This is a genomic window from Streptomyces sp. NPDC008125, assembly GCF_042957125.1.
GTDB lineage: Bacteria > Actinomycetota > Actinomycetes > Streptomycetales > Streptomycetaceae > Streptomyces.
Genome location: NZ_JBIBHR010000008.1, coordinates 257,291 through 302,612 on the forward strand (window position 1 = coordinate 257,291; position 45,322 = coordinate 302,612).

36 protein-coding genes, 1 tRNA gene and 1 other RNA gene (1 of these 38 only partly in view) are annotated in these 45,322 nt (G+C 72.5%); 9 read left to right on the forward strand and 29 right to left on the reverse strand.

Going from position 1 to position 45,322, the window contains the following annotated elements; translation table 11 throughout:
- From ACFZAX_RS16440 to ACFZAX_RS16450, 3 genes are all read left to right on the forward strand, one after another.
- Positions 1–713, forward strand: partial view of a betaine/proline/choline family ABC transporter ATP-binding protein gene (locus ACFZAX_RS16440; protein ID WP_390962213.1) — the 3' portion only. It extends 553 nt beyond the left edge of the window; only the last 713 of its 1,266 coding nucleotides appear in the window; its start codon lies beyond the left edge, outside the window; it ends in the stop codon at positions 711–713.
- Positions 710–1,585: an ABC transporter permease subunit gene (locus tag ACFZAX_RS16445; RefSeq protein ID WP_390962214.1), complete on the forward strand. Its 876-nt coding sequence runs from the start codon at positions 710–712 to the stop codon at positions 1,583–1,585. The genes ACFZAX_RS16440 and ACFZAX_RS16445 overlap by 4 nt, the downstream gene beginning before the upstream one ends.
- A gap of 89 nt (positions 1,586–1,674) precedes the next feature.
- Entirely contained in the window at positions 1,675–2,646 is a 972-nt protein-coding gene (locus ACFZAX_RS16450; protein WP_390962303.1) for a glycine betaine ABC transporter substrate-binding protein, read from the forward strand.
- A gap of 255 nt (positions 2,647–2,901) precedes the next feature.
- Here the strand turns inward: ACFZAX_RS16450 and ACFZAX_RS16455 are convergent, their stop codons facing one another.
- The 5 genes from ACFZAX_RS16455 to ACFZAX_RS16475 form a co-directional block, all read right to left on the reverse strand.
- Entirely contained in the window at positions 2,902–3,690 is a 789-nt protein-coding gene (locus ACFZAX_RS16455) for a S16 family serine protease (protein ID WP_390962215.1), read from the reverse strand.
- Positions 3,691–3,863: 173 nt separating this feature from the next.
- On the reverse strand, positions 3,864–4,508 hold the full coding sequence (locus tag ACFZAX_RS16460; protein ID WP_390962217.1) for a helix-turn-helix domain-containing protein: 645 nt from the start codon (positions 4,506–4,508) through the stop codon (positions 3,864–3,866).
- Between the two features lie 611 nt (positions 4,509–5,119).
- Positions 5,120–6,901: a DEAD/DEAH box helicase family protein gene (locus tag ACFZAX_RS16465; protein WP_390962219.1), complete on the reverse strand. Its 1,782-nt coding sequence runs from the start codon at positions 6,899–6,901 to the stop codon at positions 5,120–5,122.
- A 181-nt stretch (positions 6,902–7,082) separates the two neighbouring features.
- Positions 7,083–8,609, reverse strand: coding sequence for an MFS transporter (locus tag ACFZAX_RS16470; protein ID WP_390962220.1), 1,527 nt, complete (start codon positions 8,607–8,609; stop codon positions 7,083–7,085).
- 120 nt (positions 8,610–8,729) lie between these two features.
- Positions 8,730–9,644, reverse strand: a complete 915-nt coding sequence (locus ACFZAX_RS16475) for a LysR substrate-binding domain-containing protein (RefSeq protein ID WP_390962222.1) — start codon at positions 9,642–9,644, stop codon at positions 8,730–8,732.
- A gap of 120 nt (positions 9,645–9,764) precedes the next feature.
- Between ACFZAX_RS16475 and ACFZAX_RS16480 the strand changes: the two genes are divergently transcribed.
- Both ACFZAX_RS16480 and ACFZAX_RS16485 read left to right on the forward strand, forming a co-directional pair.
- Positions 9,765–10,745, forward strand: a complete 981-nt coding sequence (locus ACFZAX_RS16480) for an alpha/beta hydrolase fold domain-containing protein (RefSeq protein WP_390962224.1) — start codon at positions 9,765–9,767, stop codon at positions 10,743–10,745.
- Positions 10,746–11,009: 264 nt separating this feature from the next.
- Positions 11,010–11,081: transfer RNA gene (locus tag ACFZAX_RS16485), tRNA-Cys, on the forward strand.
- A gap of 146 nt (positions 11,082–11,227) precedes the next feature.
- Here ACFZAX_RS16485 and ACFZAX_RS16490 read toward each other — a convergent pair.
- The 7 genes from ACFZAX_RS16490 to ACFZAX_RS16520 form a co-directional block, all read right to left on the reverse strand.
- Positions 11,228–13,573, reverse strand: a complete 2,346-nt coding sequence (locus ACFZAX_RS16490) for a molybdopterin cofactor-binding domain-containing protein (RefSeq protein WP_390962225.1) — start codon at positions 13,571–13,573, stop codon at positions 11,228–11,230.
- Positions 13,570–13,737, reverse strand: coding sequence for a hypothetical protein (locus ACFZAX_RS16495; RefSeq protein ID WP_390962226.1), 168 nt, complete (start codon positions 13,735–13,737; stop codon positions 13,570–13,572). Before ACFZAX_RS16495 ends, ACFZAX_RS16490 begins: the two co-directional genes overlap by 4 nt.
- Positions 13,734–15,821, reverse strand: a complete 2,088-nt coding sequence (locus ACFZAX_RS16500; RefSeq protein WP_390962227.1) for a 2Fe-2S iron-sulfur cluster-binding protein — start codon at positions 15,819–15,821, stop codon at positions 13,734–13,736. Before ACFZAX_RS16500 ends, ACFZAX_RS16495 begins: the two co-directional genes overlap by 4 nt.
- Complete coding sequence (locus tag ACFZAX_RS16505; protein WP_390962228.1) at positions 15,818–16,714, reverse strand: FAD binding domain-containing protein; 897 nt, start codon at positions 16,712–16,714, stop codon at positions 15,818–15,820. Before ACFZAX_RS16505 ends, ACFZAX_RS16500 begins: the two co-directional genes overlap by 4 nt.
- Positions 16,715–17,138: 424 nt before the next feature.
- Positions 17,139–18,833, reverse strand: a complete 1,695-nt coding sequence (locus tag ACFZAX_RS16510; RefSeq protein WP_390962230.1) for a family 20 glycosylhydrolase — start codon at positions 18,831–18,833, stop codon at positions 17,139–17,141.
- Between the two features lie 192 nt (positions 18,834–19,025).
- A complete protein-coding gene (locus ACFZAX_RS16515; protein WP_026250415.1) occupies positions 19,026–19,313 on the reverse strand; it encodes a DUF3039 domain-containing protein in 288 nt (95 codons plus the stop codon).
- Between the two features lie 30 nt (positions 19,314–19,343).
- Entirely contained in the window at positions 19,344–19,904 is a 561-nt protein-coding gene (locus ACFZAX_RS16520; RefSeq protein WP_390962231.1) for a YqgE/AlgH family protein, read from the reverse strand.
- Positions 19,905–20,241: 337 nt separating this feature from the next.
- On the opposite strand from ACFZAX_RS16520, the gene murA reads away from it, so the two are divergent.
- Positions 20,242–21,582, forward strand: coding sequence for a UDP-N-acetylglucosamine 1-carboxyvinyltransferase (murA, locus tag ACFZAX_RS16525; RefSeq protein WP_390962232.1), 1,341 nt, complete (start codon positions 20,242–20,244; stop codon positions 21,580–21,582).
- A 314-nt stretch (positions 21,583–21,896) separates the two neighbouring features.
- Here the strand turns inward: murA and ACFZAX_RS16530 are convergent, their stop codons facing one another.
- The 10 genes from ACFZAX_RS16530 to ACFZAX_RS16575 form a co-directional block, all read right to left on the reverse strand.
- Positions 21,897–22,178, reverse strand: a complete 282-nt coding sequence (locus ACFZAX_RS16530) for an HU family DNA-binding protein (protein WP_003968811.1) — start codon at positions 22,176–22,178, stop codon at positions 21,897–21,899.
- Positions 22,179–22,579: 401 nt separating this feature from the next.
- Positions 22,580–24,016 carry a malic enzyme-like NAD(P)-binding protein gene (locus ACFZAX_RS16535; protein ID WP_390962234.1) on the reverse strand — a complete coding sequence of 479 codons (1,437 nt, stop codon included), beginning with the start codon at positions 24,014–24,016 and terminating at the stop codon, positions 22,580–22,582.
- A gap of 493 nt (positions 24,017–24,509) precedes the next feature.
- Positions 24,510–26,924 (reverse strand): UvrD-helicase domain-containing protein, encoded by a 2,415-nt coding sequence (locus ACFZAX_RS16540; protein WP_390962235.1) that lies wholly within the window; start codon positions 26,922–26,924, stop codon positions 24,510–24,512.
- A 177-nt stretch (positions 26,925–27,101) separates the two neighbouring features.
- Entirely contained in the window at positions 27,102–27,653 is a 552-nt protein-coding gene (locus ACFZAX_RS16545; RefSeq protein WP_390962236.1) for a GNAT family N-acetyltransferase, read from the reverse strand.
- Between the two features lie 172 nt (positions 27,654–27,825).
- The gene (locus tag ACFZAX_RS16550) at positions 27,826–28,968 is read right to left on the reverse strand and encodes a uroporphyrinogen-III synthase (protein WP_390962237.1); all 1,143 of its coding nucleotides are present in this window, start codon (positions 28,966–28,968) and stop codon (positions 27,826–27,828) included.
- A gap of 156 nt (positions 28,969–29,124) precedes the next feature.
- Positions 29,125–30,456: an MFS transporter gene (locus ACFZAX_RS16555; RefSeq protein WP_390962239.1), complete on the reverse strand. Its 1,332-nt coding sequence runs from the start codon at positions 30,454–30,456 to the stop codon at positions 29,125–29,127.
- Positions 30,457–30,631: 175 nt separating this feature from the next.
- On the reverse strand, positions 30,632–32,122 hold the full coding sequence (locus ACFZAX_RS16560; protein WP_390962240.1) for an acyltransferase family protein: 1,491 nt from the start codon (positions 32,120–32,122) through the stop codon (positions 30,632–30,634).
- Complete coding sequence (locus ACFZAX_RS16565; RefSeq protein WP_390962304.1) at positions 32,119–34,254, reverse strand: glycosyltransferase; 2,136 nt, start codon at positions 34,252–34,254, stop codon at positions 32,119–32,121. Before ACFZAX_RS16565 ends, ACFZAX_RS16560 begins: the two co-directional genes overlap by 4 nt.
- A 63-nt stretch (positions 34,255–34,317) precedes the next feature.
- The gene (locus tag ACFZAX_RS16570; protein WP_390962241.1) at positions 34,318–34,953 is read right to left on the reverse strand and encodes a hypothetical protein; all 636 of its coding nucleotides are present in this window, start codon (positions 34,951–34,953) and stop codon (positions 34,318–34,320) included.
- A 220-nt stretch (positions 34,954–35,173) separates the two neighbouring features.
- Positions 35,174–36,145, reverse strand: a complete 972-nt coding sequence (locus ACFZAX_RS16575) for a LysR family transcriptional regulator (RefSeq protein ID WP_390962242.1) — start codon at positions 36,143–36,145, stop codon at positions 35,174–35,176.
- A 21-nt stretch (positions 36,146–36,166) separates the two neighbouring features.
- On the opposite strand from ACFZAX_RS16575, the gene ACFZAX_RS16580 reads away from it, so the two are divergent.
- Positions 36,167–37,546 (forward strand): MFS transporter, encoded by a 1,380-nt coding sequence (locus tag ACFZAX_RS16580; RefSeq protein ID WP_390962243.1) that lies wholly within the window; start codon positions 36,167–36,169, stop codon positions 37,544–37,546.
- A gap of 158 nt (positions 37,547–37,704) precedes the next feature.
- Positions 37,705–38,955, forward strand: a complete 1,251-nt coding sequence (locus ACFZAX_RS16585) for an alginate lyase family protein (protein WP_390962244.1) — start codon at positions 37,705–37,707, stop codon at positions 38,953–38,955.
- Between the two features lie 212 nt (positions 38,956–39,167).
- Here ACFZAX_RS16585 and ACFZAX_RS16590 read toward each other — a convergent pair whose 3' ends face one another.
- The 6 genes from ACFZAX_RS16590 to ftsE all read right to left on the reverse strand — a co-directional run bounded on the left by ACFZAX_RS16590 (position 39,168) and on the right by ftsE (position 43,896).
- Positions 39,168–39,770 (reverse strand): gamma carbonic anhydrase family protein, encoded by a 603-nt coding sequence (locus ACFZAX_RS16590; RefSeq protein ID WP_390962246.1) that lies wholly within the window; start codon positions 39,768–39,770, stop codon positions 39,168–39,170.
- A gap of 156 nt (positions 39,771–39,926) precedes the next feature.
- Positions 39,927–40,313: a transfer-messenger RNA gene (gene ssrA, locus ACFZAX_RS16595) on the reverse strand.
- Positions 40,314–40,478: 165 nt separating this feature from the next.
- The gene (gene smpB, locus ACFZAX_RS16600) at positions 40,479–40,967 is read right to left on the reverse strand and encodes an SsrA-binding protein SmpB (protein ID WP_390962247.1); all 489 of its coding nucleotides are present in this window, start codon (positions 40,965–40,967) and stop codon (positions 40,479–40,481) included.
- 18 nt (positions 40,968–40,985) lie between these two features.
- On the reverse strand, positions 40,986–42,173 hold the full coding sequence (locus ACFZAX_RS16605) for a S41 family peptidase (protein WP_390962249.1): 1,188 nt from the start codon (positions 42,171–42,173) through the stop codon (positions 40,986–40,988).
- Positions 42,174–42,241: 68 nt separating this feature from the next.
- A complete protein-coding gene (gene ftsX / locus ACFZAX_RS16610; RefSeq protein ID WP_390962250.1) occupies positions 42,242–43,159 on the reverse strand; it encodes a permease-like cell division protein FtsX in 918 nt (305 codons plus the stop codon).
- A 47-nt stretch (positions 43,160–43,206) separates the two neighbouring features.
- Positions 43,207–43,896 (reverse strand): cell division ATP-binding protein FtsE, encoded by a 690-nt coding sequence (gene ftsE, locus ACFZAX_RS16615; protein ID WP_358760345.1) that lies wholly within the window; start codon positions 43,894–43,896, stop codon positions 43,207–43,209.
- 421 nt (positions 43,897–44,317) lie between these two features.
- Between ftsE and ACFZAX_RS16620 the strand changes: the two genes are divergently transcribed.
- Positions 44,318–44,515: a hypothetical protein gene (locus tag ACFZAX_RS16620; protein WP_390962252.1), complete on the forward strand. Its 198-nt coding sequence runs from the start codon at positions 44,318–44,320 to the stop codon at positions 44,513–44,515.
- A 213-nt stretch (positions 44,516–44,728) separates the two neighbouring features.
- Here ACFZAX_RS16620 and ACFZAX_RS16625 read toward each other — a convergent pair.
- Positions 44,729–45,322: LPXTG cell wall anchor domain-containing protein (locus ACFZAX_RS16625; protein WP_390962253.1), on the reverse strand; the 594-nt coding region annotated here is incomplete at its 5' end.

Consider the following 45,322-nt stretch of genomic DNA (forward strand, 5'->3'; position numbering starts at 1 on the left):
CGTTCGGGGCCGTCGACCCGATCACCCGCGACCACCTCCAGGACGAGCTGATCCGGCTCCAGCACGAGCTGCACAAGACGATCGTGTTCGTCACCCACGACTTCGACGAGGCGATCAAGCTCGGCGACCGGATCGCGGTGCTGCGGGAGCGTTCGCACATCGCGCAGTTCGACACCCCGGAGGCGATCCTCACCAACCCGACCGACGACTTCGTGTCCGGGTTCGTCGGGGCGGGCGCGGCGCTGAAGCGGCTCAACCTCACCCGGGTCCGGGACGTGGTCGTCGCCGACTTCCCCACGGTGACGGTGGACGACCCGCTCCAGGACATTTTCAACAAGCTGCGCAGCGGCCCGCACAACGAGCTGCTGATGCTGGACCGCAAGAACCGCCCGTACAAGTGGCTGCGGCGCGGCGACCTGATGCGGGCGCGCGGTTCGCTCGCGCGGGCCGGGCAGCTGGTGCACGACACGGTGACCCGGGACGCCACGCTGCACGACGCGCTGGAGGCGGTGCTCACCGACAGCGGCGGGCGGGCCGCGGTGACCGGGCGGCGCGGGGAGTTCGTCGGGGTGGTGGACATGGGCACCCTGATGGACAACGTGCAGGAGCTGCTGGAGGCGGACCGGCTCACGGCGATGGAGCACCAGCACCAGCTGGAGGAGCTGCGCAGTCATCAGACGGAGCAGGAGCTGGAGGGGGGTGGCGGCGCATGAGCCCCAGCAGCCGCCAGGGCCGCGACTCGGGCGGCCGGGAGGCGATGCCGGCCCGGCCGCCCGGCGAGCACGACGTCAAGGGGGTGGCGTTCCGGGACGAGGAGAGCGAGCCGCCCCCTCCCCCGGCGCGTCCGCCGCGCCGGATCACCTGGCAGAAGCTGGTGGTGCTGCCGCTGGTGCTGGCCGCGGTGCTGGTGGCGACGTACTTCTGGATCAACAACGTCAGCCTGGACTCCATCGCGGAGAACTCGATCGCGGGCGACACGGTGGAGCTGCGCTGGTGGCAGCACGTGCGGCTGACGGCGATCTCGACGTTCTGGGTGCTGATCATCGCCATTCCGCTGGGCATCGCGCTGACCCGCAGGGGTCTGTCGCGGTCCGCTCCCCTCTTCACCGCGATCGCCAACATCGGTCAGGCCACCCCGGCGATCGGCCTGCTGGCCCTGCTGGTGATCTGGCTGGGCATCGGCCCGTCCACGGCGATCACCGGCATGGTGATCTACGCGGTGCTGCCGGTGCTCTCCAACACGGTGGCGGGGCTCAAGTCGATCGACCCGACGCTGGTGGAGGCCGCGCGGGGCATCGGGATGTCGGGGACGGGAACGCTGGCGAAGGTGGAGCTGCCGCTCGCCGTCCCGCTGATCCTGGCGGGGGTGCGGACCGCCCTGGTGCTGAACGTGGGGACGGCGACGCTGGCCACCTTCGGCGGCGGTGGCGGGCTCGGCGACCTGATCACCTCGGGCATCCAGACGCAGCGCATGCCGGTGCTGGTGCTGGGGTCGGTGCTGACGGTGGTGCTGGCGCTGCTGGTGGACTGGCTGGCCTCGCTGGTGGAACTGGTGCTGACGCCGCGCGGACTGGAGGCACCGTGAGGACGCGGGCGGGGTCCGGGGGCGCGGGGCGGTACGGGGGCGCGGGGCGGTACGGGACCGGGGGCGCGGGGCGCGGGGAGCGGGGAGCCCTGCGCCGGCGTACCGGCGCGGTGGGGGCCGTACTGCTGGCGCTGGTGCTCGCCGGGTGCGGGCTGAAGAGCGGGTCGCCGATGGCGGACGAGGTGGAGCCGGGTTCGGTGGGCGCGGGCGAGCCGCTGAAGGGCGCCTCCCTCACGGTCACCTCGAAGAACTTCAGCGAGAACATCATCCTCGGCCAGATGATCGGCCTGGTCTTCAAGGCGGCCGGCGCCGAGGTGCTGGACCGCACCAACCTCCCGGGCTCGATCAGTGCCCGCGAGGCCATCGTGCAGGGTGACGCGGACGCGATGTACGAGTACACCGGCACCGGCTGGATCACCTACCTCGGCAACGCGGAGCCGATCGACGATCCCGAGGAGCAGTGGAAGGCGGTACGCGACGCCGACCGGCGCAACGGGGTGACCTGGCTCCCCCAGTCGACGCTCAACAACACCTACGCGCTCGCCATCAGCCGGAAGAACAACGCGAAGTACAAGCTGAAAAACCTGTCGGACGTGGCGGCGCTGGCGAAGAAGAACCCGTCGGCGGTGACGGTCTGTGTGGAGAACGAGTTCGCCTCCCGCGACGACGGCCTGCCCGGGATGGAGAAGGCGTACGGGATGTCCCTGCCCGCCGCGAACATCCGCAAGATGGACGCCGGGATCATCTACACCCAGGTGTCCAAGTCCGACTCCTGCCTGCTGGGCGAGGTCTTCACGACCGACGGCCGGATCAAGGCGATGAATCTGGACGTGCTCGCCGACAACAAGCACTTCTTCCCGAACTACAACGCGGCGCCGGTCATCCACACCGCGACCTTCGACAAGTACCCGGTGATCGCGGACCTGCTGGACCCGGTGAGCGCGAAGCTGACCACCGAGGTCGCCCAGGAGCTCAACGCCAAGGTGGACGTCGAGGGCGCGGACCCGCACACGGTGGCGCTGGAGTGGCTGGTGGAGGAGGGGTTCATCAAGGAGGGGTGAACCGCAGCCGGGTCTCCGGGGCGCTCACCGCGGGCTGCGAGCCGGCGATGCCGGTCGGTGGACTCGCGGCCGGGCTGCTCGTGGACGGTACGGGTGTGCGGGGCGCGCTGCTGCTGACGGGGGGCCTGTTCGTGCCGGCCACGCTCGGCCCGTTCGTGTTCCCCGTCTGGCGGGAGATGGACGCGGATCCGGCGGCCGGCGAGGCGTCGCCTCCCGTCCCGCCCGCACCGCGCGTGCCCCCGGCGCCCCCGGCGCTCAGCAGCTGGGGACGCTCGCGCCCCGGTCCAGGGCGTCGAGCGCGGACACCGCGCCCTTGAGGGTGGTGACCGGGATCAGCTTCAGCCCCTCCGGGAGCTCCGCCGTCGCGGCGCCGCACTCGGCCTTGGGCACGAGGAAGACGGTCGCCCCGTCCCGCCGGGCGGCCTGGGTCTTCAGGGAGACTCCGCCGACCGCTCCGACCGTGCCGTCCGCCGCGATGGTGCCCGTACCGGCGATGGTGCGCCCGCCGGTGAGGTCGCCGCCGGAGCCGTTGCCGTCGAGCTTGTCGATGATGCCGAGGGCGAGGAAGAGGCCTGCGCTGGGGCCGCCGATGTCGCCGAGGTCGAGGGAGAACGTCATCGATCCCTGCTCGCGGTCGAGGTAGTTCAGGGCCGCGTCGACGGCGACGTCCTGGGACTCCTTCATGTCGTTCAGGTTGTGCTGCTCGATCTGCTTCACGGAGCCACCGGTCGGGTAGACCGAGTCGCGGGACATGACCGCCCGGTCCGTTCGGAACCAGCTGTCGACCAGGTCGCCGATGCGCACGTCCGCGGTGGGTCCGGTGGCGACGATCGTCGTCATCCGCAGCTGGCCCTCGGTGGTACGGGTGGGCGCGCCGGTGATGGTGATCACGGGCTTTCCGTCGGCCTTGCCGAGGACGTTCGCCGTGGTGCCCGGCTGGGCCAGCGTGAACGGCAGCGGGGCGAGGGCGGCGGTCCCGAACAGGGCGAGCACCGGCAGCACGCAGAGCGCGAGGGTGCGGGGGCGCGTAGGACGAAGGGGCACCCGGCCAATCTATCGGTCGGTGTGCCCCGTCCCGGGCGCCGGGCCCGGCCGGGGCGGGCGGCCGGGGGTAGGGCGTGCGGCAGGGGTCGGGCGGCGCGGGGCCGCCCCGCCCAAATCGTACGAAACCGAAGGATCGTGAACCTGTCAGTAACAGGGCGTCGTCGGAGAACCCCTCATCTCAGGGCGTCGGCGACCTCGCGGGCCGCGTCCAGCACCCGGGGGCCGACCCGCTCCGGGATGCAGTCCGCGAGCATGACCACGCCCACGCTGCCCTCCACTCCGGAGACCCCGACCAGCGGTGCGGCGGCGCCGCTGGCACCCGCCTCCAGCTCCCCCTGGGTGAGGGTGTATCCGGGGTGGTCCACGACGGTGCGCTGCCGCGCGGAGAGGATGGCCCGTCCCGCGGCGCCCTGGTCGAGAGGGTGGCGGAAGCCCGGCCGGTACGCCACGTGGTAGTCGGTCCAGGTGGGCTCCACGACGGCGACGGCGAGCGCGTCCGAACCGTCGACGAGCGTCAGGTGGGCGGTGGCCCCGATGTCCTCGGCCAGCGAGCGCAGCGCGGGCAGTGCCGCCTCCCGTACGAGGGGGTGCACCTGGCGCCCCAGGCGCAGCACACCGAGTCCGACCCTGGCCCGGCCACCGAGGTCGCGGCGTACGAGGGTGTGCTGTTCGAGTGTGGCGAGCAGACGGTAGACGACCGTGCGGTTGACGCCGAGCCGGTTGGACAGCTCGGTGACGGTCAGGCCGTGGTCGGTGTCGGCAAGCAGTTTGAGGACACGTAGTCCTCGGTCGAGTGTCTGGGAAGTCTCCGCGGTCACAACCCGTCCCCTCCGAGGGTGAGCGACGGCGGCCGGCTCCACGCACACGCGACGCCGGTCCCAGCGGCGACGCACGGAGAGGCCGCCGGTCTGGCCTGACCGCCCCGCGATTCCACCGTCGCCCGGAGGGCGCGGTGCGTGCGGATGACGGCCTGGTACCGGCTGCGCTCCGCGGCGACGTTGCCACGGGGCGTTCACATATGTTCGGACAGTAGCGACGCAGTCCGCTGAGCGGAAGACCTCGTCCAGAATCCGGTCCGGCGGCGCTCCTGCCCCGCATAACCGCCGGTCAGCGCGAGACCGTCCGGAACGCGGACGTCTACGCGCGTCCAGGTCGTACGACGCGGAGCGTGACGACGGAGCACCAGTGGTGAACCGGCGTCAACAGTACGTAACAAAAAACATGCTGCACCGAGGCCACGCAGGCGTACTCGGCCGTGCGCGTGCCCCCTTCCCGGCCCCGCACGGAGCCGGACCGGAGCGCCCGAGGACGTCCTCCCGCACACGCGGGACACCGGACTGCCCGACGACGACGGCCCGGTGTCCCGGCGGAATCCTCCGCCGGGACACCGGGCCGCACGCGTCCGTCACGCGGAAGGCTCCCGGACCGGTCACTTCATCCGGGTCGCCCATTCCTGGACCTTCTTGATCCGGTCCTGGATCTGGCCCGCCGTCGCCTCCGCGCTCGGCGGCCCGCCGCAGACCCGGCGCAGCTCGGTGTGGATCACGCCGTGCGGTTTGCCGCTCTGGTGGGTGTAGGCCGAGACCATCGTGTTGAGCTGCTTGCGCAGGGAGAGCAGCTGCTTGTGGGTGACGACCGGGCGGGCCTCGGCGGGCTTCTCCAGCAGGTCCGCCTCGGCGGCGGGCTTCGAGCGGCTGTGCGCGATCTGCCGGGTCTGCCGCCGCTGGAGCAGCAGCTGCACCTGGTCGGGCTCCAGGAGGCCGGGGATGCCGAGGTAGTCCTGCTCCTCCTCGCTTCCCGGGTGCGCCTGCATGCCGAACTCGGCGCCGTCGTACAGCACCCGGTCGAAGACCGCGTCGGACTCCAAGGCCTCGAAGGGCAGCTGCTCCTCGGTCTCCTCGTCCTCCAGCCGTTCGGCGTCGGCGAGGAGCTTGTCCTCCTCCGCGAAGGGGTTCTCCTCGTCGCTGCCCTTCTTCGGCTTGTCGAGGACGTGGTCGCGTTCGACCTCCATCTCGTTGGCGAAGTCGAGCAGCATCGGGATGGTGGGGACGAAGACGGAGGCGGTCTCGCCGCGCCTGCGGGACCGTACGAAACGGCCGACGGCCTGGGCGAAGAAGAGCGGGGTCGAGATCGTCGTCGCGTACACGCCGACCGCCAGGCGGGGTACGTCGACACCCTCGGACACCATGCGGACGGCGACCATCCAGCGCGAGTCGTCCGCGCTGAACTTGTCGATGTTCTTCGAGGCCGCCTTCTCGTCGGAGAGGACCACGGTCGGCTTCTCGCCGGTGACGGACTTGAGGATCTTGGCGTAGGCGCGGGCCGACTCCTGGTCGGTGGCGATGACCAGGCCGCCGGCGTCCGGGATTCCCTTGCGGACCTCGGTGAGCCGCTTGTCGGCGGCCGTGAGCACGTTGGGAATCCAGTCGCCGGTGGGCGACAGGGCGGTGCGCCAGGCCTGCCCGATGGCGTCCTTGGTCATCGGCTCGCCGAGACGGGCGGCGATCTCGTCGCCGGCCTTGGTGCGCCAGCGCATGTTGCCGCTGTAGCTGAGGAAGATCACGGGCCGGACGACGCCGTCGGCGAGGGCGTTGCCGTAGCCGTACGTGTAGTCGGCGGAGGAGCGCCGGATGCCGTCGTTGCCCTCCTCGTACGTCACGAAGGGGATCGGGTTGGTGTCGGAGCGGAACGGGGTGCCGGTGAGCGCGAGCCGCCGGGTGGCGGGATCGAACGCCTCCTGGCAGGCCTCGCCCCAGGACTTCGAGTCACCGGCGTGGTGGATCTCGTCGAGGATGACGAGGGTCTTGCGCTGCTCGCACCGGTTGCGGTGCAGCATCGGGCGTACGCCCACACCGGCGTACGTCACGGCGACGCCGTCGTAGTCGCGGCTCAGCGGCCCCGCGCTGTACTCCGGGTCGAGCTTGATCCCTATCCGTGCGGCGGCTTCCGCCCACTGCTTCTTGAGGTGCTCGGTCGGCGCGACGACGGTGACCTGCTGCACGACGTGGTGGTGGAGCAGCCACGAGGCCAGGGTCAGCGCGAAGGTGGTCTTTCCGGCGCCGGGGGTGGCGACCGCGAGGAAGTCGCGCGGCTGCTCCTGGACGTACCTCTCCATGGCGCCCTGCTGCCAGGCTCGCAGCTTGCCCGCGGTGCCCCAGGGGGCGCGGCCGGGGAAGGCGGGTGAGAGGTGGTGGGAGGCGGTAGTAGTCACGGTCTCCGGTTCGGGTCTCTCGGGTGCGTGGGGTGCTGCCGGTACCGCCCGGGACGCCCGGTACGCGATACGACAACCGGGCCACCTTACCGGGGGGCCGGGCGGAACCCCGTACGAACGAGAGGTGGTTCGGGCCGGTTGAGACGCTCTTCACAACCGGCCCGGCCGGTTCCGGCGGGGCTCAGGCGGCGCGCGGAGCCCGTACCCGGGTGGCCACCCAGGCCCCCGCCAGGGCGACCGCCGCCATGGGCAGGAAGACCGCCGCGAAGGCCCCCGGGTGGGCCGCCGTGGCGCCCGCCTCCACGGTCTCGTGGACGGCGCCCACCGCGCCGCCGCCCAGCGCCGCGAAGGCCGCGCCGCCGATCGCGAGGAGCAGGACGTTGGAGAGTCCGTCCGAGATCTGGAGAGCGGCGGAGTTGGCGCCCGCCTCCTGCGGGGTGGACAGCTTGAGCATCATCACGCTGGTCGAGGCGATCACCATCCCCATGCCGAAACAGCCGACCGCCCAGGCCACGGCCACGGTCCAGGCGGGCACGGAGTGGATCAGCACGGAGGGCGCGGCCAGGATCGCCACGGTCACCATGAGCATGCCGACGAACATCAGCCGTTCCCGGTGCGGCTCCATCCGGGGCCGGGACTGGATGAACGAGCCGAGCGCCCAGGTACCGCCGCCCGCCGCGAGCGACAGCCCGGCCATCGTGGGGCTCAGCCCGCGCTGGGTCACCAGCATCAGCGGGACGAAGGACTCGGCGGCGATGAACGACCCGGCCGAGACCCCGCGCAGCAGCACCACGGCGGGCAGCCCGCGCACGGCGCGTGCGGTGCCGGTGGGCAGCAGCCCCCGGACGGCGGGGACCAGCAGCGCGACCCCCGCGACGGCGGGCAGCAACGAGAACGGGTCCAGCTCCTGCCCGGCGTACTGGAGCAGCCCGGCGCCCACGGAGATGCCGAGGGCGAGCCGGATGCGCCGGCGGTCGAAGGGTTGCGCGCCCCCGGCCTCGTCCGCCGGGCCGGAGGCCCTGCGCCGTATCGCGGGCAGCGCGAGCGCCAGCGGGAAGACGATGAGGACGGGGATGCCGGTGAAGACCCAGCGCCAGCCGAGGTGCTCGGTGACGGTGCCGGAGGCGAGCGGCCCGACCACGGAGGGAATCACCCAGCTCGCGGCGAAGGCGGCCATGATCGCGGGGCGCAGGCGCTCCGGGTAGGCGCGGCCGACGACGACGTACAGCGCGACGATCACCAGCCCCCCGCCGAGCCCCTGGACGGCCCGGCCCGCGATGAACATCCACATTCCGGTCGCGCCGCCGGACAGCAGCAGCCCGGCGGCGAAGGCGCTGATCCCGGCCGCGAGGGGCCCGAGCGGCCCGCTGCGGTCGGCCCACTGCCCGGAGAACACCATGGCGAAGAGGCTGGTGGTGAAGTACGCGGAGAAGGCGAAGGCGTACAGCGGGACGCCGTGCAGCTCGCGCGCGGCCACCGGCATCGCGGTGCCCACGGCGGTCGCCTCGAAGGCGATCAGCAGGACGACGGAGACGATCCCGATGCTCAGGGCGCGGTAGGTCCGGCCCAGCACGCCCTCGGTGGAGCCCCCCGCGCGGTCCCCGGCCTCTTCGGTCCGCGCGCCCGTGGCCAGGGCGTCGGCGGGTATGTCGTCGGCGGGCAGGGCGGCGGGCGCGACATCGGCGTCGCGGGGGTCCAGGGCGGTCATCGCACCAGGGTAAGGGGCAAACGCCCGGTTGATCCCTGTCGTGGGGACGGGGTGCGGTGGTCCGATGGTCGTAGGTCCGACGGCTGGGCCGGCGCTCGTGGCGGTGGCCGCGCGGCGGGCTCACGGGGACGGCTCGGCGAGGACGCCGCGGACCGTGTCGCGCAGCCAGCGCTGGGCGGGGTCGTTGTCCAGCCGGGGGTGCCAGCTCATGTGGTAGCGCAGCGGGGGGATCTCCTGCGGCGCGGGCAGGATGCGCAGCGCGGGGTCCGAGGCGTGTTCGGCGGCGATGCGGTGGGGAAGCGTGGCGACGAGGCGGGTGCCCGGGACGGCCAGGGGCGCCACGGAGTGGTACGGCACGGAGAGACCGGCCGTGCGGGGTCTGCGGAGTTGGTCCAGGAGATCGTCGATCGCGGTCTGGCGGCCACCGACGGTGGCGACGATCACGTGCCTGGAGTCGAGGTAGTCGTCCAGGGTCAGCCGCGGCCGGTGGGCCAGCGGGTGGTCGCGCGCCATGACGCACATGAACCGGTCGTCGAACAGGCGCTCGCTGCACAGGCCGGGTGAGGGCTTCCTGCTCGCGTAGAACAGCAGGTCAACGAGGCCGTGGTCGAGGTCGTCGAAGACGCCGTCGTGCCACCTGCCGAAGTCCAGGGTGGAGTGCGGCGCGTCCCGGAAGACGCGTCGGCAGAGCGCGGGGACGAAGACCGAGGCGTAGTCGGTCCCGGCGATCCGGAACGCCTCGGCCGCCTCCGCCGGTTCGAAGGTCTCCGGTGCGAACAGCGTCTCCAGCCGTGGCATGACCCCGCCGAGCTGGCGTTGGATCCGTTCGGCGCGCGGGGTGAGCCGGTAGCCGCCCGGCGTGCGGACCAGCAGTTCGTCGCCGAAGGCGTCCCGCAGTCGTTGCAGGGCACGGCTCATCGCCGGCTGGCTCGTCCCGGCCAGGACGGCGGCGCGGGAGACGTGCCGCTCGGACAGCAGAGCGGCCAGGGGGCCGAGCAGGTTCAGGTCGGTTCGCTCGATATGCGTCACACGCATATTTTGTATGCCAATGATTCATTGGACAAATAATGCACGCGTGGCGAAGGGTGAAACCGACAAGAAGTCGTCGGGGCGTGCGACAGAACGCCTCGACGACTCGCACCCAGGGAGCAGAAGATGACCGATACGCGGCACGACGGGCGCGGGGTCGCCACAGTCACAGGCGGATCGAGCGGCGCGGCCGGCGGGACCACCATGGCCGCGTCCCCACTCGGCGCCGTCGTCGATCTGCTGCGCACCTCCCCGCTCGACCTGGGCGGTGACCCGGACACGATGCGGCTCGTCTTCGACGAGATGATCGCCTCCCACCCGGTGCCCGCGGACGTGCGCACCACGGCCGCCGAGCTCGGCGGTGTCCCCGCCCTCACCGTCACCGCGGGCGGCGGCGAGCCGTCGGGGACGGTGCTGTTCTTCCACGGTGGCGGCTACGCCCTCGGCTCCGCCGCCGCGAGCGTCGGCCTGGCCGCCGACATCGCCCGTCGCTCCGGCACCACCGTGCACACGGTGGACTACCGGCTCGCACCGGAGAACCGGTTCCCGGCAGCCGTCGACGACGCTCTCGCCGCCTACCGCGGGCTGCTCGACGGCGGTGCGCCGGCCGAGACGATCGCCGTGGGCGGCGAGTCCGCCGGCGGAGGACTCGCCCTGGCCCTGCTGGTCGCGGTCAAGGAGGCCGGGCTGCCACAGCCGGCGGCGGCAGCCGTCCTCTCCCCCTGGGTGGACCTCACCCAGTCGGGCCGCAGTCAGGAGACCAGGGCCTCCTTCGACCCGGCCCTGACCCGGCAGGCGCTGACCACCCGGGCGGACGACTACCTGGCGGGCGCCGACCCCCGCTCGCCCCTCGCCAGCCCTCTCTTCGCCGACCTGCGCGAGCTGCCTCCGCTGCTCGTCCAGGCCGGAACCCACGAGGTCCTCCTCGACGACGCGATCCGGCTGGCGGCCAGGGCCGCCGAGGACGACGTGGCGGTGACCCTGCAGACGTTCCCCGGCGCGCCGCACGTCTTCCAGGGCTTCGCCGCCGTCCTCGCCGAAGGCGCGCGGGCGCTGGACGACGTCGCAGCCTTCCTGCGGAGTCACCTCGACGGCCTGTCGCGCTGACCGGGGAGCCGGACACCACCCCGGACGGCGGGGGCGGCAGGCCGGGCCCGCGCCCCCGTGGCCCGGGCCCGGGTGCGGGCTCCCGGTACGGGCCCCCGGGTACGGTGCGCCGGGTGCGGGCCGCCGGAAGGGGCGGGCGGTGCCGGGTGGGGCGGGTGGGCGACTGTGAACGGCGTATGGCAGTCGCGTTGCGGGCCCGTCGGACCCCTTGAGCCCGCTGCCGCGGGCCCGTACGGTCGTGACAACACCGAGGCACCACACCTCGGCCGTGTGCCCGAGAGGTTCAGGGGCTCGACTGCAACTCGAGTTACACCGGTTCGAATCCGGTCACGGCCTCAGAAAAGAGCGCGGCGCGTGCGCCGTACGGAACGCGAAAGCGGCCGTCCCCATGGTGCGGGGACGGCCGCTTTCGCGCGTCCGGGGGCGCCGGTCGCGTGTCCGGTCCTCACGCCGGAGCGCGGAACCGGACACGGCTCAGGGCCTCAGCCCTTCGGCGCCGCCGCCACCGCTGCCTGCGGCCGGACCGGGAGGCGGTTGATCGGGCGGCCGGTCGCGGCGCGGACGGCGGCGGCCACCGCTGCCGGGGAGGTGACCACCGGCACCGCCGAGACGGGCTTGGCGCCGAAGGGGGCGACCACGTCGCGTTCCTCGACCAGCTTCACGATCCGGATGTCCGGGGCGTCCAGGGCCGTCGGCAGCGCGTAGCCGGTGAGGTCGGGGTGGCGGACCAGGCCCTTGGCGGTGCGGAGGTTCTCGGTGAGCGCGGCGCCGATGCCCTGGGTGACGCCCGCCTCGATGCGCGCGGCGAGCTGGGCCGGGTTGAGGACCCGGCCGACGTCCTGGGCCACGGCCATCTCGACCACCCGGACCGAGCCGAGCTCGATGTCGACGTCGACCACCGCGCGGACCGCGCAGAACGCCAGCCCGACGAAGGCGTCGCCCTGGCCGGATTCGTCCAGCGGCTCGGTGGGGTGCGGGCGGCACTGGGCGGTCGCCCAGAGCTCCTTGCCCTCCAGCGCCTCGGTGACGGTGGTGGAGAGCACCCCGTCGTACGAGGTGATCTTGCCGTCGGCGATCTGGAGGAGCTCCACGGACATGCCGAACTTGTGGGCCAGCGGCTGGAGCAGCTGGGTGCGGACCATCTTCGCGGCGCGCTCCACGGCCCCGCCGGAGACCCAGGTGTGGCGGCCGTGGGTGGCCGGTCCGGCCGGGGGCTGGTCGGTGTCGACGGAGGCGACGTGGACCTCTTCGACGCCGAGGGTCTCCTGCACGATCTGGCGGGCGAGGGTGGTGAAGCCCTGGCCGGTTTCGACGGCCGCGCAGAGCACGGTGGCGACGCCGTCGTGGACGCGCACGGTGGCGGTCGAGACCTCGTCGGTGCCCTCCGCCCCCAGCATGTGGACCATGCCCAGCGCGTAGCCGACGCCCCGGCGTACGGCGCCGGGCTCGCCGGCGCCCTCCGGGCCGCCGGGCAGCAGCCACTCCTCCTCGGGAGTGTCCTTCGGCAGCGTGGGCAGCGGGAAGTTCCGTACCGCTTCGAGGAGTTCGGCGACCGGGGCAGGGCAGGTGACGGTCTGGCCGGTGGGCAGGATGTCGCCGGTGGAGAGGGCGTTGCGGGCCCGGATCTCGGCGGGCTCGATGCCCAGCTTGGCGGCCAGCTTGTCCATCTGGCCCTCGTACGCGGCGCACACCTGCATCGCGCCCTCGCCCCGGACGTGTCCGGAGGGCGGGTTGTTCGTGCGGACGGCCCAGCCCTCGATGAAGGCGTGCGGGACGACGTAGGGGCCGCAGGCGAACGCGACGGCCGCCGCGAGGGATTCGGACGACGCGTCGGCGTACGCCCCGGCGTCCAGCAGGATTTGGGCCTCCACCTTGACCAACCGGCCTTCCGCGTCCGCGTGGTGGCGGTAGCGCAGCAGGGTCGGGTGGCGGTGGGGGTGGCCGAGGAAGGACTCCTCGCGGGTGGCGGCGAGCTTCACCGGGCAGCCGGTGCGCAGTGCGAGCAGGCCGAGCGGGATCTGGAAGCCGGGGTCCTCGCGGTCGCCGGTCGCCCCGGGGACGCCGGTCACCACGACCCGTACCCGGTCCGGCTCCAGGCCGAAGCAGGCGGCGGCGAGATCGCGGTCGGTGTGCGGGTCGGTGGAGGCGGTGTACAGCTCGACACCGCCGTCCGGCCGGGGCACGGCGAGTCCCGCCTCGGCGCCGATGGGCGCAGGGTCCTGGCGGCCGATGCGGTAGAGGCCGTCCACGACGATGTCGCCGGTGGCCTCGGGGTCGCCGTAGCGGAGCGGGATGTGCCGGACGAGATTGCCGTCGGGGTGGAGCGGTTCCGCCTCGAACGCCTTCTCCGGGTCGGTGACGGGCTCCAGGACCTCGTACTCGACGGCGATGGCGGCGGCGGCGAGGCGTGCGGTGTCCGGGTGGTCGGCGGCGACGGCGGCGATGGCCTCGCCGTGGTGGCGCACCAGGTCGGAGGCGAAGACCGGGCGGTCCACGACATGGCGGCCGTAGAGGGCCTCGCCGGGGATGTCCTGGTGGGTGACGACCGCGCGCACGCCGGGCATCCTGGCGGCGGCCGTGGTGTCCACGGACACGATCCGGGCGTGCGGGTGCGGAGATCTGAGCACGGCCGCCCAGAGCAGGCCCTCCGCCCAGAGGTCGGCGGCGTACGGGAAGGTGCCCTCGGTCTTCGCCCGGACGTCGGCGTGCGGCAGCGAGGCGCCGATGCCGTGCGCGGGCGCCTCCGGTACGGGGGCGCCGGACGCGCCGTCGGTCCGGGGCAGGGTGGTGCTGGTCGCGTTGGCCGCGGTGGCCGCGTCGCTGGTCACGCCGCCTCCTTGTCGTTCGCTCCGCCGCGGCGGCGGCTGGGGGTGCCGGTGACGATGACCTGAGGGCCGGCGTCGCGGTGACGCCGGTGCGCCGGGCGCGCGTCCAACGAGGTGGACGCGCGGAGACCGGTACGGACGGACGGGGTGGGGGCGGCGGGGCTCACCGCGCGTCTCCCTGGTGCGGTGGGGCCTGGACGCCACCGGCGCCGGGTGCCGCCTGGTGCGGGATGCGCGCCTCGGCGGCCTCCGGGGCACCGGCGGCGGCCTCGGCGCTCGCGGCGCGGGAGGCCACGACGTCGCGTACGGCGTCGAGCACGCCCCGGTAGCCGGAACAGCGACAGAGGTTGCCGCAGAGCGCCTGGCGTGTCTGGAGCTCGCTGGGGGCGTGGTTGCCCTCCAGCAGGTCGTGGACGGTCATGGCCATGCCGGGGATGCAGAAGCCGCACTGGACGGCCCCGCACCTCGCGAGTGCGCGCTGCACGTCGGAGGGTTCCCCGTCGACGGCGAGCCCCTCCACCGTCCGGACCTCGCTGCCGGCGGTGGTGGCCGCCGGGACGAGGCAGGAGGCGACGAGACGGCCGTCGACCTGGACGTTGCAGGCACCGCACTCGCCCTGCGAGCAGCCGTCCTTGGCGCCGGCCAGGCCGAGCCGTTCGCGGAGCACGTAGAGCAGCGACTCGCCGATCCAGGCGTCGGTGACCGGGCGGTCGGTGCCGTTGACGTGCAGGACGTACGAGGCGCTCGGGTGCTCGCTCGCCTGCGGTACGGCCTCCGGCGCGGGCAGGGCCGCCTCGGCGGCGAACTCGTCGGGCGCGTACTCCTCGGGTGCGAACCCGGCGACCGTGGAGGGGCCTTCGCCGTCGGCCGGAGCCGTGCCTTCGCCGTCGGCCGGGACCGGGTGCGGGGCCGTGGCCCGGAGCGGGTCGGCCTCCGGGGCGTCCGGGGCCTCCGCGTAGCCCGAGGCGTCGGCAGCATCCGAGGCGTCGGCAGCGTCCACGGTATCCGGCGCCCCCGGGCCTTCCGGCTCTCCGGGTGCGGCTGCCGCCTCCGGCGCGGGGACGCGCTCGTCCTCGGCCGCCGTCGCGGGCGGCTCGGCCGCGTCCGGCACGAAGTCGTCGGCCGCGTCCTCCGGCTGTCCGCCGGGCGCTTCGGCGACCGGTCCGGGCTCCGCCCCGACGGCCGGGTCCGCGTCCGCCGAGGGCGCCGGGGTGGGTGCAGGCTCGAACTCCGCCCCGGACTCCGGCGCCTGCTGCGGCTCCTGCCGCACCTCCGGCACCGGCGCCGCTTCCGGAGCGGGCTCCGGGGCACGCTCCGGTACGGCGGACTCCTGGGTCGCCCAGGGCGCGGACGCCCCGCCCGGAAGCGTGGCCGGCGGGGTGGCGCCGGTGTACCACTGGGTCAGGCCCGAGGAGGCGGCGAACTCCCCCGACTCGTCGGGAAGTTCTCCGTCCGCGACCGGGATCGTCCACTGCCCGGTGTGACCGGCCGGGTCGGCGTTCCCGGAGAGATCTGCGTGGCCGGTCCGGTCCGTGTGCCCGGAGAAGTCCACGTGACCCGTGTGATCGGTGTGGCCGGAGAAGTCCACATGACCCGTGTGGTCCGTGTGCCCGGAGAAGTCCACATGACCCGTGTGGTCCGTGTGGCCGAGATGGTGGTCGGCGGTGCCGCGGGGGTCGTGGCCGCCGTGCTCGTCCTCGTAGGGCTGCTCGTAGGCCCCGGGCGCGGTGTACGGCGGGTACCCCTCGTGGGCCGGGGCCGCGTCGTAACCGGAGGACACCGCGCCGGACGGCGTCCCGTAGGCCGGGGCTGCGGTCCCGTCCGTCCCGTCCGCGCCGTCGGTGAAGTTCCACTGCGCGGTGTGGTGCCCGGTGGAGTGCGTCTGCTCGTACGGGGCGTACGGGCTCTGCTGGTTCGGGTCCGGCCAGTGCACCGCGCCGGGCGTGCCCGGGCCGTCCTGCGGGTGCGGTGCGTCCGGGTGGGCCGACTGCGGCCGTGCGTTCCAGCCGCCCCCGGCGGCCGGGTCGTGACCGGCGGCGGGCGTCAGCGGAAGGATCATCGGCGGTACGTAGCCGTGGCCGGGGGCGGCCAGCGGGGCGTCCGCGAGGTCCTCAGGCGGCAGGTGGACGAAGGCCGTCGCGTCGGCGTCGTACTCGCCGCTCTGGCGCGTCGGCTGCCAGGACCCGTAGCGCGGCTCGGGGTCGTACTCCCCCTGCTGTCCGTGCTGTTGGGGGTTTTCCTCGTTGCTCACGACAGTGCCTTCCCCAGCGCGCGTCGGGCCAGCGCGGCGACGGTGCGCCGCAGGTGCAGAACGGCGGGGGGCAACGGTGGTGGCGCCTCCCCTTCGGCCGACGGTACCTGGTCCGGGATGCAGGCCGCGGCGACGTACTCGCCGAAGGCGGCGAGGGCGTCGGGGGCCAGACCGCGCGCGCCGTCCCAGTCGATCAGCGAGGCGATCCACTGCTCGGCCTCCAGCGGGCGCAGCGGCATCGGCGCGATGGCGCCGACCGCGCACCGCACCCCGCGGCGGGCCGGGTCCAGCACGATCGCGACGGACGCCATGGCGCGGCCGGGGCCGGTGCGGCCGGTGGCCTTGAGGAACACCTGCGGGGCGTGCAGCAGCGGCACCCGGACGAAGGCGATCAGCTCGGCGGGTTCGAGCAGTTCACGCCCGGCGAGCAGGTAGGAGACCGGCATCTCGCGACGGCGTCCGCCGGGCCCGGCGATGACCAGTTCGGCCTCCAGCGCGGCCAGCACCGGCAGGGTGTCGCCGCTCGGGGCGGCGCTCGCGATGTTGCCGCCGAGGGTGCCGGCGTTGCGGATCTGGGGCGGGCCCGCGGCGCGCGCGGAGGCGGCGAGCGCGGGGATCAGTGCGGCGAAGTCGGGGCGGCCCATGCGGGCGTGGGTGAGGCCGGCGCCGAGCAGGGCGTGGCCGCCCTGGTAGTTCCAGCCACGCAGCTCGCTGATCCGGCCGAGTCCGACGAGCCCGGAGGGGCGCAGCAGCCCCTGGTTGACGGCCGCCATGAGGTCCGTGCCGCCGGCCACCGGGACCGCGGCGGGCATGGCGCCGAGAGCCGCCACAGCCTCGTCGATCGATGCAGGCATTGTCACCGACTGCGTCGCCTGCGGTGCGTGCGTGGTCAACCCAGCTGCCCCTTCCCGGTGTCCAGGCCCTCCGGCCCGTTCCGCCGTACGGTACGTGCTCACAGCCCGGACGTGGCAACTCTGGCACATCTTCCGGCAGGTCCGGCGCGAGGGTCCACGAAGGTTGTATCCGTCACCGAACGGACCGAAAATCCTGGTTCGTACTACTTCGGTACGGGGTGTGAATGGCCACTCCTCGGCGCGTCGCGGACGGCTGCGGGCGGGGTCGCGGAGAGCCGTTCGTCCCTGACGGCACGCGGTGCGGGGGGCTCCGGACCGGGCGGCCGACGCCGGGCCGAACGCAAAGTTTCAGCCAACTCGCGCGTGGCCCGGTCCACCTCCGAATCGGTCCTCCGGCGCGGCCGTACGGCCGGACCGCCCCCGGAATCCGCCGGGTCGGGGGCGGAATCGGGGGCGGTCGGAATCACACGACCGGGGGTGCGCCTTCGAGGGGGTGGCCGCCGATTCCGGGGCGGCGCTGCCACGGCAGCGGGCCGTTCGGCGGGCGGTAGCCGACGCCCAGGGCGTCCAGTCGGGCGTAGTGCGTGTCCATACGGGCGGTGAATCCGGCGAAGTCGCGGGCGGCGGGGGCGGGCAGGTCGGCCCAGGCGACCTCGGCGAGGGCGGCGAGGCGCGGGTAGACCTGGTAGTCGACGCGGGCCCGGTTGTGCATGACCTCGGTCCAGGCGTTGGCCTGGGTGCCGAGGATGTGCCGGGCGGCCTCCTCGGAGAGGCCCGGCGGCACCGGCTCGAAGCGGTAGACGTCCTCAAGGCCGCGGACCCAGCCGATGGGAATGGGTTCGTCGGGGCCGCCGTCCTGGCGGTAGTCGAGGTAGACCTGCTGCACCGGGCACATCACCACGTCGTGGCCGGCCTCGGCGGCGGCGATGCCGCCCGCGTACCCGCGCCAGGAGGAGACGGCCGCGCCCTCGGCGAGCCCGCCCTCCAGGATCTCGTCCCATCCGATGAGCCGGCGGCCCCGGGCGGTGAGCCAGCGGTCGAAGTGGCGGACGAACCAGGACTGGAGGCCGTCCTCGTCGCCGACGCCGAGTTCCTCGATCCGGGCCTGCGCGGCGGGGGACGCCTTCCACTCGTCCTTGGGGCACTCGTCGCCGCCGACGTGCACGAAGGGCGAGACCTCGGCGGGGAAGAGCTCCAGGATCTCCTCGAACACGCCCTCGTAGAACCGCAGGACGGCTTCGGTGGGGGCCAGTACGTGGGTGCTGACGCCCCAGCGGTCCCAGGGCGTGAGAGCGGCGGTGTCGGTGACGTCGGTGTTGCCGAGCTCCGGGTAGGCGGCGATGGCGGCCTGCGAGTGGCCGGGGATCTCGATCTCGGGGACGACCCGGATGTGCCGCTCGGCGGCGTACGCGACGATCTCGCGGATGTCGTCCTGGGTGTAGAAGCCGCCGTGGGGGGTCTCGTCCCAGAGGTCGGACGAGCGGTGGCCGTACTTGGTACGGGACCGCCAGGCGCCGCGCTCGGTGAGACGCGGGTACCGCTCGATCTCGACGCGCCAGCCCTGGTCGTCGGTGAGGTGGAAGTGGAAGACGTTCAGCTTGTGCGCGGCCAGCAGGTCGAGGTGGCGCAGCACGTCGTCCTTGGGCGTGAAGTGGCGGGCCACGTCGAGCATGAAGCCGCGCCAGGCGAAGCGCGGGGCGTCCTCGATCTCGACGGCCGGGACGGCGGGCCGGGCCCCGGGGGCGACGGGGGCGCGGCGGAACGCCCCGGGGCCGAGGAGCTGACGGAGTGTCTGGGCGCCGTGGAGGACCCCGGCGGGGCTGCCGCCCGCGATCGTCACGCCGGTCGCCGCCCCGGCGGTCAGCCGGTACCCCTCGGGCTCCAGCGCGGGATCGGTGACCAGCTCGATCGCGCCGGGGCCGCCGCTCGCCCCCGGGGCGAGCGGGACGCCGAAGGCCGCGCCGAGGGTGGACCGCAGCCAGCGTTCGGCCGGCCCGGTGCCGGGCCCGGCGGCGAGGGTGGTGGCCGCGTCCAGGACGAACGGGGCGTCGCCGCCCGTCCGGGCGCGGCGGGGCGCCGGTACGAGGCCGAGGGCCGTGGCCGCGTCGGCGGGCGCGTCCGCGCCCGCCGGGGAGAACGTGTCCGTGTCCGTGTGCATGGGGCGCATCCTTCAGCACACCGGCCGGAAACGGAACCATTGGTCCGGACCAGGAGGGAGGGCCCGAGGGGTACGGCACACGGGCGCGGAGTCGGCCGCCGGGCACAGCGGATCCCCGTGCCGCGCGCGGGGCGCACCACGGGGATCCGGTGGCGTTCGAAGCAGCCGGCGCGCGAAGCGCCGGCCGCCGGACTACTTCTTGTCCTTGCCGCCCTTGTCCTTGTCGCCACCGGCGCCCATGGACTCGTAGATCTCCTTGCACATCGGGCAGACCGGGTACTTCTTGGGGTCGCGCCCCGGCACCCAGACCTTCCCGCACAGCGCGACGACGGGCGTGCCCTCCAGGGCGCTCGCCATGATCTTGTCCTTCTGGACGTAATGGGCGTAGCGCTCGTGGTCGCCGTCGCCGTTCGACACCTGCGGTGTCGGCTCTACGAGGGTCCCCGTACCTGCCCCGCGCTCGGGCTCAAGAGTGCTCATGAGCGCCAAGGGTACTGAAGAGCGCGGCCGTCAGTTCAGCGAAGGGTCGTCGGGATACGTGGCGATCATGGCCAGTTCGCTGCGCTGGCGCCGCAGGACGGCGCGCCAGAGCTTCTCCGGCTGCGGGGAGGCGACGTCGCCGGGCTCCGAATCGACCACGTACCAGGCGCCCCCGTCGAGCTCGGCCTCCAGCTGGCCGGGGCCCCAGCCCGCGTATCCGGCGAAGATCCGCAGCGAGCCGAGGGCCGCCGCGAGGAGCTGCGGCGGGGTCTCCAGGTCGACCAGGCCGATCGCGCCGTGCACCCGGCGCCAGCCGAGCGGGCCCTCGTCGCCGGGGATCACGGCCACTCCGAGCGCGGAGTCCAGCGAGACCGGTCCGCCCTGGAAGACGACGTCCGGCGCGCCCGAGAGTCCGGCCCAGGGTCCGAGGATGTCGCCGACCTCCACCGGGGTGGGGCGGTTGAGGATCACGCCGAGCGAACCCTCCTCGTCGTGGTCGAGGAGGAGGACCACCGCGCGGGCGAAGTTCGGGTCCGCGAGAGCGGGCGTGGCCACCAGTAGCCGGCCTGTGAGGGAGGACACCTCGGTCATGGGGAGATGATCCCGCATCCCGGGCCCGGGCGGGGGCCGAGTGGCCCGGCCCGTGCCACGGCCGGGCGGCACGGATCGGGCGCGCGGAGGCACGGGGGAGCGCACGGGCCGGACGGTGTCCGACCGTTCGCGTCGGTGCGGGCACCGCCCGCCCGGCGGGAAGGGCCGGACACGACCCACCCCCAAAAGCGGTGACACTGCGCGAGGCCCGGCGTGCGGAGCGTGCCGTGCCGGGACCCTTGCGGCGGTACACGCCGCATCGCCTGCCGACAGGGGGGTAGGAGCCGATTACCCTTTTCTTCGGCCCCCTGCCCGACCACTCCGGAACGCGAGATTCATGACCGGCACAGACGATGTCCTGCTTGTCCACGGCGGCACCCCGCTGGAGGGCGAGATCCGCGTCCGAGGCGCCAAGAACCTGGTGCCCAAGGCAATGGTCGCCGCTCTGCTCGGCAGCGGTCCCAGCAGGCTGCGCAACGTCCCCGACATCCGTGACGTGCGGGTCGTCCGGGGTCTGCTGCAGCTGCACGGCGTGACGGTGCGTCCGGGTGAGGAACCGGGCGAGCTGGTCCTGGACCCGACGCACGTCGAGAGCGCCAATGTCGCCGACATCGACGCCCACGCGGGCTCGTCCCGCATCCCGATCCTCTTCTGCGGTCCGCTGCTCCACCGCCTCGGCCACGCCTTCATCCCCGGGCTGGGCGGCTGCGACATCGGCGGCCGGCCCATCGACTTCCACTTCGACGTGCTGCGCCGCTTCGGCGCGACGATCGAGAAGCGGGCGGACGGGCAGTACCTGGAGGCCCCCCAGCGGCTGCGCGGTACGAAGATCCGGCTGCCGTACCCGTCGGTGGGCTCCACCGAGCAGGTGCTGCTGACGGCCGTGCTCGCCGAGGGTGTCACCGAGCTGTCCAACGCGGCCGTGGAGCCGGAGATCGAGGACCTCATCTGCGTACTGCAGAAGATGGGCGCGATCATCTCCATGGACACCGACCGGACCATCCGGATCACCGGCGTCGACAAGCTCGACGGGTACACGCACCGGGCGATCCCGGACCGCCTGGAGGCGGCTTCCTGGGCGTCGGCGGCGCTCGCGACCGGGGGCAACATCTATGTGCGCGGCGCCCAGCAGCGCTCGATGATGACCTTCCTCAACACCTTCCGCCGGGTCGGCGGGGCCTTCGAGATCGACGACGAGGGCATCCGCTTCTGGCACCCGGGCGGCCCGCTGAAGGCCATCGCGCTGGAGACGGACGTCCACCCGGGCTTCCAGACCGACTGGCAGCAGCCGCTGGTGGTGGCGCTCACGCAGGCGTCCGGCCTCTCCATCGTCCACGAGACGGTGTACGAGTCCCGGCTGGGCTTCACCTCGGCGCTCAACCAGATGGGTGCGCACATCCAGCTGTACCGCGAGTGCCTGGGCGGTTCCGACTGCCGCTTCGGCCAGCGCAACTTCCTGCACTCGGCGGTCGTCTCCGGCCCGACGAAGCTCCAGGGCGCGGATCTGGTCATCCCGGACCTGCGCGGCGGCTTCTCGTACCTGATCGCGGCGCTGGCGGCCGAGGGCACCTCGCGGGTCCACGGCATCGACCTGATCAACCGGGGCTACGAGAACTTCATGGAGAAGCTCGAGAAGCTCGGCGCCAAGGTCGAGCTGCCCGGCGGTTCGCCGGTCTGACCCGCCGCACGTCCGCAGCGCGGAAGCCCGCTGCCCCGGCCCCCGTTTCCGACGGGGCCGGGGCAGCGGGCTTCCGCGCTATGTGGCTCGTACACGCACCCGCCTCCGGAGGCGCTCCAGGCGGCCACTGCGGCGCACGGGAGCCCGTGGCCGCCCTCCGGGTCCGGAGAGGGGCCCGCAGGCCCGTACGGGCCTGCGTGGGCGGTTCCAGCCCGTGTGGGCGGTTCCGGCCTGCTCCCGTGAGTAGGCCGAGCGCATATGCCGGAGGGCGGCCACCCTGGTCCGGGTGACCGCCCTCCGACGCGCCTGGGGACTTACTTGCCCTTGGCGGCTTCCTTGAGCTTGGAGCCCGCGGAGACCTTCACGCTGTAGCCGGCCGGGATGTTGATCGGGTCGCCGGTCTGCGGGTTACGAGCGGTGCGAGCGGCACGGTGGGTGCGCTCGAAGGTCAGGAAGCCGGGGATGGTGACCTTCTCGTCGCCCTTGGCGACGATCTCACCGACGGTCTCGGCGAGCGCGGCCAGCACGGCGTCGGCGTCCTTGCGGGTCACCTCGGCACGGTCGGCCAGGGCGGCCACCAGCTCACTGCGGTTCATGTTGTTACTCCCGTGTTCTTCTTGCCTGTGAGGCGTGAGATCGAAGCCGATGCTGCCAGGGCCCTCTGACAGTCCCCGGACCCGGGTCTGATGTCAGACCCTCGCGCCCGATTACGCATCCTGCCCCCACCTGCGGCGGGAAAGCCAATCCGGAACCCTCCGGTGTCACACGGAAAGCGTCACGGTCCGTCGATGGTCACGTTCCGTCGACTCCCTGGAGCGGTGCGCAGCGGATGCCGGGCCCGGGCGATGATCGACCGTGTACCCGCTGCCCGCAACCCTAAAGGCGCGTTTGGGACACCGCGACCCGCGACGCGCCGGACGGCGCGTACCGGGAGAAGCGCGGCACCGCGCGCGGAGCCCGGGCCGGGGCACCGCGCGCGGGAGGTCGCGCGGGAGGCTCAGAGCTGTCCGGCGGGGGCGGCCTCGGTGACTCCGGCGGCCTTGGCGGCGGCGCGCACGGCGCCTGCGACGGCCCCGGCGACCTTGTCGTTGAAGACGGACGGGATGATGTAGTTCGCGTTCAGCTCGTTCTCGGCGACGACGTCGGCGAGGGCCCCGGCGGCGGCGAGCATCATCTCGGTGTTGACGGTGCGCGACTGGGCGTCGAGCAGACCGCGGAACACGCCCGGGAAGACCAGCACGTTGTTGATCTGGTTCGGGAAGTCGGAGCGTCCGGTGGCCACGACCGCCGCCGTCTCGCGGGCGACCGTCGGGTCCACCTCGGGGTCCGGGTTGGCGAGCGCGAAGACGATGGCGCCGTCCGCCATGGCGGCCACGTCGTCGCCGTCGAGGACGTTGGGGGCGGAGACGCCGATGAAGACGTCCGCGCCGACGACTGCCTCCTTGAGGGTGCCGGTGACGCCCTCCGGGTTGGTGTTGTCGGCGATCCAGCGCAGCGGCGAGTCGGGCTGCGCGGCGACCAGGTCCTCGCGGCCCGCGTGCACCACGCCGTGGATGTCGGCGACGACCGCGTGCTTGACGCCCGCGGCGATGAGGAGCTTCAGGATGGCCGTACCGGCCGCTCCCGCGCCGGACATGACGACCCGTACGTCACCGATCCCCTTGCCGACCACGCGCAGCGCGTTGGTGAGGGAGGCGAGCACGACGATGGCGGTGCCGTGCTGGTCGTCGTGGAAGACGGGGATGTCGAGGGCCTCGCGCAGCCGGGCCTCGATCTCGAAGCAGCGGGGCGCGGAGATGTCCTCCAGGTTGATGCCCGCGAAGCCGGGGGCAATGGCCTTGACGATCTCGACGATGGCGTCGGTGTCCTGCGTGTCCAGGCAGATCGGCCAGGCGTCGATGCCGGCGAAGCGCTTGAAGAGGGCGGCCTTGCCCTCCATGACCGGGAGGGCGGCCATCGGACCGATGTTGCCGAGGCCGAGGACGGCGGAGCCGTCGGTGACCACGGCGACGGAGTTGCGCTTGATGGTCAGGCGGCGGGCGTCCTCGGGGTTCTCCGCGATCGCCATGCAGACGCGGGCCACGCCCGGGGTGTAGATCATCGAGAGGTCGTCGCGGTTGCGGATGGGGTGCTTGGACGCCATCTCGATCTTGCCGCCGAGGTGCATCAGGAACGTACGGTCGGAGACCTTGCCGAGCAGGACGCCGTCGATGGCGCGCAGGCCCTCCACGATCTCCTCGGCGTGCGCGGTGGAGGAGGCCGCGATCGTGACGTCGATCCGCAGCTTCTCGTGGCCGGACGCGGTCACGTCGAGGCCGGTCACCGAGCCGCCGGAGGACTCCACGGCCGTGGTGAGCTGGGAGACCGCGGTGCCGCTCGCGGGCACCTCCAGCCGGACCGTCATCGAGTACGAGACGCTGGGCGCCGTTGCCATGGCCGTGTCCTTCGCTTTCCTGAGCTTCATTGCTTCAGCGGCGGGGACGAGCCCCGCACGCGCCCACGATCGTCGCACCTACTGACGGGTAGCCGGTAACCACTGCCGCAGTACGAAAGATCACTTCCGAGATGCGAGAGGCGGCGGGCCAGGAGCCGTCGGGCCCCGCACGTCCCGCACGGAGCGGACCGGCCTCCGCAGGAAGCAGAACAGGTCCGCGCCACCGTGAGGTGACGCGGACCTGTCTTCTGCGTAACGGCACCGACCCGCCATGCTCGCCTCGCGGCAAGAGGTCGCTCGTAGCGACGAAGGTTGGGCCCGGGGGCTTGGATCGAGCCGGTGCCGACACCAGGCTAACAAACACCCGTGAGAAGTGATTCCCCCGCGACGGGTTGACTCGCGCGGTTCGTGTTCCGGCGGCCGTCCGGGGCGCCCCACAGGTCTCGCCGGGACGCCGTACGACGGCCTCGGAACCCGTGCGGCGCCCGGCCCGTCAGTCCCGCAGCAGGTCCGGCACCCCGTCCTCGTCGGGCAGGTCGGCGGCGGCCGAGACCACCGTCAACTGCTGCGTCGCCCGGGTGAGGGCCACGTACAGCACGCGCAGACCGGCGGGGGACTCGTCGGCGATCTCCGCCGGGGAGACCACCACCGTGGCGTCGTACTCGAGGCCCTTGGCCTCCAGGCTGCCGAGCGCCACCACGCGATCCCCCAGCTCGGCCAGCCACGCGCGGGCCTGGACGCGGCGGTTCATCGCCACGACCACACCGACGGTGCCGTCGACCTGGTCGAGCAGCCGGCGGGCCTCCTCACGGACGCGGTCGGCGAGCTCCGCGTCGCCCACGGTCGCGAAGCGCGGCTCGATGCCCGTGGACCGGACGGCGGACGGCGACTCCATGCCGGGCATGGCGAGCGCCAGCACCTTCGCCGCCAGCTCGGCGATCTCCGCGGGGTTGCGGTAGTTCACCGTGAGCGTGAAGCGGCGGCGGGGACGGTTGCCGAGCGCCTCGTCGCGGGCGGCGGCGGCCTCGTCCGGGTCGGACCACGAGGACTGCGCCGGGTCGCCGACGATGGTCCAGGTGGCGTGCCGGCCCCGGCGCCCGACCATCCGCCACTGCATGGGCGTCAGGTCCTGCGCCTCGTCGACGATGACGTGCGCGTACTCGGTGCGCTCCTCCGCCAGGCGTTCGGCCCGCTCGCGGCGGGTCTCCTCGCGCTGCGGCATCAGCTCCTCCAGGCCGGAGAGCTGGTCGAGCGGGTCCAGGTCGCGCTTCTTGCGGGGGCGCGCCGGGGCTCCCAGCAGGGCCTGGAGCTCGTCGAGGAGCGCCACGTCGTGCACGGAGAGGGGACCCTTGCCGTCGGCGCCCAGGCGCTTGAGGGAGCGCGAGAGCCGGCGCACCTCGCCCTGGTTGAGGACCCGGCGGGACCAGCGGGCCAGCCGCTTCTCGTCGGCCATCGCGGCGAGCACCCCGCGCGGAGTGAGCTCCGGCCACCAGGCGTCCAGGAATTCGAGGAACGGCGTCTCGGTGGAGACGTCGTCGTCGAAGGAGGAGCGGAGCTCGGCGGCGAGTTCGGGGTCGGTGTACCGGCCCCGGCCGGAGGACTTGCTCCAGAGCGCGTCGAGCAGCAGCTTCCGGGCGCGCGGGCGCAGCAGGTTGACGGGGGCGGAGCCGCCCAGCGCGTTGTGGCGGATGCGCTGGAGTTCGTCGGCCTCCAGCTCGACGCGGGCGCCGAAGGCGACGACGCGCAGCCGGGTGGGGGTCGCGGCTCTCGCGCCGCCCGGTGCGGCGGCGGGCGCGGTCTCTCCGTCGCCGCCGTCGCCGTCGCCGAAGGAGAGCTGGCCGTCCTCGCGGGGCGCGGTGCGCGGTGCGGGCTGGTCGAGGGCGCCGCGTGAGGCCTTGCGGAGCACCTGGAGCATCCGGGAGGAGCCCTTGATGCGGGCCACGGCGGGTTCGTCGTAGGTGGTGGCGCCCGCGGCGCCGGCCGCCTCGTCGGAGAGCGAGCCCACCGCGCGGATGGCGACCTGCCCCTCCTCGCCGAGGGAGGGCAGCACGCCCTCGGTGTAGGCGACGAGCAGCGGGGTCGGCGAGACGATCAGGATGCCGCCCGCGTACCGTCGCCGGTCCTGGTAGAGGAGGTAGGCGGCGCGGTGCAGGGCCACGGCGGTCTTGCCGGTGCCGGGGCCGCCGGTGACCTCGGTGACGGAGGCCGCGGGGGCGCGGATGACGAGGTCCTGCTCGGCCTGGATGGACGAGACGATGTCGCGCATGGTGTGGCTGCGGGCCTGCCCCAGCGCGGCCATCAGGGCGCCGTCGCCGATGACGGGCAGCTTCTCGCCGTCCAGGTACGCCGTCAGCTCGGGGCGCATCAGGTCGTCCTCGACGCCGAGGACGCGGCGGCCTCGTGAGCGGATGACACGGCGGCGCACGACGCGCCCGGGGTCCTTGGGGGTGGAGCGGTAGAACGGCGCGGCGGCCGGGGCCCGCCAGTCGATCACCAGCGGCGAGTAGTCGGCGGCGAGCACACCGATCCGCCCGATGTGCAGCGTCTCGGCGATGTCCGCCGTGTCGTCCGGACGTACGGCCTCGTCGGCGGGCTCGACCGAGGTGAAGGCACCGTCCGGTCCGCGTTCGCCGTCCTTGCCGAGGAGCAGGTCGACGCGGCCGAAGAGGAAGTCCTCGAACTCGCTGTGCAGCCGGTTGAGGTGAATGCCCGCCCGGAAGACCTGGGCGTCCCGTTCGGCGAGCGCGCCGGGGGTACCGACCTGGCCTCGCTTGACGGCGTCGTGCATGAGGAATTGAGCCTCGTCGATCTTCTCTTCGAGGCGGTCGTAGACCCGGTCCAGATGATCCTGTTCGACACCGATTTCCCGGTCCCGCAGAGAATCGACAGCGGCATCCTGCGCGGCCACCGAGGCCCCTTTCTGACGTGCGTTGGGCAGCCGTCAACCGTACGCGACGGGGGGCCGGTGCGCATCAGCCGGGGCACCCCGATCGCGTACCGGGACCCGGTCGGACGAGGGGAGGCCCGGGAACGTTTTGCCGCCGGTGCCGCGGGCCGCCCGGCAGCGGGACGGACGGTGCCGGTGTCAGAACTTCGCGGGGCTGTCGTGCAGCAGGCGCTGGAAGAGCCGGTGGGTGCGCCATTCCCCGTCGATGTGGAGGAATCCGGGGGCCTCGCCGTACTGCTCGAAGCCGTTCTTGGTGAGCACCCGCTGGGAGGCGGTGTTGTACAGCAGGGTCCCGGCCTCGACCCGGTGCAACCCGAGGTCGTCGCGGGCGATGTCGCAGATCCGGCCGACCGCCGCGGTCGCGAGGCCCCGTCCGGTCTCCGCCACGTCGACCCAGTAGCCGAAGACCGCGCTGCAGAACGCGCCGTGCACGATCCCGGAGAGGGTGAAGGAGCCGGCCGCACGGTCCTCCTCGTCGACGACGACCCAGGCGCGGCCCCCGGCGGCGAGGTGGCCGGCGAGGCGTTCGGCCTGGCCCTCGGGGGTGTAGAAGGCCTCGGGGCGCACGGGTTCGAAGGGGGCCATGTACGTACGGCTGCGCAGCAGCGCTTCGGCGAGCGCGGGGGCGTCGGAGGCGACGGTCGGGCGCAGGAACCTGTCGGCGGTGAGCGGGTACGGTGCGTCGGTCATCCGGGCCACGCTACCGCCCGCCGCCGGACGGGCTCAGGGCGGCGGGCGCCTTCCGTACGAGGCGGGCGGGCGCCTTCCGTACGAGGCGGGCGGGCGCCTTCCGTACGAGGCGGGCGGGCGCCTTCCGTACGAGGCGGGCGGGCGCCTTCCGTGCGAGGGCGGGGGGCCGGTCTCAGTCGCCGTACTTGGTGTCCGCCGCCGGATCGAGGGCCAGCCGGTAGCCGCGCTTGACGACGGTCTGGATCAGGCGGGGCGAGCCGAGCGCGGAGCGCAGCCGGGCCATCGCGGTCTCCACCGCGTGTTCGTCGGTGCCGCTGCCGGGCAGGGCCCGCAGCAGGTCGGCGCGGGAGACCACCCAGCCGGGGCGGCGGGTCAGGGCGTGCAGCAGGGCCATCCCGGCGGGCGGTACGGGGCGCAGCGCCCCGTCGACGAGCGCGGCGTGGCCCCGGACGGTGACCTGGTGGCCGGCGATCGGCAGGGTGCGGGAGCGGGTGGGGAGCTGGGCGCAGAGGAGCTGGACGAGCGGGCCGAGCCGGAAGCGTTCGGGCTGCACGGTCTCGATGCCGCGTGCCTGGAGCGGCAGTGCGGTGACGGGTCCGACGCAGGCGACCAGCAGGTCGTCGTGGAGGGCGCCGAGCACTTCGGGGGCCATGCCGCGGGTCTGGGCGCGGTCGAGGAAGGAGGCGGCGGCGGGGGCGCTGGTGAAGGTGATCGCGTCGAGGCCGCGTGCGGCGGTGAGGTCGAGCATCCGGTCGAGCGGGGCGATGTCCTGCGGCGGCATCCAGCGGTAGACGGGGACGTCGACGACCTCGGCGCCCGCGGCCCGGAGGGTGTCGGCGAAGCCGGGGAGGGGTTCGCCGTGCAGCTGGAGGGCGACGCGGCGGCCGTCCACGCCCTCACCGAGGAGGCGTTCGAGCACTTCGGCCATGGACTCGGAGGCGGGCGACCAGGCCTCGGTGAGTCCGGCGGCCCGGATGGCGCCCTTCACCTTGGGCCCGCGCGCCAGGAGTTCGACGCCGCGCAGCCGTTCCAGGAGCCGGTCGCCGATGCCCCAGCCGTCCGCCGCCTCCACCCAGCCGCGGAATCCGATGGCGGTGGTGGCGACCACGACGTCGGGGGCGTGGTCGATGAGTTGCCTGGTGGCGGTGAGCAGTTCGCTGTCGTCCGCGAGCGGCACGATCCGCAGGGCGGGGGCGTGCACGACCTGGGCGCCCCGGCGCCGGAGGAGCGTACCGAGCTCCTCGGCGCGGCGGGCGGCGGTCACTCCGACCGTGAAGCCCGCGAGGGGGCCGTGCGTCGCTTCGTCTTCCTGCATGGCGTGTTCTACCCGGCTCTCGTTCCCGCGGTCGCTGCCGCTGTGCGGTGGACCGAGCCTGCCAACCCCGCGTGACAGGCTCGGTTCCCCCGTATTTCCCGCCCGTTACGTCGTACGACTCCTGGTGGTCGCCCCCGAAGGGCGTCTGACAGGTTCTCAGACCTCCGCGAGGCCAAGCTGGGCCTGGGCGGGGGCCGCCACCGGGCGGCGAAGGTATACCGCCCAGGTGAGGACGGAGCACACCGCGTAGAAGGCGAGGAAGGACCAGAAGGCGGCCGTGCCGGCGCCGGAGGTCTGGAAGGACTGACGGAACGCCAGGTTGATCGCGAGGCCGCCGACGGCGCCCACGGCGCCGATGAGGCCCATGGCGGCCCCGGAGAGCCGCCGCCCCTCGGCCGCCGCCGCCTCGCCGCGCAGGCCCCGGGCGATCGCCTTGGCGTGGAAGATGCCCGGGATCATCTTGAACGTCGAGCCGTTGCCGAGTCCGGAGAGGGCGAACAGGGCGATGAAGCCGACGAGGAAGAGCGGCAGCGACTCGGTGCCGGAGGCGTGCACGACGACCCCGGTGGCCGCCGCCATCGCCACGAAGTTCCCCAGGGTGATGCGGGCGCCGCCGTGCCGGTCGGCGAGCCGGCCGCCGAGGGGGCGGATCAGCGAGCCGAGCAGCGGGCCGATGAAGGTGAGCGAGGCGGCCTGGAGCGGGGTGCGGCCGAACTGGGTCTGGAGGACCAGGCCGAAGGCGAAGCTGAAGCCGATGAAGGAGCCGAAGGTGCCGACGTAGAGGACCGCCATGATCCAGGTGTGCGCTTCGCGGACCGCCTGCTTCGCGGCCCCGGTGTCGTTCCGTACGGGCGTGAGGTTGTCCATGTACCGGGCGGCGCAGAGCGCGGCGAGGACGATGAGCGGGACGTAGACGCCGAGGACGATCCGGGGGTGGGTGGCTCCGGCGGTGCCGATGACCAGCAGGCCGATGAGCTGCACGACGGGGACGCCGATGTTGCCGCCGCCCGCGTTGAGGCCGAGCGCCCAGCCCTTCTCGCGCAGCGGGAAGAAGGCGTTGATGTTGGTCATCGAGGAGGCGAAGTTGCCGCCGCCGATCCCGGCGAGCGCGGCGACGGCCACGAAGGTGGCGTACGAGGTGCCGGGCTCCATCACCACGAACGCGACGGCGGTCGGCACCAGCAGCGAAAGGGCGCTGAACACCGTCCAGTTGCGGCCTCCGAACCGGGCGACGGCGAAGGTGTAGGGGACCCGGACGACCGCCCCGACCAGGGTGGCGGTGGAGATCAGGAAGAACTTCCCGGCCGGATCGATCCCGTACTCCGGGCCCATGAAGAGGACCATCACCGACCACAGCGACCAGACGGAGAAGCCGATGTGCTCGGAGAGGACGGAGAACCAGAGGTTCCGGCGGGCCACCCGGCGGCCCGTCCTCTGCCAGAAGGTCTCGTCCTCCGGGTCCCACTGCTCGATCCAACGGCCAGCCATCACGCGCCTCCACAAGGGGTCGGGGTGTTGCTCCCGACGCTAGGGAGTGCGCGTTTCCGCGCGGTGCCGTGAGGTGACCGGTGCGCAACCTTGCTCTCACCGGGCCGCGCGGGGCCCGGTGAGAAGAAGGTGGCGTGCGCGGGGCCCGGTGGGACCCGGCGGTGGTGCGCGGCCGTCAGTGCCGGTGGTGGCCGCCGCCGCCGGCCGCCGCCGGTACGGGTGTGGGTCTGGCGGGCTTGCCGGAGGGCCAGAGCCGCGGTCTGCGTTTCGCCGCGACGTCCTCCACCCAGCCGAAGGCCAGGATCGCGAGCCCGGTCAGCGGCCAGATCAGGATCAGGCTGAGCCCGTTGTAGAGGCCGTCGGAGTAGGCGCCGAGGTGCTCGTCGACCCAGCCGATCTTCCACATCTGGTCAATGAGCGGCACGGTCGCCATGAGCAGCAGGTTGTGCCATATGTAGATCGTCACGGCCCGGTTGTTGGCGAGCGTGACGAGCCCGTCGTACGGGGCGAGGCGGCCGGGCAGCTTCTCCCAGGACGGGGCGTACTGGAGCAGGATCAGGCAGAACCCGAAGGACCAGGTGGCCTGGGCGAGCGGGATCTCGTCGAGGTTCCAGCCCTCGTCGGTGAGGTGCCCGGAGGCCCACCAGATACCGAAGCCCATGATGATCGCGGCCGAGGAGACGGCGAGGTAGCGCGGGACCTGCTTGAGCAGTCCGTCGTGGTGCGCGAAGCCGAGGATCCAGCAGGAGGCGAACACCGTGAAGTCCACGACGCCTTCGCCGGTGGCGCCCGGGATGGTGACCAGTCCGGTGCCGAAGACCGCGGTGAGGCCGATCGGCGCGAGCATCGTCACCCAGGGCAGCTTGCGGAACGCCTTGAGCAGCAGCGGGGACGCGATCACGAACCACAGGTAGGCGCGGATGTACCAGAGCGGTCCGGCCGCCTGGTCGGCCCAGCTGGTTTCGAACCAGCCGCCGTCGGAGCCGCTCACCTCGGGGTATGGCGGGGAGCCCACCGGCAGGAGATAGCTGCCCAGGCGGACGAACCACCAGAGCCCCTCCTCCTTCACGGGCTTCCAGCCGAGCCAGAGCATCGTGGGCAGGGCGAAGGCGGAGAACAGCCACATGGGGGGCAGCAGGCGCCGCACCCGGCTGCGGATGACGCTCCAGGCGGGGCGGGCCAGTGAGCGGGCCATCAGCGACCCGGCCAGGGTGAACATCACGCCCATGGAAGGGAAGAGGACGGTCAGCCAGGCCCAGCCGAAGAGGTGGTACACCACCACGCGGACCAGGGCGACGGAACGCAGCAGGTCCAGGTAGCGGTCGCGCGTCGGCCGCTTCGGTGCGGTCTCCCCTGCGTCTCCGGCGTCCCGGGCCCCGTGGGGCGCCTCCGGCACGGCCGGGCCTCCGGCGTGCCGCCCGTGGTGCGGGGCGGGGTACGCGGCGCCGGTGGCCTCACCGGGGTGCACGGTGCCGTTCCCGGCGCCGGGGTACGCGGCGCCGGAGCCGTCGCCGAGGTAGCTGCCGGGGCCGGTGGCGTACGGCATCGACGGCGTGGGGGCTCCGGGCGCCCGGTGGGACTGCGGGGCGCGGCGGTGCCCCGCGGGGGCGGGGACGCGACGCCGTGTGGTGTCCTCGCCGCTCGGGGTGGGTTCGTTCCAGCTCATCGGACGGGCCTCCGGTGGTCGGCGCCGACGGCGGCACGCGCTCCCGGTGCCGCGCCGGGGGCGTCCAGGACGCCGGTTCGGCGCAGCTTCTGCCAGCGCAGCCGGCCGCCGGTGAGGGCGGTGATCCAGGACTGGAGCAGCACGACGTACATGAGCTGCCGGTAGAGGATCTGCTGGAGCGGCAGGGAGATCAGGTGGGTCATGCGTTCCTTGTCGAGCCGGAACGCGTAGGCGGCGCAGACGACCTGGACCGCCAGCACGCCGAACCAGGCGGCGACGGTCTTGCCGGTGGGGCCGAAGATCAGGCCGTACACCAGGAAGACGTCGATGAGCGGGGCGAGCAGCGGGGCGACCACCATGAACAGGGAGACGAACGGCAGGCCGACGCGGCCGAAGCGGCCGGAGTGGCCGCGGTCGAAGACGGCGCCCCGGTGCTTCCAGATGGCCTGCATGGTGCCGTAGGACCAGCGGTAGCGCTGGGACCACAGCTGCTGCACGGACTCCGGCGCCTCGGTCCAGGCGCGGGCGTTCTCCGAGTAGACGACGTCCCAGCCGTCGCGGTGGAGGGCCATCGTGATGTCGGTGTCCTCGGCGAGGGTGTCCTCGCTCATGCCGCCGACCCGGTCCAGCGCGTCGCGGCGGAAGGCTCCGACCGCACCGGGGATGGTGGGCATGCAGCGCAGGACGTCGTACATCCGGCGGTCCAGGTTGAAGCCCATCACGTACTCGATGTGCTGCCAGGCCCCGATCAGCGAGTCGCGGTTGCCGACCTTGGCGTTGCCCGCCACCGCGCCGACCTTGGGGTCGGCGAAGGGCTGCACGAGCTCGCGGACGGTGGACGGCTCGAAGACGGTGTCGCCGTCCATCATCACGACGATGCCGTAACGGGCGTGCGCGATGCCGTTGTTGAGCGCGGCGGGCTTGCCCGCGTTCTGCTGGCGCACCACGCGGACGCCTGGCAGCCGCATGTCCTCGACGATGTCGGCGGTGCCGTCCGTCGAGCCGTCGTCGATGACGATGACCTCGATCGGGTGGTCACTGGCCATCAGGGAACGGACGGTCGCCTCGATGCACTTGCGCTCGTTGTACGCGGGGACGAGCACCGTCACCGGTTCGGTGACGGGCTGGTCGCCCCAGCGGAAGGTACGGCGGCGGACCCGGCGGGCGTGCACGAAGGAGAGCAGCAGCATCAGGCCGAAGCGGCTGATGACGAGGACGCCGACCACGGAGAGGCCGGCCACCAGGACGCCGGTGACATCCTCGGAGAAGCCCACGGCGGTGACGAAGATCTTGCCCTTCCAGAGCGCGGAACCGCTGACCGGGGTGAGCGCGCTCGGGGCGCCGAGGGCGGTGGTCAGGTTGGTGAACTCGTACCCGCTCTCCTGCATGGACGGCAGGAAGGTGTCGAGCGCTTTCACCGTCTGGGACCGGTCACCCCCCGAGTCGTGCATCAGGATGATCGCGCCCTTGCCGTGCTTGGGCGTGGCGTTCTTGATGATCGTCCGGACGCCGGGGCGCTTCCAGTCCTCGCTGTCGGTGTTGTTGACGACGGTGAGGTAGCCGCGGCTGCCGATGTACTGGGCGACGGGCCAGGACTTGTCGTCCATCGCGTCGGCGAACGAGGAGTACGGCGGCCGGAAGAGGGAACTGTGCACACCGGCGGCGCCCGCGAGGGCGAGCTGGTTCTCGGAGAGCTCCCAGTCGATCCGGCTGGTGGTCTGGTAGGAGAGGTCCGGGTGGTTGAAGGTGTGCAGGCCGACCTCGTGGCCCTCGTCCACCATCCGCTTGACGAGCTCCGGGTAGCGGGAGGCCATGGTGCCGGTGACGAAGAACACGCCGTGGGCGTGGTACTCCTTCAGCTTGTCCAGCACCCGGGGCGTCCACTCGGGGTCCGGACCGTCGTCGAAGGTCAGCACGATGTGGTGGTCGGGGATGCGGACCGAGGTGGCGGGCTCGGTCTTCGACCGTGCGTCGATGACGGGGCCGCCGTCGAGGATGTGCTCGGGGACCTGGTCGGTGCCGACGGGGTTACGGACGCGGTGGTCGGCGGAGATCTCGCTGTTCACGTAACCGCGCAGCACGAGCATCGCGAGCAGGGCCACCAGAAGCAGGAACGGCAGGAGATAGCGCAGCGGCAATCGACGCTTGGCCTTCGCCTTGCGGCGACTCCTGACCAGCGGTGCGGGCTGAGTCATTTACGGGATGCTGCTTTCTGGTGTTGCAGTCGGGTCGGTGGTGGCGGAAGCCGCCGGATCCTCGGGCGTGACCGGCGGATCGACCGGATCCGTGGTGGTGTCGGTGGGCGGCGCGGACGCCGACGCGGAAGGCCTGGCGCTCGTTCCGCCGCTGCTCGCGCCCGATCCGGCCGGCCGGCCGGCGGTGGCGCTCGCGGCGGGGTTCACGGCGGACGAGGGGGCGACGGACGTGCTGGTCGACGGGTCGGTGCCGGCCGGGTCGGCGTTGCCCGTGGCTCCGGCGTCGGGCGTCGGACCGGTGGTGGCGCCGGGGTCGGTGGCGCCGGAGACGCCGGCCGGGGCGGAGGGGTCGACGGAGGGCGCGTCCGCGTCCTTCTCCTTGTCCCCGCTCTTCTGCTGCTCCTGGCTGGTGAGCGGCAGCCACGGGGCCGCCGAGCTTCCGCCGAGGAGCGAGAGGACGAGGACGGTGGCGAAGGCGGCACAGCCCAGGGCCACCAGCCAGCCGGCCCGTCGGAAGTTCTTGCTGCGGCGGCCACTCTCGTCCACGAAGACGGGGCCGTCCGAAGCCTCCTGCGTGCGGGGATCGGTCTTGAGCTCGGAGAGCTGACGTCCCAGCCCGTCCAGTTGGATCGTCACGTCATGAGGCTCATGGCTGTGCCCGGTCCGGGTGCCTTCTCGCCAGTTGTCCACAGGTGTACGCACATCCCCCACTCAATGATTCCGGCGCACATGAATGACTGGTTTCATGCCGTCGGACTGGGTCCCCACCCCGTCCGCGCACCACGTTCCCCATGTGCCCGGACTGATGAATGTAGCGCACGATGCTGACGCCAACGTCCCCGGATCGGGTTGTCCTTCACCTCGGGAACGCCATCGCCGCGGCGTCCGCTTCGGGCAGCCAGGAATCAGGTGGACGTACCATCCACCCTTCTGACGACTGAAGTTGAACGGCGGCGGTACGGAGGGCGTCCAGACCGGGGTGCCGCATCCCCTTCCGGTGCACCAGCAGGAGCGGGGAGAGCGGGACGGGGCGTACGAGGGGGCGGAGCACGGTGCCCGGAAGCGGAGGAAATCCGACAACCGCGAGCACCGGGTGCCCCGTCTTCGCCATGATCCGTTGAAATTCGGCCACTCCTACCGCAAGCGGAGTGGGCGGTGCCAGATGGATGCCCCACTCTTCGAAAAGAAGAGCGGCAAGGCCGGTCCACTCCAGCGTGCGCGCATTGCCCGCCCCGGCGTAGACGGTTTCCCCGGCCAGGTCGGCGAGGGCGACGACCTCGCGTGGAGCGAGAGGATGAGCGGACGGCAGCAGGACGGCCATCGGCTCGTAGCGCACCGGCAGCGCGGTCAGCCCGGCGCGGACGGCGGGGTCGAGGCCGCCGGCCCGGCCGAAGGAGGCGTCCAGCCGTCCGGCGAGGATCTCCCCGGCGGCCCAGGTGAGACCGGACTCGAACCGCGCCATCAGCTCGCATTCCGGGGCGAGTTCGCGCGCCCGGTCGAGCACCCGGGCGGCGGTCATCCCGTCCGTGTTCAGGTCCACGAGGAGCGGCCGGGCCGCCGCGTCGGCGAAGGCGGCGCCGAGGGCGGCGTGTGCGTCGAGCACCCGGCGGGCGTGCGGGACGAGCCGTTCGCCGTCCGGGGTGAGGACGACCTGCCGGGTGGTACGGACGAACAGCGCGGTACCGAGCAGCCGCTCCAGCCTGCGGATGTCCCGGCTCAGTGCCTGCTGGGCCACGAAGAGGCGGGCGGCGGCCCGGGTGAAGTGCAGGTCCTCGGCGACGGCGAGGAAGGCGCGCAGCAGCCGGGGATCGAGGTCGGGGACGGTCACCCGGGGGAATCTACAACACACATGCGTGAATCGGGCCAGGACCGGTGTTGGACCGGACGGCCGTGCGCGGCCGAGGCTGCGGGGGTGCCGAACCCTGCCCCCGCCACCGCCTCCCCTCCCCCTCTCTCCGCCGGGTCCACCGGGTCCTCCGGGTCCTCCGGGTCCGCCGGGTCCGCCGGGTCCGCCGGGTCCCCCTCCCCCGCATCCGCGGGGCCCGTGCCCCGCAACGCGTATCTGCGGCTGCTGCGCACCCCGGGCGCCCGCGCCTTCACCGCGGGGAACCTGCTCGCCCGGCTGCCGGTGGGGATGTTCAGCGTCAGCGCGGTGCTGATGATCGCCGGGTCGCGTGGCTCGTACGCACTGGCGGGGGCGGTGACCGCGACCGGCCTGGTGGCGACGGCCGCGGTGGCCCCGCTGACGGCCCGGCTGGTCGACCGGTACGGCCAGGCCCGGATCGCCGTGCCCGCCACCGCGCTCGCCGTGTCCGGCTCGCTCGCCCTGGCGCTCTGCGTCCGCCTCGGCACCCCTGCCTGGACCCTCTTCGTCGCGTACGCGGCCACGGCGACCGCCCCCAACACCGGCGGGATGTCCCGGGCCCGCTGGTCGCATCTGCTCCGGAACGACCCGGCCACCCTGCACACCGCCAACTCCTTCGAGCAGGCCGCCGACGAGCTCTGCTTCATGCTCGGCCCGGTCCTCGCCGCCGCCCTCTGCGGCACCCTCTTCCCGGAGGCGGGCACGGTCACCGGCGCGGTGCTGATGATGACCGGCATCCTGGTCTTCGCCGCCCAGCGCGCCACGGAGCCGCCGGTGGCCCCCCGTACCGTCCGGGCCCGGTCGCCGTTCCGCTCCCCCGGCATGCCCGCGCTGCTCGCCGTGTTCCTGGCGACGGGCGCGGTCTTCGGCACGATGGAGGTCGTCTCGATCGCGCACGCCGGAGGCGCCGTCCTCGCCCTCCAGGCCACCGGCTCCTGCGTGGCCGGACTGCTCTACGGAGCGCTGCGCCCGGCCCGTGACCTCGGCCGCCGGCTGGCGCTCTGCCTCGCCGCGATGTCCGCGCTGATGTGCCTGCCACTGCTCGCGGTGGCCACCACCGGCTCGCTGGTCGCCCTCGCGCTCTGCCTGCTGGCGGCGGGCGCGGCGACCGCGCCGACCATGGTGACCGGGATGACGCTCGTACAACGCCTGACCCCCGCCGCCCAGTTGAACGAGGGCATGACCCTCGCGGTGACCGCCCTGCTCGGCGGTGTCGCCGCCGGCTCGGCCACCGGCGGCTGGCTGGTGGAGCACGCGGGCACGGCCGCGGGGTACGCCGCTCCCGCCTGCGCCGCAGGACTGGCGTTCGCCGTCTCGGCCGTGGGCACGGGACGGGCGGGACGTGCCAAGGCCGCCACCGGATGACCACCCGGGGACACCCCGTTTACGTACATGAACAGTGGGTGAGCTGGGGCTCTCGCGCGCGGTCTTGACGGCTTCCTGGTCTGTACCTATGGTCACCGGCCAGCAGGCGTGTTCAACCCCCAGTGCTTCGTTCACGTACGAGAACGGATGGCCCCCACATGCCAGTCGCCCCCGCACCCTCCCCCACGGCCGTACCCGCCCCCGCGATCCGCCGCCGTCCCCGGCGCCCCGGGCTGCTCCTCACCGTGGCCGCCGCGACGGCGGCGCTCGTCGTCGGCTTCCTCTCGGGCCCCGCCGCCCCGCGCGCCGAGGCCGCGCCGGCCGCCTTCACCCACCCCGGGGTCACGGTCTCCCGGGGGCAGCTGGACTTCGCCCGTACCCAGGTGAACGCCGGCGCTCAGCCCTGGAAGGGCGCGTACGACCAGATGATCGCGAGCGGTTACGCGAGTCTGAGCCGCACCGCCAAGCCCCGCGCGACCGTCGAGTGCGGCTCCTACTCCAACCCCAACAACGGCTGTACGGACGAGCGCGAGGACGCGATCGCCGCGTACACCGACGCCCTCGCCTGGTACATCACCCGCGACGAGCGGTACGCGAAGAAGTCCATCGAGCTGATGGACGCCTGGTCGGCGACGATCACCGGCCACACCAACAGCAACGCCCCGCTCCAGACCGGCTGGGCGGGCTCCTCGTGGCCCAAGGCCGCCGAGATCATCAAGTACACGTACACCGGCACCTGGGCCAACTCGGCGCGCTTCTCGACCATGTTGCGGAACGTCTATCTGCCGCAGCTCATCAACGGCTCCAACTCCAACGGCAACTGGGAGCTGTCGATGATGGAGGCCGCCGTGGGCATCTCCGTCTTCCTGGAGGACAAGACCTCCTACGACAAGGCCATGGCGAAGTTCCGCACCCGTACGGCGGCGTACGTCTACCTCGCCTCGGACGGCGCGGTGCCCAAGACCGTACCGAGCCAGAACCTCGACACCACGGCGAAGATCGTCAGCTTCTGGCAGGGCCAGTCCACCTTCGCCACCGGGCTCACCCAGGAGACCTGCCGCGACTTCACGCACACCGGTTACGGCATCTCGGCCATCTCGCACATCGCGGAGACCAGCCGCATCCAGGGCCAGGACCTGTACGGCACGGACGTCGGCGAGCGGCTGCGCCAGGCCCTCGGGTTCCAGTCCAGGTACCAGCGCGGCGAGGCCGTCCCGAGCTGGCTCTGCGGCGGGTCCCTCAACCTCGGCCTCGGCCCCGTCACCGAGGTCGGCTACAACGCCCTGCACAACCGCCTCGGCATCGCGATGACCAACACCCAGGCGCTGACCGAGCAGAACCGCCCGGCCGGCAGCAACAACCTCTTCGTGGCCTGGGAGACCCTGACCCACGGCGACAACCCGAACTGAGCCCGGCGGATTCTCCCGGCCGGTCCGGAGGGCCCCGGGTCACCCGGACCAGCCGCGTCGGCCAGGCGGAGGCAGGAGGCAGGAGGCAGGAGGCAGGAGGCAGGAGGCAGGAGGCAGGAGGCACCGTACCCGGGCCCGACGTTGCGGCTTCGGTGGCCGGACTCCGGCACGGGTGACGCGGTCCACCGGTGACCGCGGGTCCCGCCGGCAGCTCACACCTCGCGGTCGTCGCGATGACGCCCCAGGGCACGGCCGAAGCGTTCCGAGACCGCGGGCATGATGCTTTCGCCCTCCACCGGTCTGTCCAGCCCGAAGACGTAGCCGGGGAAGTCGAGTTCCTTCTGCACCGCCCAGATCGCCTCGTGCTCCTGCGGCGGAAACACCTGGGCCGGGTCGCCGACGGCGATCCAGCCGATGGGCACCGTGGTGTCCGGGGGCAGCACGGTGCGCAGGTGCACGATCCCGTTGATCCTCACCTCGGTACGGGTACCGATGCGGGCCCCGTTGAAGACCCGGCTGCCGGTCGCCAGGAACACCTCGTCCTCGACCGTGCACCCGGTCAGGTACGAGCCGGGGCCGACCAGGACCGAACGTCCCAGCCGCAGGGGGTCGCGGCGGGTGCCGCGCAGGACCGCGTTCTCCATGACGATGCATCCCTCGCCGAGTTCGACGGGCCCTCCCTCGGCGGTCAGTACCGCGCCGAACAGCACCCGGCAGCCGGGACCGACGCGTACGTCTCCGCTGAGGGTGGCCGTAGGGGCCACGTAGGCCGAGGGGTGCACGGTCGGCGACACGCCTTCATGGTCGATGAGCATGCCCAGGATCATGCGGCACACGGGTCGCCCCCGCCAGGGATTTCCGGCGGTCGGGACGGGACCGGGGTTCGGCCCGCTCCCGGCGTACCGAACGGGAAGAACGCGAAAAAGCCTCTGCCCCGCGAGCGGACTCGCGGGGCAGAGGCTTACATGGGGTTGTGGAGATGGCGGGAATCGAACCCGCGTCCAACGGTGCGGAACCAGGGCTTCTCCGAGTGCAGTTCGCTGCGCTTTTCTCGGCCCCGGAGGTCACGCGAACAAGCCTCCGACAGGCTCAGTCACTGTTTGATTTCCTTCCAAACCCCGTGACCGGGCTTAGAAGTTTAGATCCCTAGTTGATGCCAGGATCCGGGTCGGGATCACCCCCGGGCTGACACTCCGCAGAGTCTTCGCTAGCTGCTAATTAGGCAGCGAGGGCGAAGGCGGAGGAATCGCGCTTGGAATTGGCGATTATTTTTTGCGACATATGGTTTACGAGATCATTGCCGCTTCCTCGACTCGCTTCCCCTGCTTCGACATCCGCTGTCGAAACCGATCATCCCCATGTTGATTTTTCAAAACGCACACCCTCGCTGGGGTGCACGGCCCATCGTACGTGACCAACGCCGGACGATGCCAGCGTATTCCCGCCGGTCACCCTCCCCGTCTGCCCCGGACCGCGCCGCACGAACCCGCAGGGGCCCCTGAGCCTGCCCGGACCGGGCAGGCTCAGGCGCTGCGCTGCCGTCGGCGGGCCGCCGAGACGGCGCGGTTGGTCTCGCGGGTGTCCTGCTTCTCGCGGAGCGTCTGACGCTTGTCGTACTCCTTCTTGCCCTTGGCGAGCGCGATCTCGACCTTGACCCGGCCGTCCTTGAAGTACAGGGCGAGCGGGACGATGGTGTGCCCGGTCTCCTTGGACTTCGACTCCAGCTTGTCGATCTCGGCCCGGTGCATCAGCAGCTTCCGCTTCCGCTTCGCCGCGTGGTTGGTCCACGTGCCCTGCACGTACTCGGGTACGTGGATGTTGTGCAGCCACGCCTCGTGCTGGTCGATCTGGACGAAGCCGTCCACCAGCGAGGCCCTGCCCATCCGCAGGGACTTCACCTCGGTCCCCATGAGCACGAGCCCGCACTCGTAGGTGTCGATGATGAGGTAGTCGTGCCGCGCCTTCTTGTTCTGCGCGATCATCTTGCGCCCGGTGTCTTTTTCCTTGGCCATAGTGCGGTCATTTTCGCACTACGACCCACCCCCGAGGCCACTCAATACCGTCTCGGCCCGTTCCAGGGCTCCCGAGCCCGCCACCAGGTCCGGGGTGATCCCCCGGCCCTCGACCCCCCGGCCGCCCGGCGTGCGGTACTGCCCGACGGTCAGCTCCGCCACCGCGCCGTCCGGCAGCTCGCTCGGCATCTGCACCGAACCCTTGCCGAAGGTGGGCGAACCGACCGTGACCGCACGGCCCCGGTCCTGGAGGGCGCCGGTCAGCAGTTCGGCGGCGCTCATCGTGCCGCCGTCGACGAGCACCACGAGCGGACGGGTCGTGTCGCCGCCCGCGTCCGCGTACAGGGCGCGCTGCTCCCCGTGCACGTCGTACGTGGCGACCAGGCCGCCGTCGAGGAAGGCGGACGCGGCGACGACCGCCTCGCCGACCAGACCGCCGCTGTTGGCGCGCAGGTCGAGCAGGATTCCGGCGTCGCCGGGGGCGGACCGCACCGCGTCGCGGATCTCGCCGCCCGCGCCCCGGGTGAAGGCCGTCGCCTTGATCAGCACGGTGGAGGTGGGGGCGGTGCCGAGCCGGCGCACGGTGACGGGCTCGGTGGTGAGCCGGGCGCGGCGCAGGAACTCCGTGCGGGCGCGACCGTCGCGTTCCACGCCGAGGACGACGGAGGACCCGGCCTTCTCCCCCGTACCGTCGCCGCGCAGCCGGGCCACGACCTCGGCGACGGGGCGTCCCCGGGTGCGGGTGCCGTCCACGGAGGTGAGTACGTCGTCGGCGCGGATGCCCGCACGGTCGGCGGGACCGCCGGGCTCGACCCGGGCCACCCGCACCCGGCCGTCGGCGGTGCGGCGGGCGGAGAGACCGACTCCGGTGTACGAGCCGTCGAGAGCCTGCTCGAACTCCTCGTACTCGCGCTCGTCGTAGACCGCGCCCCAGCGGTCGCCGCTGCGGCTGACGAGTTCCTCGGCGGCCTGGGTGGCCGACTTCCCGTCCGCGGCGGCTCCGGCCGCTGCCGCCGCCAACTTCTGCCGGTCCACGGGAGCGGAGGAGGAGGCGGCCGGGCGGGGCCCCGCACCCGCACGGGCGGGCTCGTCGCGCGGCAGCGATCCGGTGGCCGCGCCGGTGGCGAGTACTCCCGCGAACACCAACGACAGGGCCGCCCCGCGGCGCAGGCCGCGGGGCCCGTACCGGTACAAGGGCCCCTGCATGGCAGCGAGTCTAGGACAAACCCCCTGGGCCGCACGGGCACTTCCCCGTGCGGCCCAGGGGGCGCATGTCACACCTTGAGGTACTTGCGGAGCGCGAACAGCGCGGCGACCGCGGGCATCAGAAGCCCGATCGCGAGGACCAGCGGCAGTTTGGTGATGACCGCGTCCCAGCCGATGAAGTCGATCAGGTTCAGCTTGCTCTGCAGGGAGAGGCCGGCGTCGATGAGGAAGTAGCGGGCCGCTATCAGCAGGACACAGGCCAGCAGACCGCCGATCAGCCCGGCGAAGGCCGCCTCCATGATGAACGGCATCTGGATGTAGAAGCCCGAGGCGCCGACGAGCCGCATGATGCCGGTCTCGCGTCTCCGGCTGAACGCCGACACCCGCACGGTGTTGACGATCAGCATCAACGCGATGACGAGCATCAACGCCATGACGAACAGGGCGGCGACGTTCATGCCGTTCATCAACTCGAAGAGGTTGTCCAGAATCGATCTCTGGTCCTGGACGGACTGCACCCCGTCCCGCCCGGCGAAGGCGGTGGCGACGACCTTGTACTTCGTCGGGTCCTTGAGCTTGACGCGGAAGCTCTCCTGCATCTGGTCGGGCGTGATGTTGCCCGCCATCTGCGTGTCGCCGAACTGGTCCTGGTAGTGCTTGTACGCCTCGTCGATGTTCTCGAAGGTGACGGTGTCGACGGCCGCCATCTTCTTGAGGTCGGTCTCGATCTCCTTCTTCTGCGCGTCGGTCACGGCGCCGTTGGAACACTTCGGCGTGTCCTGGGCCTCGTCCTTGTTGCACAGGAAGATGGAGACGTTGACCTTGTCGTACCAGTAGTCCTTCATCGTGCTGACCTGCTCGCGGAGCAGCAGCGCGCCGCCGAACAGGGCGAGCGAGAGGGCGACGGAGACCACCACGGCGAAGGTCATCGTGAGGTTGCGCCGGAGACCGACGCCGATCTCCGACAGGACGAACTGGGCGCGCATGGCGTCCTTTCAGTACTCGATGCTCAGATGCTCAGTGCTGGGGCCGCTCAGTGCTGGTAGCCGTAGACGCCGCGCGTCTGGTCCCGCACGAGGCGTCCCTGTTCCAGCTCGATGACGCGCTTGCGCATCTGGTCGACGATGTTCTGGTCGTGGGTCGCCATGATCACGGTGGTGCCGGTCCGGTTGATCCGGTCCAGCAGCTTCATGATGCCCACGGAGGTCTGCGGGTCGAGGTTGCCGGTCGGCTCGTCGGCGATCAGCAGCATCGGCCGGTTGACGAACGCCCGCGCGATGGCGACGCGCTGCTGCTCACCGCCGGAGAGCTCGCCGGGCATGCGGTCCTCCTTGCCGCCGAGGCCCACCAGATCGAGCACCTGCGGCACGGCCTTGCGGATCTCGCCGCGCGGCTTGCCGATGACCTCCTGCGCGAAGGCCACGTTCTCGGCGACGGTCTTGTTGGGGAGGAGGCGGAAGTCCTGGAACACCGTGCCCAGTTGGCGGCGCATCTGGGGCACCTTCCAGTTGGACATGCGGGCCAGGTCCTTGCCGAGCACATGGACCATGCCCTGGCTCGCGCGCTCCTCACGGAGGATCAGGCGCATGAAGGTGGACTTGCCGGAGCCCGAGGAGCCCACCAGGAAGACGAACTCGCCCTTCTCGATGTCGAGCGAGACATCGCGCAGCGCGGGGCGGCTCTGCTTCGGGTAGGTCTTCGAGACGTTGTCGAATCGGATCACGGAGGCACCATGGTCGGCCGGGAGTATGTGTGCGTGACCCTACGCGAATGCTTCCCGGCCGCGCAGGCGGCGTCTACGGATGGGTGATTTATGCCGGAACATGAGCCGGAACGCGTCGAGTCGGGTCCGCCCTCCGGAACCCGCGGACGCCCTCCGCTCCCCCGTCGGAACGGTGCGTGACCGACCGCACGGCCGCCCCCTCCCGCGTCCCGTACGGCGCTCCCCGGCGGGCCCGCGCCGAAAGACGCCGGAGCTGGCACAGTGGTAGGGGGAACGGTCACGCTCCCCGGAGCGTTGTGGGGACGGACGGCCGTCCAGTCGCATGCAGGGCGATCGGACGCGCACGGAGCGATCGGGCACGCATAGGGCGTCCGGTCGATACGGCCCAGGACGATTCCGCCGCGCGGGAGGAGGAGTGCGCATGACCTACGACAGACTGGTGTGTGCGAACTGTGCGGCGCCCGTGAACGAGGGCCGCTGCCCCGTCTGCCGCGCGAGCCGCGAGCGCCTGCGCCAGCAGGACCAGGGCCCGCTCGGCGGGATGAACCCGATGGTGTTGATCGCCCTGCTCGTGGTGCTGGTGGGCGCGGTCGCGCTGCTGGCCCAGCAGGTGGCGTAGCTCCGGCGGCTCCTCCCCGTCGGCCCCGCGCCCCGGCCGGAAGGCGCCCATGAGGCGCTTGTACGGCTCCGAGGCGCGTCGCGCTCCTCCCCGCCACGCGGGAGGCCCCAGGGGCCCCGTTCGCGCGTGAGGGCCCGGGGAGCGGTGAAGCTCTCCCCGGGCCCTCAGCGGTGTTTCCTCGCGCTGCCTGGGCCGCGCCCAGGAGCCGGTGGCTCAGACGGCGGTGCGACCGGCCGCCAGACGCGGCAGGAAGCGGAAGCCGATGCCGCCGGCGATCATGGTCGCGGCGCCGAGCAGCAGGAAGGTGGTCTCGGCCGCACCGGTCTCGGCGAGCTCGTCCTTGCCCTTGCCCTGCTCGACCGGCTTGTTGCCGACGCTGTCCGTGTCGGTGTTGTTCGACTCGACGCACTCGGCACCGTCGAGGGTGACGGTGCAGGTCTCGTCGGTGCCGCCGGTGGAGGAACCACCGTTGGCACCGGTCGAGCCGGTGGTGCCGGTCGAGCCGGTGCCGCCCGTCGAGGTCGAGCTGCCGCCGGACGTCCCGGTGCCACCACTGGTGACCGAGGACTCGGTCCCACCGTTGGTCACGGAGGACTCCGCGCCACCATCGGTGACCGAAGACTCCGCACCACCGTCCGTGACCGAGGACTCCGCCCCACCGTCCGTGACCGAGGACTCCGCCCCACCATCGGTGACCGAAGACTCCGCACCACCGTCCGTGACCGAGGACTCCGCCCCACCATCGGTGACCGAAGACTCCGCACCACCGTCCGTGACCGAGGACTCCGCCCCACCATCGGTGACCGA

What these genes read in the sequence shown, in the direction of transcription:
- ACFZAX_RS16515 (WP_026250415.1), bottom strand. Translation starts at nt 19,313, where the DNA reads ATGAGCACTCTTGAGCCCGAGCGCGGGGCAGGTACGGGGACCCTCGTA.
- ACFZAX_RS16530 (WP_003968811.1), bottom strand. Translation starts at nt 22,178, where the DNA reads ATGAACCGCAGTGAGCTGGTGGCCGCCCTGGCCGACCGTGCCGAGGTG.
- ACFZAX_RS16470 (WP_390962220.1), bottom strand. Translation starts at nt 8,609, where the DNA reads ATGACCGCCCTGGACCCCCGCGACGCCGATGTCGCGCCCGCCGCCCTG.
- ACFZAX_RS16560 (WP_390962240.1), bottom strand. Translation starts at nt 32,122, where the DNA reads ATGAGCTGGAACGAACCCACCCCGAGCGGCGAGGACACCACACGGCGT.
- ACFZAX_RS16550 (WP_390962237.1), bottom strand. Translation starts at nt 28,968, where the DNA reads ATGCAGGAAGACGAAGCGACGCACGGCCCCCTCGCGGGCTTCACGGTC.
- murA (WP_390962232.1), top strand. Translation starts at nt 20,242, where the DNA reads ATGACCGGCACAGACGATGTCCTGCTTGTCCACGGCGGCACCCCGCTG.
- ACFZAX_RS16585 (WP_390962244.1), top strand. Translation starts at nt 37,705, where the DNA reads ATGCCAGTCGCCCCCGCACCCTCCCCCACGGCCGTACCCGCCCCCGCG.
- smpB (WP_390962247.1), bottom strand. Translation starts at nt 40,967, where the DNA reads ATGGCCAAGGAAAAAGACACCGGGCGCAAGATGATCGCGCAGAACAAG.
- ftsX (WP_390962250.1), bottom strand. Translation starts at nt 43,159, where the DNA reads ATGCGCGCCCAGTTCGTCCTGTCGGAGATCGGCGTCGGTCTCCGGCGC.
- ACFZAX_RS16520 (WP_390962231.1), bottom strand. Translation starts at nt 19,904, where the DNA reads ATGACCGAGGTGTCCTCCCTCACAGGCCGGCTACTGGTGGCCACGCCC.
- ACFZAX_RS16480 (WP_390962224.1), top strand. Translation starts at nt 9,765, where the DNA reads ATGACCGATACGCGGCACGACGGGCGCGGGGTCGCCACAGTCACAGGC.
- ACFZAX_RS16580 (WP_390962243.1), top strand. Translation starts at nt 36,167, where the DNA reads ATGCGTGAATCGGGCCAGGACCGGTGTTGGACCGGACGGCCGTGCGCG.
- ACFZAX_RS16445 (WP_390962214.1), top strand. Translation starts at nt 710, where the DNA reads ATGAGCCCCAGCAGCCGCCAGGGCCGCGACTCGGGCGGCCGGGAGGCG.
- ACFZAX_RS16620 (WP_390962252.1), top strand. Translation starts at nt 44,318, where the DNA reads ATGACCTACGACAGACTGGTGTGTGCGAACTGTGCGGCGCCCGTGAAC.
- ACFZAX_RS16475 (WP_390962222.1), bottom strand. Translation starts at nt 9,644, where the DNA reads ATGCGTGTGACGCATATCGAGCGAACCGACCTGAACCTGCTCGGCCCC.
- ACFZAX_RS16510 (WP_390962230.1), bottom strand. Translation starts at nt 18,833, where the DNA reads ATGCACACGGACACGGACACGTTCTCCCCGGCGGGCGCGGACGCGCCC.
- ACFZAX_RS16590 (WP_390962246.1), bottom strand. Translation starts at nt 39,770, where the DNA reads ATGCTCATCGACCATGAAGGCGTGTCGCCGACCGTGCACCCCTCGGCC.
- ACFZAX_RS16535 (WP_390962234.1), bottom strand. Translation starts at nt 24,016, where the DNA reads ATGGCAACGGCGCCCAGCGTCTCGTACTCGATGACGGTCCGGCTGGAG.
- ACFZAX_RS16605 (WP_390962249.1), bottom strand. Translation starts at nt 42,173, where the DNA reads ATGCAGGGGCCCTTGTACCGGTACGGGCCCCGCGGCCTGCGCCGCGGG.
- ACFZAX_RS16555 (WP_390962239.1), bottom strand. Translation starts at nt 30,456, where the DNA reads ATGGCTGGCCGTTGGATCGAGCAGTGGGACCCGGAGGACGAGACCTTC.
- ACFZAX_RS16545 (WP_390962236.1), bottom strand. Translation starts at nt 27,653, where the DNA reads ATGACCGACGCACCGTACCCGCTCACCGCCGACAGGTTCCTGCGCCCG.